The sequence below is a fragment of the Scytonema hankhaensis NUACC26 genome, from assembly GCF_045865695.1.
Classification (GTDB): domain Bacteria; phylum Cyanobacteriota; class Cyanobacteriia; order Cyanobacteriales; family Nostocaceae; genus Scytonema.
The window spans coordinates 1-57,671 of the sequence record NZ_BAACAP010000193.1; the positions used below are offsets into that span (position 1 = coordinate 1).

Consider the following 57,671-nt stretch of genomic DNA (forward strand, 5'->3'; position numbering starts at 1 on the left):
AGTCCCCCTTTTTAAGGGGGATTTAGGGGGATCTTGAATCTGTTGCTACTAATGAAAAGACTTTTCAAACATCCTCTTAAGACACAACAAAAGATATCAAATGAGTTCTATCGTGCAGGAGGTCTAATATTCGCTCCAGGTAAACTAGCACCAGTCGTAGCAAGCAGAGCAAACATTGCAACGATCTTAGCTTTGATTGCAGTGATGTTAACTTTCATAGATGACTCTCATGACTTGACTCAGTAATGTTCAGATCCATTTACCTGACTTATTAGAAACACCATTATTGATTTATGCAGATGGTAAAAATAAAGGAGCAGCAGAAATTTACGTATTACTTGCTGGCAGGAATTTCCAAGCATTTTTACAGAATTAAATTTTCCAATCCTCTCGAAGGGAGTGCATATTCTGATTTTACTTATCCCAATAAATGATATGGAAAGCAAACAATAAATACTAGCCAGCTAAAATTTATTAAGGAGAGAGGAAAAAATGTTGAGTTTATCAGATTTTGTAAATATTGACACTGAGCATATTTGGTAATATATGCAGGACTTACACATAGCCCCCCAATTTATCGGGGGCTAGAGCGCCGAGCCAGTAGAAGATATTGACAAATCAGGCAAAGTGTGTGTGACACGAGCGGTAACTCAGGTACAGCAAAGGTATTAGTTTGATAGCATTGAGAGCCAAGTATTTCCAGTGCTTGTTTATTGCAATCAAGACGGGTAAACTTGTATCTTGCACTCTTTGGGTCAAACTTAGACAAAGCAAAAATATCAGCGATTACCTTCGGTAGAGCTTCGCTTAACGCATTACCTTCTTACGCACGGTTTTTATCGCGCTCAAGAAGGGATTGAACTTGATACTAAGTCATAAAATCACATCAATTTTTCTGGTGGCATAGTGGCGAGTATACATATCTAGATTGACATGAAAGTGACCAACCATGATAAATAACAAACGCTTACCCTGCCAGACAAAGCCAAAAAAATACAGAAATACGATAAAAAGAAAATAGACTCTTCAGAGAGCAGATGATGAAAGTAGCGCTGGTGTTAAATGGTAGGTTTTGTGAATGACTGGTTATGCAATGATGCTGTGGAATATTGCAGTTGACAAAAAGTCCATGTTTTAGCGATCTGAAAGATAAGGATAATTAAATAGGATTTGAACTCTAGAAAATCCCAATCAATGTATTAGTTTGATACGGATTTTTTGCCAATAATTAGGAAAACATTACTTTCTGAATTTTTGTATAAGTCTAACGAAGAACTAGTTTTTTAACAAAAGCATTTATTCTTTTATTGCTCGCCGCCCGGAGTGTCGTTGCGGCTCTAATAACATGGCTTGCACTTTTCTATTTTGTTTTCATCGCTTGATATATTGATTTTTTTGTTGGGATTGAAGTTTCAAGATTTGTAATGATAATGGTTGGGCAATTTTAGAGAATCTGGATATGTCTACTAGCCATAATGCCGCCAGAAAATTGATGTCATTTCATAACCTAGTATCAAGTTCAATCCCTTAATTAACGCGATAAAAACCGTGCGTAAGAAGGTAATGCGTTAAGCGAAGCTCTACCGAAGGTAATCGCTGATATTTTTGCTTTGTCTGAGTTTGACTCAAAGAGTGCAAGATACAAGTTTACCCGTCTTGATTGCAATAAACAAGCACTGGAAATGCTTGACTCTCAATGCTATCAAATCAATACCTTTGCTGTACCTGAGTTGCCGCTCGTGTCATACACACTTTGCCTGATTTGTCCATATCTTCTACTGGACCGGCGCTCTAGGGCTGTCACTTGTCATTTGTTGTTCTTTATTGGTAAGAGTTTCAGAGAATATTGAGAAAGTCTACCGTTGTATCAAGAGCGTCCACAGTCATCGACAACCCAAAAACGACGGATGATGTTAGATCTGGTTGCATACCCATGCGTCCTAAGCTAGCAACCAGTAAAAGCTGAAAAACCCACTTTCTTTTCACAGTTGTGTTTTCACGTGAACTTTTTTTAAATAACAGGATTTAGTACGTCCGGAATTCACAGTAGAAAGATTGTTGATAACATTATCACATACACAAGGAGGACAAACGATGACTGTATTTGTAGCCGTCAAAGTTACTTTGGCTTTTTCACAATATTCGACACAAGACACAGAGATTATCGTTCAGTCCTCCATCTTCTAGGAATGAACCAGGCAATTCCTCTGTGAACCTTGTGCCAAAAAAATTGCACGCACCGAGGAAATACAAATGAATTTGAATTGTTTGGGCTGGAGCGATTTTTTTGCTTCTAGCTTTGAACCATTACGCCAACCAGGATTTACGGTTGGGAGAGTTGCTATCGAACATAAAAATACCTATGTCCTTTATAGCGATCGCGGAGAACTTTCAGCAGAAGTTACAGGTAAACTAAGATATCAAGCCAATGACTCTACAGACTTTCCAGCTGTCGGGGATTGGGTTGTTATTCACGTCAGGGATTCTGAAAGACGCGCAACGATCCAAGCAATTTTACCTAGAAAAAGCAAATTTTCCCGCAAGACTGTAGGTGGTAAAACGGAAGAACAAATTGTTGCGACTAACGTTGACACAGTGTTTTTAGTCTCAGGATTGGATGGAGACTTTAACCCCAGAAGAATAGAACGTTACCTGATTACAGCTTGGGATAGCGGAGCAAATCCCGTTGTCATTCTTAATAAAGCAGACTTGTGCGATCGTGTGGAACAGTGTGTTGCTGAAGTGGAAGCGGTTGCACTTGGTGTTCCCATTATAGTTTTAAGTGCTAGTACCTCTCAAGGATTGGATGGCTTAAAGCCTTACCTCCAAACCGGACAAACAGTGGCTCTACTGGGATCGTCTGGTGTTGGTAAATCCACGATTGTCAATCAACTCATAGGAACAGCAGTTCAAACCGTGCAAGCGGTAAGAAAAGGAGACGATCGAGGGAAGCACACAACCACCCATCGAGAGTTAATTTTACTGCCATCAGGTGGTTTAATTGTGGATACGCCCGGTATGCGAGAACTCCAAGTTTGGTCGGGAGACGAGGGCTTGCAAGAAACATTTGCAGATATTGAAATGTTGGCACAGCAGTGTCGTTTCCGAAATTGCCAACACGAGCGCGAACCAGGTTGTGCAGTGCAACAAGCATTAGATGAAGGAACGCTGGACTATCAAAGGTTTCTGAACTATCAAAAGTTGCAAAAAGAACTGAATTATCTTGCTCGCAAGCAAGACCAAAGGTTGAATTTATTGGAGAAAGAACGATGGAAGAAAATTCATAAAGAAATCCGAAATTACAAAAAGCGTTGATTGAGGAGAGGGCTAGGGTGTGTTTTTAAAAGTCTCATTTAGCTGCCTAATTTACCCCCCTTAGTCCCCCCGATGGATTGGGGGGAAATCGGATTTCTAGCTTTCTGGGAAAGGGGGGAAATCATATTTCTAGCTCCCTCCCCTTTCTAACGGCTGCTACATTTTTCTCCAACAATATTTCCATAGCTTGGGGAAATCGGATTTCTAGTTCCCTCCCCAATCCATCGGGGATGGTTAGGGTGGGGTAAATTTAACTTTCTAGTTCTCTTCCCAATCCATCGGGGATGGTTAGGGTGGGGTAAATTCAACTCAGGCATACACCTTAGCTTAAAAAGGAGGAACTTCAAATATATGATGGTTATATAAACATACCCTCATAAAAGTCAGAAACCCAGATACACGATTTTTGAAAGTACGGTAATCTGTAATATAAAACCTGTCAGTTGCCATTTAAAATTAGAGCTATAGAGAGAACCAAGGAGCTTCTAGGATGCAAGTTACATACGATTCTGATAAGCGAAAATTGCTATCGGCTCTAAGTCATGGTGCGATTTTCTTCAGCACAGCATTGTTTTCGATTGGAATTCCAATTATCATCAACTTAATTTCGGATGACCCGGTTGTTAAAAGTAACGCGAAAGAATCCATTAATTTTCACTTTAATGTTTGGTTCTGGGCAACTGTCATAGGAGTACCCATAGGAATTTTAGCTTGGATCACCTTTGGGCTTGGTGGAATTTTGTTCTTCCCAGTTGTTGCGTTTGGTTTTTTACTACACTGGGGACTAACAATTTGGGCATTATTACATTGTTTTAGCAAGCCTGATGAACCTTTCCGTTATCCGTTCATTTTTCGATTGTTTTAATTCCAATAAAAGGCTAAGTGCAGAAGGAATTCAAAATGAAAACTATGAGTTTCTTCTGCTTCAAATCCTAGATTTTTTTGTTAGATAAACAAGTTATATTCCAAGTGTTATAGTTTTTGGTTACTAAATACCATTTCATAATGTTCTACGGTGGGAAATGGCTCGTAAAAATGATGGAGCAGTTGACGCCACTGTTCATATTCTGGCGATTGACGAAAGCAGACAGTATGGTCTTCTAGGTTTTGCCAACGCACGAGTAGAATGTACTGATTTTCTACTTCCAAACACCTTTGTAACTCGTGATTAATATAGCCGTGCATTGAGGAAATAATTGACGAGGCTAGCTTAAAAGCTGTCTCAACTTCCTGAGTTTTTCCTGGTTTTATCTGGAGAATTGCAACTTCTAAAATCATATATCAATTCTATAGCAATCCTATCTGATTTGTGAAAAAATATTAGTACTGTAGGGTGGGCATTGCCCACCATATGATACTACTGGTGGGCAATGCCCACCCTACTAATACGTGTATTTTATAACTTATTGAGGATTCCTCTAGATAGAAAATACTATCAACAAAAAGATACATAATAGTAGATACAGACTATATAAGAGAAATTTTATGATTTCCAGGAATAGTGCATTCCAAAAACTCTTTATAACTGGCGTAGCAGTATTAGGCTCTTTAACACCTCAACTAGTGTGGGCGCAAAGCGATCTTGATTCCTATGGAGCGCAAGGTACGGGCAACTACCTAAAGTATCCTTCTGGAACTCGCATTGCTCCGAATAACGGCAGAATTACTACACCAACTAATGATACACTGTATCCTACCAACACAATCGACAACGGTAATGGTACAAAAACTTTCTATTACCGTAATGGAACACGTGTCATCATTAAGAATGAGAAGAAAAACTCAGGCGGCATATATCTCAATCCCAACAGTACCAATGGAGGATTGCGAACAAATCCCAATCAAATACTTCCCCCAAGAGGACTGAGATACCAGTGAATAATTGAATCGGTTATTCAAGAGTCAGCGCAAATACAGATTGAGTTGCAAGCATTTTCTCAACCACTTCTGCATCAACGCCTAAAATTTCTAAGGAGCTTAACTCGTTTATTACATTCAGCATACTGTACTCCACTACGCCAAAGCCTTGCTCGTTAGCAAATTGTCTCGCTTGGTTGGGAGTTACAAAATTATTATCGACTATAGATCTGCCTGTAAAGTTGGTTCCTGTTTGTATGAGCTTCTGTAAATCAGGGTCGTTTTGTAGCGATCGCGAAAAGCTAGCTGTATCAATAAAATCAGGAGTAATCCAGACTCCACCGTAAGTGCGAAGGATTTCTCGGACGTTAGCGCACACTTGTTGTTTTTCTGAAAGTGTCAGGTGCGTCAGAAGCCCTTCGCACAAAAGCATGACGGGTTGTCCTGCTTGAAAATGCACGGTACTTTTAAAAAAACGGTTGGGACTGTCAGTAGCATCAAGTTCTATAAAGTGCAGGTTGGGACGTTCTCCAATAAGTTGCTCAACAAGTTGCTGTTTACAGCGAATCATTGCAGGCAGATCGGTTTCTATAAAAGTGATGTTAGAGTCATAAGATAAGGTCATACCACGCGGTAGCAACCCAGATGCAAGTTCTAGAACTTGCGTTATTTCTTCATATTGAGCCATCACTTGGTTAATAGCTTTGTAGCGAGCTTCCACACGAGCAGTTAGCAAAACGCTCTTATCTTGATTTTGCGGCAAAGATTGCTCTACAAATCTTTGCGCTTCTACCAATTGCGCCAACTCCTGAGCATAGGGAATGTCCGTGAACTGTCGGGCTAAGCTCACCATAAAAGCAGTGAGGCTAATTTTGTCGAAGTCATTGGCTTGCTGTGCGTTCATCAGTTCTTCTTAGTTAAGCTTTTCTGTTTGGTTTTGCTCTAGTCAGGTATGACTTCAACAGTAGCAGCGCACATCTTCTCCACATTCATCAGCTAGGTAGCAAAGGGCGCGAAACCGCAGGCTGGAAACTTGCTCGTAAAAGGGATTGAGTTTACAAAGAGGCGGAATATGGGCTACTTTTTGACCAAAAAGATAGATGTCTCGCTCAAAAGGACACTGTACTGGAATCAGTTTGCAAAGAAAATGAGCAATTTTGGGGCTGGTTATTTCGATGCGATCGAACCAGCCACGAATCGGTTGAAGTAAATCGTTGCTGTTAAATTGGAAGCCGATACAGTCGTTCTGATAAGGATTGTTTCTAATGAAGTTAAGCATTGTTGTGTGTCTGTAAACTACTATTAAGCAGTTTAAAGATAAATTTGAAAAATAGCACTATCTGTAAAATATAAGTTTATTTTATAAATGATAACTTCAACTTAACTATAGTAATCCTATCTAATTTGCAAAATACAAGTAGGGTGGGTAATGCCCACCAAAAGACTTAATGGTGGGCATTGGCATTGCCCACCATTAAGTACATACAATTGTTTGTAAATGATTTAGGATTGCTATATGCGAGATATTGCAATCTTAAATGAGTTGTCAGAAAATTCACCCCCCTGCTAACGCCGTCCCCCCTTACCAAGGGGGGACTACAGGGGGGTCACAATAATTTCAAATTCTCACAAATAATTTAGGAGCTTAATAGAGTTGCGAACAGTTACCAATTATGAGTGATAACTGTCCGCCTACTATTAAGACCTCGCTTCTTCATCCTTTGCACCGTTTTTCTCCCGTTTCAGGCTTTCTTCTAAGGCTTGAATTTGCTCTCTACGGGCTTCCAACTCTAAAGAACGACGGGCTAGATCTTGATTTTGTAATGTTAAGTTTTGTCGCCACTGTTCTGCTCGCTCAGTTTCCTGTTGCAAGAATTCTGGCGTAATACCATTGGCGAGGTAGGTCTGCACCAAATTTAGCAACCAATCGGTGGCTTCTTCCAAACTCTGGATATCACCTGTGGGGGAAAGTTCTACTAGAACAAGTAGCTTTTCTGCTAAAACTTTTCCTTTTCCCAAAAGAATAAAAGCTTCTTCTGGTATCGTAACCCACATATGTTCAGCTTCCTGACGTGCCAACAACCGCAACTGAAGCTGGTCTAGAAAGTCATTTTTATGCACCTGAGCTAGATATAGCATAACGGTTGTCTGGGTTCTTAATTTTAGCAAACTCAATCGCTATACTAACCCACGAAGCCGATCGCGTAAAATTTCTGCTTGTTTTTCCGCTTCTGCCAAAGCATCTCTTGCTCCTTGTACTACATCTTGAGGTGCTTTATCCACAAATTTGGAATTGCTGAGTCTTCCACGCAGAGATTGAGCTTCGCTTTCTGCTTTGCTAAGGCTTCTTTCTAGCTTAGCTCGCAACGTGTCAACATCAACAACGCCTTTAAGGGGAATGACTACCTGCACAGTACCCACAACACCTGCAATTGCTTGTTCTGGTTCTTGAGTTTCGATTTGCGGTGGATTTTCTTCAACCGTTGGTGGGAACCACTGCTCCCAGAATTTTTTTCTTCTCTCAGCTAACAAGATATTCTGGACAACAAACCACGCCGAATAACCAAAACCAACAAGTTCAAAGAAAGTGCCAAAGTAGGGGATGTCGTCTACTGCATCAGCGACAGCAAGCCCAATTCTAAACACAAAAATAGCTCCGACAATTGCTGCTATTTTTCCCAAATTTATTGACAAGTTTTTGCCAGAAACTGTTGCTTTCTTTTGCTCGTCAGAAATAGTTAAATTCTCCACCTTAGCCAAATCTTTAATATAAGGCTGTCCTGCATGAAGAATTTGCTGTTCCTTTGTGCTTTCACTTTGTAAATTGACTGTTATCTTCACCCCAGGCTTAATATCTGCCTCAGCTCGCAAGTTACGAATTGTACGAATCGTACCAAACAACAATTCAAACTGTTCTTCTAAAGCAGAGTCAATTAAGTTTGCATCTGGTTCTGGATAACGTTGCAAGGATAAACTTTGCTTAGAATCGGTAGGTTGTTGGGTAAGAGTATGCCAAATCTCCTCAGTAATATGAGGCATAAAGGGATGGAGTAACTTAAGTATGCCTTCTAATACATAAGTAAGAGTTTGTTGTGCAACACGGCGGGAGTCTGGCTCGGCATCTTTTTGCAAGCGAGATTTTACGAGTTCGATATACCAGTCACAGAAGTCGCCCCAGATAAATTCATAAAGCCCTTTTGCTGCTTCTCCCAATCCATACTGAGCGAACAAGTCGTTTGTTTGTTTGACAACTTGATTGTAGCGGGAAAGAATCCAGCGATCGCTCAATTCCAGGGATTGGGGATTAGGGATTGGGGAGCCAGCCGCGTGCGGGGGTTCCCCCCGTTGAGCGGACTGGCGTGATTGGGAAGAATCTAGCCCAGTCCCCAGTCCCCAGTCCCTAGTCTCCAAATTCATCATCACAAAACGGGCAGCATTCCACAACTTGTTAGCAAAGTTACGGGCTGCTTCTACTGATGGGGATTCATCTGTTTTCCGATTGTAATCCAAGCGAATATCTTGACCCGCACCTGCAACTTCTTTAATAAGGGTATAACGCAAAGCATCAGTACCGTACTTATTAATGAGGAGCAACGGATCGATACCATTGCCAGCAGATTTGGACATTTTTTTGCCATTTTCATCCAACACCAAGCCGTGGATGTAAACTGATTTAAACGGCATTTGCCCGGTAAAATGCCCACCCATCATAGTCATTCTGGCAACCCAGAAAAAGATGATGTCAAAACCCGTGACTAAGGTACTGGTAGGATAATAAGTCGCTAAGTCTGGAGTTTGTTCTGGCCAACCTAAAGTCGAGAAAGGCCATAAACCGGAGGAAAACCAAGTATCAAGCACATCTGGGTCTTGCTCTATCTTGACATTTTCTCCAAATTGTGCAATCAATTTCTCCCTTGCTTCTGCTTCTGATTTGGCAACTACAAAAGGTGTATTGTCTGAGATTTCTCCCCCCGTTTCGCTGACAGCATACCAAGCAGGGATTTGGTGTCCCCACCACAGTTGACGAGAAATACACCAATCTTTCAGTTTCACTAACCAGTCACGATAAACCTTTGTCCAACGTTGGGGAACAAACTCCGGACAATTTTTCTGGTCAAGAAATTCTAGCGCCCTATCTGCCATGGAGCGAATTTTCACAAACCACTGGGTTGAAAGGAGCGGTTCAACGGGGACTTTACCGCGTTCGCTATAAGGCACAGAATGTTTGTAATCCTCTATTCTTACCAGAAACCCATCGGTTTCTAAACGAGAAACTACATTTTTTCTGGCAACAAAGCGGTCTTGTCCTTGGAAGGAACCAGCATTCTCATTGAGAGTGCCGTCCTTATTCATAATATTAATGAACGGGAGGTTGTGACGCTGACCCATTTCAAAGTCATTAAGGTCGTGGGCGGGAGTGACTTTAACGCAACCCGTTCCAAAAGTCGGATCGACTAACTCATCACCAATAATGGGAATTTCCCGATTCATAATGGGCAGAGTGAGGGTTTTCCCAATCAAATGCTTATAGCGATCGTCACTTGGATTTACAGCCACAGCCGTATCGCCCAACATTGTCTCCGGACGAGTTGTGGCAACTTCTACATAGCCAGAACCATCACTGAGGGGATAGCGGAAGTGCCAGAGGTGACCATCAACCTCTTTTAAGTCCACTTCTAAATCGGAGACGGCTGATTGTGACTCCGGACACCAGTTGACCAAATATTTACCGCGATAAATTAGCCCTTCTTCATAAAGACTGTTAAAAGCATGAGCTACAGCTTTAGATAAACCTTCATCTAAGGTAAACCGTTCCCGCGTCCAATCGACCGAGACACCAAAGCGCCGCAATTGATTGACAATTGTTCCCTCAGATTCTGCTTTCCACTGCCAAGCACGTTCTAGAAATTTGTCGCGTCCCAACTCATAGCGAGTTTTGCCTTCTGCTTTGAGTTGCCTTTCTAGAATTGTTTGCACGGCGATACTGGCGTGGTCAGTTCCAGGAAGATAAAGGGTGTTGAGTCCTTTCATCCGGTGATAGCGCACGAGGGTATCAATGAGTGAGTTGTCGAAAGCGTGACCCATGTGCAGACTACCCGTAACATTGGGGGGCGGAATAACTATGCAATAAGATTCGCTACCTTGGTTCGGGTCGGCTTTGTAAGTTTGGTTTTCTTCCCAGAATTTTTGCCACTTGGCTTCTGTGGAGAAGGGTTCGTAAAGACTAGGGAGGTTTGTGTTGGTTGTTGCGCTCATGCTGGGAACTATCAGTGAAAGGACTTTTATAAATTTTGCCACAGGCTTCGCAAAGCGAAAATCACAAGTCACAAGTCAAAAGTCAAAAAGCGCAAAATTAAGAGATGATTTATAAAGTAAACGTTAAGACATCGTAGGTTGGGTTGAGGAACGAAACCCAACAATTCAATTCAACGTTGGGTTTCGTTCCTCAACCCAACCTACATAAGCAATGTTTGATAAATAACATTGTTTTCGGACACAACAAGCTGTAAATTTAGAAATAAGTTCTCAAAATATGGTAAACACCCCTCCCTCATTATTTTCCGAAGAGCAGTACAAAGTAGAGGATGCTAGTGCCGAAGTCGCTGCCATTGTTGAAACAACACCATCAGAAACAGAAATTGACCTAGAGTTTCTTTTTACTAGAGATATTGAATTTCGTCAGGAAACTCTCTACTTTATTGTGGTCGATCGCTTTCACGATGGTGATTTAGAGAATAGCACAGGTGCTAACGCAGAACTTTACGATCCAACCAAACAGGATTGGGGGAAATACTGGGGCGGTGACTTACAGGGTATTATCGACAAATTAGATTATTTGAAAAACCTGGGAGTCACTGCAATCTGGTTGACTCCTTTATTTGAGCAAATAGAAGATTTATTTGTAGGCAATGCAGCCATGCATGGTTACTGGACTAGGGATTTTAAACGGATGAATCCTCGTTTCATTGCCACAGGAGAAGAACCTTCTTTAAACAAAACGCAAGAAACAAGAGATACAACATTTGACAAGTTGATTGACGAACTGCACAAGCGTAAAATGAAGCTAGTGCTAGATATTGTTTGCAACCACAGCAGCCCAGATATTAGCGGTCGCAAAGGTGAATTATACGACGATGGAGTCAAAATTGCTGACTTTAATGATGATGAAGCTCACTGGTATCACCACTACGGTGAAGTTCAAGATTGGGAAAATGAATGGCAAGTGCAAAACTGCGAACTTGCGGGTCTTGCAACTTTTAATGAAAACAATATCGAGTATCGTACATACATTAAAGCAGCAATTAAACAATGGTTGGATCGGGGTGTTGATGCACTAAGAGTAGATACTGTCAAGCATATGCCCATCTGGTTTTGGCAGGAATTTACTGGTGATATGTACAATCACAAACCAGATGTATTTATCTTTGGTGAATGGATTTACAGTCATCCTCTAGACGATCGCTCTGTAGAGTTTGCCAACAACTCTGGCATGACAATTTTAGATTTTGCACTGTGTGTAGCTATTAGGCAAGCTTTAGGTGAAAGCGCTGAAGCTGGATTTTATTTGATTAAAGACATTTTTGATTTGGATTATCGATATAGCGGGGCGACAGAACTCATTACCTTCATTGACAATCACGATATGTCCCGCTTCCAATCTTTGAATCCCGATCCGGCGAGGTTAATGTTAGCAACTGTCCTCGTTATGACCTCTCGCGGTATTCCTTGTATCTATTACGGTACGGAACAATATCTCCACGATGATACCAACGGTGGTAACGATCCTTACAACCGCCCAATGATGGACAAGTGGGATACGGATACGGAAATATATCGTTATATCAGGTTACTATCTGGTTTGCGACGACTCAATCCTGCTATATCAATGGGTGGTCAATGGGAAAGATATATTACACCTGATATCTACTGTTATGTACGCCGCTATCGTGACTCAGTGTGCTTTGTTGCACTCAATAGAGGTGGTTCTGCTACTATACCAGAAGTCCTTACAGATTTACCGGATGGAGAACATACCTGTGTGATGACTCGCAACAAGTATGAAGTCAAAGATGGTAAGATTTATGACTTGCAACTGGAAGAACACGGTATTATTGTATTAAGCCGTGTTGGAGAGCGAGTCAAAGCGCAAACTATTGTACGCGCTCAACTTAACGGCGTGCGTACTCTACCTGGCGAACGAATCGTACTCATTGGTGACTGTCCGGAATTGGGTAATTGGGATATCGCCAAAGCATATCCTCTTGAGTACATCAACCAAAACACTTGGTTTGCCGAAATTCCCTTTAATGAAAGCGCGGGTAAGCTTATCAGCTATAAATACGCTCTGTTGAGAGAAGGAACTTCCCCCCTTCGAGAAAATATTATGACTCGCCGTTGGGTCATTGCTAAAGAAGGTACTGTTAAGTGGCGCGATACTTGGGCTTCAGGACGAGAATCTTAAGAGTTTTGTTTTTCCAAGCGAATGGAATTCGCAGCTATACAAGCAAAACCCACCTACGTGGGTTTTAAACAAGTTCGCGATAGTGGAATAAGTATTGCTCCTCACGAACAAAAACGGATTTTTAACCGATTTTATAGAATGAAGCTCCTCCCGAATGAGGCTCGCTCTCGTAGTACAGGCGGTTCTGGATTGGGGTTAGCGATCGCCTATGCGATCGCTCAAGCACATAAAGGTAGCTTGAACGTGCAAAGTGAGTTGGGTAAAGGTAGCACTTTTACAATACTATTACCTTTAATTTAATTCCCACTAGAGTTATTGCGGCAATATGCTAATTTAGAGAGACTTTAGAGGGATTGATTTAAAATTCTTTAAAGTACGAAGTCGCAAATCAAATACAGTAAGATTTGTTTTGCAAGCATTGCTGTACACAACTTAACGCAAGAATATGACGCAGATTCAGATTGCTTTACCAGACGATGTGGCTCATTCCTTAGAAAGCAGATGGGGCAACTTAGAACGAAAGTTGTTAGAAATGCTTGTGATAGAAGCTTATATAGATGGTTCTATTAGTGTGGGGAAAGTCCGAGAGTTACTCGGAATGTCTACACGCCTAGAAGTTGATGCATTTCTTAAAGCAAAAGGTATTAATTTACAGTATGACGAAATTGATTACGAGCACGATCGCCAAACTCACGAACAACTACGACAAGAAGGAAAGTTGAACTATTAATGATAGTAGTGTCAGATACATCACCTATTTGTTATCTTTTATTGATAGGTAAAATAGATGTACTTCACCAATTATACGGTCAGGTTCTGATTCCTGAAATTGTTCGTCAAGAACTCACAGATCCTCGTTCCCCAACTATTGTACAAGTATGGATTGAGACACCACCTACCTGGTTGATTGTTCAGCCTGTAAATACTTTATCTGATGAAAATTTAAAGACTTTAGATCCTGGCGAACGAGACGCGATTGTTCTAGCAGAACAGCAAAAAGCTAATTTACTCATCATTGACGATCTGTTAGGACGACAGATTGCTCAATTCCGTGGTTTAAGAGTAACTGGTTTACTAGGGGTGTTAGACGAAGCTGCTCGGAAAAATCTGCTAGATTTTCCCGAATCGATTAACTGCTTACAGCAAACTACCTTTCGAGTTTCACCTAAGCTAATTCAGGTGCTGTTACAAAAGTACCAAAAGGCTTTAAGCGATTAAATTGAAGTTAAGTTTAGGATAACTTAGCTAAAAATTATGACATTTACATAACTGAATTAAATTAAGTTTTTGTGGGATGGGCATCTGTGTCCGTCCCTACTAGTACAGTTGTTAGGAGGGAAAATGGCAGAAACAAAAAAACTACAACGTTTTGGCAACCATCTGATTGTTGGTATTTCTGGAACTACACTGAATGATGATGATAAGCGTATATTGAATGAGTTAAAACCGATTGGGGTTATTTTCTTTCAAAAAAACTTTCGTTACGATGCTCCCTATGAAGTTTGGTTACAAAGTTTTAGTGAGTTGATAGACCAAATAAAACAGTACAGCGATCGCGATTCGATGTTCTTCACTCTAGATCATGAAGGTGGTCGAGTCCATCGCACCCCACCACCTCTAACCCGATTTCCTCATGCATTACTTTACAAATCTAAATCTCGTGAAATTGCAGCAGCTACAGGAGTAGAATTAAAGTCTTTAGGCATTAATGTTTCTTGGTCTCCTGTTGCTGATATTTTCTCCAATCCCAACAACCCAGTTATTGGACCTCGTGCTTTTGGGGAAACTCCGCAAATTGCTGTTCGAGGTATTCTTGACTATTACCTCGGTCTAAAAGATTCAGGAATTATTGGATGTGCTAAACATTTTCCAGGTCATGGAGACACTAGCACTGATTCTCACTTAGAGTTACCCACCCTCAGTTTATCTGTAGAGGAACTACGAAATCGCGAACTTATTACCTTCAAAGCACTCATTGAAAAGCAAGTTCCCATTATAATGACTGCTCATATCTTGTTTTCCAAAATAGATCCAAATCTCCCTGCTACGCTATCACAACCTATCTTACAAGGCATTCTTAGAGAGGAACTTGGATTTGAGGGGGTAATTGTGTCTGACGATCTGGATATGAAAGCTATCTCAGATATGTATACCCAAAGCGGAACAGTAGCACAGACTTTTCATGCTAGCTGCGATTTATTTCTCGTATCTCGCAACCTTCCTTGCTCATCATCAGAACGAACCCACAAGATTGCTCGGGATTTTTCAGATTCTCTTGAGAGTGGTAGGCTTTCTGAATCGGTTGTTGAAGCATCTCGCATGAGAATCGAGAAACTACTAGCCACAACTCCACAATACAAACCTCATTGTCTCGATCGCAATACACTTTTACAACACGCCGAGCTTGCGATCGTCAGTTCCTTCCAATCTAACTGAGATCGAGAAACACATAGTTCGAGAAATTAAATGATTTGAACTATGAGTTGTGTTAGCTTATGCAACAAGTAGTGCAGTTATTTTTTCACTACTATGTTTGTTGTTCATGGTTCGGCTTGTAATTTTCTAATCTAGAGGTATGACTGTGCTTTTGACAAGGGAATATACTTCTAGATGTTCTACTGGGTATGCAGTTTTGTAAGTCAGTCGTCAAAAAGGGGATTAACGAGACAGGAGTTGCAGGGACAATATGATATGAAACGATGAGGTGTTCGCGGAATAGCGATCGCGTCTCAAGTAAGATATGCTGGCTTAACGATTATTGGTGCATTATTTATTTCTTAAGTAGTTCGCTAATTTTTGGCTATATCTTATCTCTATGCTATTATCGAACCTGTACTGGCAATTACCTGTCCAATTTCTTGAGGAGTTGCACCTGTAGCCAATATTGCTCGTATTAGTAATTCAATAGAAACTGAAACATCACCATTTTCAGCCTTGGCAATACGTGGTTGACTGGAGTGAATTTTGTCTGCTAGTTCAGCCTGCGTCATCAGCCTTTGTCGTCGCTCATTTAGTGTGCGACTTAGAGCTAATCTAATCTCAACTAAAGCCGTCTCTTCTGGTGTTAGCTCTAAGAATTCTGAAACAGTTCCAACTTTCCAACCTTTTGCTTCCAAACGTTCTTTTTTATCTCGATCCATAACACTATCCCTGTTTGTCCAAGTCATACTTGCTTAGTCGCTTTTTACAATTCTCAATTATATTGTCTGGTATTGGCAGCACAATTAAAGTTAACTAGTGTAATATAACCTGTAACTGCAATGCCTTCAAAACATTGCTGCATAAATTAAATTTCTAGGGAATTGTTATACTTGGATTTCAATCAACTCTTTAATTAAGAACGATCGACTCATGCCTTATAGTAAATTTACTCTGAGCAAAGCTGTAGAGGATTTTCAACTAACAATTGTTGAAGGCGAGCGCTTTCTACCAGAAATTCCCCCTGTTACTCCAACTCCTTTACTTCAAGATATTCTTAAAGAAACACTCCCTTGGGCGATTGCAGTCAGTAGTGAGAAAGCTCGTTCTGAAGGCATTATCAATCCCGTCTTGCTAGAAGTCAAACGTCAACTTCAAGGACAAATTAGCGTTTTTTCTGGTGAAGAATTCAATGTAGAACCAGAAGCTGAACTGACGGGCTTTGTTGATTTTCTCATGAGTCGTTCCTCAGAACAACTATATATTAAAGCTCCTGTCGTTGTGCTTGTAGAAGCCAAGAAGGAAGATTTAAAACCAGCCCTAGGACAATGCCTTGCAGAAATGGTTGCGGCTCAACGTTTTAATCAAAAAAAACAACAACCAATATTAACGATTTACGGAACGGTAACTAGTGGTACAGTATGGCGGTTTTTGAAGTTAGAAGGGCAATGCGTGTCAATTGACTTGACAGATTACCCCCTCCCGCCTATCGAGCAAATTTTGGGCTTTCTTGTTTGGATGATGAATGCAGGATGATATTGTTACATACAGTGCGATAGCGTAAGCGCTAACGGAAGACAGCCGTATCGCTTCGGCGCAAGCTGAAAGAGCGCTTATCGCCCTTGGCGCAAGCCGAAAGAGCGCTTATCGCTTCAACTAGCTTTTAGAGTTTGAATAGCATTATCTCTTTGGGCAAATTCTTGGTTTCCTTCTTGTTTAAACAATGCTTGGTTGAAAGCGATCGCTAAACTCAGTTTTCTAGCATAGGCTACAAATCAATATTCAAAAAGCGAGTATTGTGTTTTTACACAAAAAGTGTTTTTCTTGTGTACAAATGTTTGTAAATTTTACCGTTGTATCAAGATTTCTCCTAAGTTTCTTTAAAATTGAATTTACCTCCCTTAATCCCCCCTTGGAAATCTACGGTGTACACATAAGTCTCCTAAAGTGCCTTCTTGCATTTTCGCTCCCCCCTAGCCCCCCTTAAAAAGGGGGGGGAAATCCTTAAAGTCCCCCTTTTTAAGGGGGATTTAGGGGGATCTTGAAAGATCTGTGTACACCGTAGTTTACAAGGGGAGGGTTAGGGTGGGGTAACACCAAGGCTAAAATCTAAGTCTATTAACTATTTCAAACTTAGTATATACAGAAGTTTGTTTTCTACAAGTATTTTTCAAAGGGAAGCTATGGTGCAAAATTCTAAATTAAAATCTAAATTATCCCCAAAATCCGCCCTGAATTTATTTGTTGTTATCAGTATAGTTACATTTTTATTGACTAGTGGAATCAGTATTTATATAGTAAAACGCCTGCAAAATTCTACAAAGCAAGAGCCACAAACACCAACAACACAATTACCTCAGCTAACAACAGTCACAGCCCTAGGATGGATTGAACCAAAAGGAAAAGTCATCAAACTTTCTGCGACTACATCTACTGAAGGAAATCGAGTAGAGCAGTTATTAATACAGGAGGGGGATACAGTCAAAGCAGGACAGGTTATTGCAATTTTAGATAGTCGCGATCGCTTGGCAATCATCATGTCAAGTATTTCAGGTGCGAGCGCAACTCGCAAGCTCCGCTCTACCGATCCGGCGGATATGTTTTAGAATGTGGGAAATGCAGCAATTATGAACGTTTCCAGGGATTTACCAAGTGTAAGGCGACCGCTTTTTGATAGTTCGCTGGCTAACAATAATAATTGGTCAGGCAAACCAGCACTTATAGCATTAAGTCAAGATTCCTTTTCATCACATTGCTCTGCACTCAATCATAGTAATACATTAGTCACATCTCAAGAATTGGCGACAGGGCTTATATGCAGATCCCCCCATCAGCCCCCAACCCCAGAGGGGACCCCTAGCCCCCTAACCCCAGAGAGAACCCCTAAGCCCTCTTTACAAAGGGGAGCTATAGGTAAGTCCTATGCGAGTGAAGATATTGCTTTTCAGCAAAGTCAAACTCAAAGAGCATTACCTGGTGAAATAGTAGGAGATATTGCTAATTGGGGATTAAGAGAAGATGGCAAGGAAGCTAAACCAAGATACTATAAAGATGGAGTTCATCTTTACCGTTTTGATGCTAATGGGCGAACCTACCAAGGCATTGAATATGCAAAAGAGACAATTCTAGTGATTCATGGTTGGAAAAACTCATCTGATGATGAAATTTTTAGTAATTTACAGCGAGAATTAGCTAAACAGAACCCTTCTAAACAAGTCCTAGCTCTAGATTGGCGAGATCCAGCAAATCACGATGAAGACAAAGGATTGCAGCCTAATTATACATCAGGCTCTGTTGCTCCTGTTGCTCAATGGGCTGCTAGAACGCTCTCTAGCCTAGAAATCACAGGTCAACAATTGAGCCTTGTAGGCTTTAGTCTCGGAGCATATGTTGCGGCTGAAATTGGCTTTCTTTTAGGCAAAGTCGCTCATCTCACAGCGTTAGATCCTGCCTATGAAGCTAGTAAGTATGATATTGATGGCAATAATTTTGGTAACCAAAGACCTAAGCCTTTTGGAGACATTGCTTATGAATCTCTGGCAATGGTTGTGTCAGATGAAGGCGGAGGTTTTGCTGGTGACAACAACCATGCTGCGACTGCCAATAATTCTTTTCTATTACGTTTTCGTGGGGATAATTGGAATGAATACGAGCGGAATGTAAGATACCATAGTGCCGTAGTAGAAGTTTATACAGATTTCATTTCCCGACAGCGTAGCCTATCAGCTTTTGAATCCAATCGCTTTGATAACAATGGAGGTGGCGGCTCAATTCATGAAGGTTGTTTTAACATCAGCCGCCGTGATGAACGTTGGTTTGAAGATGGGTTCGACTATTTTTCAGGTTCAACTCAATTGAGACGTTGGGTTTGACAGTGACCAGTGAGCAGTGACCAGTGACCAGTGACCAGTGACCAGTGACAGTGGTTGCCATTCTTATTCGACTATATCTGGTAGTATAATAACCTCGGTCATGTTACTTATTTTTTATCTATTTTTTTGTATGACCGTGGAGTGATGTAGAGAGCCTTTGAATTAGGTTTCCTGGTAAACATGAGTGGCTGGCACAAATATCAGATTTTGGGGAAGCCTGAATTTGTGCCAATCCAAACGTTCATTGAGGAATGAATCATGTTTTATCATACCAAGAAACTACAGTATTTCAAACCACCGGAACAACCCGACGCTCTTTACGCAAAGAAAATTCAGGAACTTATTGGCGGTACTTTTGGTGAAATGACTGTGATGATGCAGTACCTGTTCCAAGGTTGGAACTGTCGCGGACCTGCTAAATACCGCGATATGCTTTTGGATATAGGTACTGAAGAAATCGGTCACGTTGAGATGCTGGCTACGATGATTGCTCACTTACTGGACAAAGCACCTATCAAACTACAAGAAGAGGGAGCACAAGATCCGGTTGTGGGCGCGGTTATGGGCGGCTCTAAAGCGCATGATACTATTACAGATATCATAGGGGCAGCAATGAATCCCCAACACGCTATTGTATCGGGTTTGGGCGCAATGCCAGCTGATAGTGTTGGTTTCCCATGGAATGGTCGCTTTATTGTTGCTAGCGGTAACTTGTTAGCAGACTTTCGTTCCAATCTTCATGCTGAATCTCAGGGACGTTTGCAAGCAGTGCGAATGTACGAGATGAGTAACGACCCTGGTGTTAAAGATACTTTGAGCTTCATGATTGCTCGCGACACCATGCATCAGAACCAATGGATAGCAGCTCTCAAGGATTTGGAAGAGTCTGGATTGGAAACAACTCCCGTTCCTAGTTCCTTCCCATTGGATCTGGAGAAGCGCGAGTTTGCATATCAGTTCTGGAACCACTCTGAAGGTACTGAAAGTTCTCAAGGTCAGTGGGCAAAGGGTCCTTCTCCAGATGGCAAAGGCGAATTCCAGTATATTGAAAATCCACAACCACTGGGACCAGAACCCAATCCACCTCAATCCGATCCAAGGCTTCATGGCACTCCACTTTCACCTACAGCTGGAACGGGACAAGTTCAAGGCGGTGAAGGTTCTCCTTTGATTAATCGCACCACAATCGGTAATTAGTGACTTGACTCTCTCGAACTTCTAGTTTTAGCGAGCGCTCCAAACTAAACTCAATTTAATTCACTGGCATATGCTATTCGGTATATGTCAGTTTTTTAATTTACAGCGGTTAGCATTATCTGCGTGCATCTGCAGTTCCATAACTTTTTTATATTGTTTACGAAGTTCTACCGGGAATGGTTGCGGGTATGCTTGTTTATTTAATTGCTCGCATTTTTACGCAACAAGGCAGATGGCAGAAGAAGGCGGAAGATAGCTAAAAGATCGGAAATGACATAATGACAAAGGACAAATGACTATTGACTAATGACCTTTATTCTTACAAATGACGACGGGATCGATGCCCCTGGCATTCGCGCACTTCTCAAAGCTGTTAACGATCGCGAAGTTATTATTGCCGCCCCAAGAGACCACCTCTCTGGTTGCGGTCACCAAGTTACTACCACTCAAGCAATTCAAGTGAACCGACGCTTGGATAATGAGTATGCGATCGCTGGTACTCCTGCAGATTGTGTCAGAATTGCGGTATCACATATTTGCCCAAATATCAAATGGGTACTATCAGGCATCAATGCAGGAGGAAACCTCGGAGTTGATGCCTACATTTCCGGTACTGTTGCTGCCGTGCGAGAAGCTGCAATGAACGGTATTCCCGGAATTGCGGTTTCTCACTATCGCAAAAGAAACGTCATCGTAGATTGGGATGTTCTGGCAAGATGGACATCTAATGTTTTAACCGATTTACTTAACCGTCCTTTGGAACCAAAAAGCTTTTGGAACGTCAATCTGCCCCATCTTATGCCAGGAGAACCCGACCCAGAAGTTGTGTTTTGTCAACCCTGTACAAAACCGTTACCTATCAATTATCGTGTTGAAGGCGATAATTTTTACTATTATGGGGAGTACGCTAAACGCGATCGCACTCCAGGAAGCGACGTAGATATATGTTTTTCTGGTAAAATTGCTGTTACTCAATTAAAGGTTTAACCAATAAAGTTAAAGAATGAAGGATAAACGATCGACTCCTTCATTCTTTACTCTGATGGCGCTTCAATCAAAGTCATAAGACGATCTAAAGTTCGCGTAAGTTGTGTGAGTTTTTGCAACGAGTCATCTTGAGTGTCCGCAAGAGTTTGTACGGCATCACACAGGGCAAAAATTTGGTATCCTTGCTGCTGTAGTTGTCTTCCTTGTGCTTCAACTTGAACGCTAAGAGTATCCACTCTTTCCGCGAGACGTTCTATTGTCTCTGTGGTGGAAAGTACAGCTTCTCCAATTTGTTCCACAATGGACTCTAATCTGCCTACTTTGATTTGAGACCCTGCTAGTACCATGTCTTTTGCACCTTCAGTTTGTGAGTTTTCAGTAATTTCTCGTAAAAAATTTGAAATAAATATATAGTTAGCCATGCAAAATAAACATTGCTGATTGAATGGTATTCTGCAAATGTTCCTAACACACTGGGGTAAACCCTTAATTTAGAGCGTTTTCAAAATTGGCGATTGAAAGTATTTTCTCGGAGATGCAGAAAACAAAGTGAAACTCCTAAGTTACCAATCGCTAATGGTTAGTCCCGAACCGCCATTCGATTACCATTCTTCGTAGGGTGGGCACTGCCCACCAATAGGCATTGCCCACCCTACAAAAATTGGTAATTTTAGAACGGAAAGAAAGTAGTCACTACTTACTAGTCACTAATTACTGATGTTAAGAGCAAATTCTAACACACAGTACAGTCAAAATCCATATTTCTCTTTACAATTCATCTTACAAAAGCTAGATTTTCTTTCCTTTATATAAAATTTATAAAAACTTGCGATCCCATAGAGATGGATGAAGATTCAGTGAAAGTACTGTTGAACGAGATTTACTTTTGTGAAGCTGAGTTTATAGTCAAAGTAATATGCGTGTTTCTACGTTTTTCGCTCAACTGGCTTGACAATGTACCAGATATCTTACACAACTGTTATTGAAGGTGCAGCTGCTAATACTTGGGATTTGCAACTAAAACCTCATGCTTCTGTCAACTCTAAATTTAAACGTTTCTTAGACATCTTAGGGAGTTTAGTTGGACTACTGATTCTTGCCATTGTGTTTATACCTGTGGCAGTAGCAATTAAAATAAATAGCCCCGGTCCGATTTTCTTCTCACAGGAACGTTATGGGCTTCACGGACGCTCCTTCCGCTTGTGGAAATTCCGTTCTATGGTTTCAAATGCCGAACAATTGAAATCAATGGTAAAAAATGAAGCTAGTGGGATCATTTTTAAGAATAAAAATGATTTTAGAGTGACAAGAGTAGGACGGTTTTTAAGAAGTACAAGTTTAGATGAATTACCACAATTTTGGAACATTCTAGTAGGCGAGATGAGTTTGGTAGGTACTCGTCCCCCTACAGCAGATGAGGTAATTCAATACGATCGCCGCCATTGGCAACGTTTAAATGTTAAACCTGGGTTAACTGGTGAATGGCAAGTCAACGGGCGATCGCACATAAAAGATTTTGAGCAAATTGTGGATCTAGACTTGCAATATCAAAAGAAATGGCATCCATTGTACGATTTACTCTTAATTACCCGAACATTTATCATCCTTCTGGGTCGAGTTGGAGCTTTCTAGAAAAGACTAGCTACAAGTTATTAGTCATAAGATTTGTAGCTAATATTGACTTAACTTAGAAAGTTGGTAGAATACGCGGTACTGAATATTACGTAAATTTAAGTCAGTGATGTGGTAAAACTAGTGGTAAAACTATAAGGGGGTATGATTTAAAACTTAGAAAGCACCCTCTTGTTTTTGTCATCAGTTATTAGTCGTGTGTAAATCAGGTAGAACAATATTTTTCGGATAATAATTTATTTCCATTCTAGAATTTCAGCAACTCGCTCTGCAAATTTTAATATTTCAAAAGGTTTGGCAATTATTCCCACAATATTTAATTGAATCAGTTGATTTAAATGTATTTTTTGCACTTTATCAATCAGTAAAATAATGGGAATTTTTTGAAAAGATAAATCATTTTGTAGCTCTTTAAAAAGGATAAACTTATCAGAATCGGGTATTATTATGTCTACAATTAGCGCATTTGGAATATAATTTTTAATCAATAGCAATCCGTTATATACAGATTCAGTTGTGATAACTTTCAAGCTTGGATTACTTTCTAAAGACGCTTTAATAAAATGACTTTGGCTGGCTTCAAAATTAATAGCTAAAATGTATTTTTTGAGTTTCATAAATAGTGGTAAATATCTTAGAAAATGCTGTATAATTATCTAATTCTTAAGAAGAATTTACAAGTAAAAATAGAAAACTTAAGTCTCTGTAAGTAAGATTTTAGGGAGTAAAGATAAAAAACTTAAGATAAAAGTTAAGCTTTTTGTTGTAAGTAACACAATGTTGCAGATAGAGAAGTGTTCCTACAACGGCAAATTTATTTAGATATCTGGTTGAGCTAACTTTGTTAAATTTGGGAGCATCCCAATGAGCACGCATTGCCCTCAGAATAGAATTCTGGGGCTATACAAACAAAGTCCACATAGGTGGACTTTGTTTGTATAGACGCGATTTTAATCGCCCAATATTTTTTCCAAATTAGGATGCTCCCGTTAAATTTAAGCTTCTTATTACCCCTCAGCAGCCTTCTTTTCTAAGGGTGAGAGTAATAGACATTAGCACGAGCTAACTTTAGGTGAGCGAAGGTGGATGTCACAGAGAACAAGATACTTAACTTTTTTCTTAAGTTTCTTATCTTAAGTTGCTTAAGTTTTGTAGACCTACTAGACTTTGTTGCTAACGAGCGTCTGCTTATTGACTAAAAATTGATTGGAATTTGTCAGATGACTAATCAGCAGTGCGATGTACTAGCTAAAACTCAAAAGTTTTTAGATAGGGCAATAGTGTTAGCTTGGAGAGATGTAAAGTCGAGTCGCAGACCACCTGCTCTAACTCCTGTACGTTGGGTCTGGCGGCTTGCAGGTTCCTACCACTCTAGTCGCCATACAACGCGACTCATGGAGGAAGCTCGCGATCGCTTTGCTGCATCTGGTCGCATGAATTTAGCACAGTGGGCTGCACAGAAAGCCAGAGAAGAAGCAGGTCATGACCGACTTGCTCTGCTTGATATTCAGTCGATGGGATACAACGCAAAAGCTGTGGTGCAAGCGCTTGTACCATCTCCTATACAAGCTTTAGTTGATTACTTTTTTCAAACCGTGCAGACGACCGATCCAATTGGTTGTATTGGTTTTTTCTATACAGCCGAACGTTTGGGAACATTCATAGGGGAGGAATACATCCAAAATGTTGAGGCTTTGCTACCAATAGGTACTAATGCTACACGTTGGCTGCGGATACACAGTGGTATTGGTGCTGAAGTCAACCATGTAGAGGAAACAGTCAGGACTGTTGCACAGCTTACTCCTCAAGAGCGTAACTGCGTAGCGAGAGCTTGTTATGAAACCGCATTGTTACGCTTTAATCCTCCTAAGGAGGATTACATATCAGACGAAGAACTTCAGAATATATTGCAACCAATGGAGTTAAACACTTGCCTCCAAGTGTGAACTAATTTTTAGAAGCTAAATAAATGACCAAGTAAGCAAGAGTGCTTTTCTCAGATACTCTTAACTGTACTGTTCAAACATAGGGGAGAAGAAAGATGCGATTTCGGATTTTCGATTTTGGATTTTCGATTTTAGTATGGCTAGGTTTAAGTGCTACCTATGAAGCTGTTGTTTCAAAGATTTTTCCAAATGCAATGAAGACTACAACTATTGAACAGCAGTCTTCAAGCCATGATTTCGCCAGTAAACTCTTTGAGAACAGTTCCAATGTGTTGGATAACATCGAACTTGATGATTTGGGAAGTATCATAAATGAGTTCGCGCAAGGATTACCAAGCGACACTGAATTTAGTGTAATGTAAGTTATCTAGTCTATTTGTTCATCTAGTGGGTTAGATATTGCAACAGTCAATAGCCCTGATTGTCTAGTTTCTTAGCTAGGATCGTACAGCAACTTCAAGGCGTGTTGGCTCTAGCTTCCTTGACAGTTAGACAGTTAGGGCTTGATGCTGGTTGATTGGGCAAAAACCATTTTCTATTCATCATGCCGATATTTTAGGCAGGGTTTGTATTAGGTTGAGCTTTCTCAGTGGTGAAATGTTCACTCGTTTCATATGGCTGTCTGTAGAGGTGTTTTTCAGTTGCTGCTCCCAAGACTTTTAGCGTAGCAATCGTTGCTGTCGTTATACCTGTAATACCCATAATGTTCATTCGCTCATAAGGTTTCTCAATTTTTAGAACTTTTAAGCACTCGCCTGTTATGGAATCCCACAATCTAATTGTCTCATCTTCACCACCGCTAGCCAAAGTTTGATTATCCGGACAAAAAGCGACTGACCTAACCCAACCTCCTGTGTGTCCTTGTAAGGTTTTGAGACATTCACCAGTGCTGACATCCCATAGCTTGACTGTGTGGTCTTGGCAGCTGCTCGCTAATATTCGGCTGTCAGGGCTAAAGGCAACTGAGAGTAACCAACCTGTATCTACGTGCAAAAGTTTAAGGCATTCATTAGTGTTGACACTCCATAACCTTAATGTTTGATCTGTACTGGTAGTCGCCAACAGCTTACCATCCGGACTAAAAACAACTGACCAAACCCAACTTGTATGTCCCTCTAGCGTCTTGAGGCACTCACCAGTACTAATGTCCCAAAGATTAAGTGTCTGCTCCAACGCGCCGCTGGCAAGCATCATTCCTTGAGGACTAAAGGCGACTGACCACACCTGATTTGTATGTCCCTGGCAAATTCTTAAAGCTTGACCCGTGTTGACATCCCATAGCCTAACTGTTTGGTCTTCACTACCACTCGCCAGTGTTTGACCGTCAGGACTAAAGGCAACTGACCGAATCGCAGCACGATGTCCTTGAAAAATCTGCAGGACTTGACCTGTGTTGACATCCAACAGCTTTATTGTTCGATCTTCACTACCACTTGCTATGCACTGTCCATCAGGACTAAAGGCAACTGACTGAATCGCACCACAATGTTCCAAGAACGTTTTGAGGCATTCACCAGTACTAACACTCCACAAATTTACTGAAGAATCGTGACTGCCGCTTGCTAGCGTCTGTCCATCCGGACTAAAAGCAACTGAAAGTACTTGATGAGTATATCCCTGGAAGATTTTAAGGCATTCACCAGTACTAACACTCCACATCCGTACTGTCTGATCGTAACTTCCACTAGCCACAAGATCGCCTTGTGGACTAAAGGCAACCGAATATATCCAACTGGAATGTCCTTGGAAGGTTTTGAGGCACTCACCAGTGCGAACGCTCCATAGCTTCACTGTTTGGTCAAAACTACCACTTGCTAGAATATCACCTTGTAATCTGAAAGTGACGGAATATACTTCATTGAAATGTCCCTGGAAAGTTTTGAGGCATTGACCAGAGTTGATATCCCATAACTTTACCGTTCGATCTTCACTACCACTCGCCAAAATCTGACCATTAGGACTAACAGTAATAACCCGTATTCCATCACTGTGTCCTTGGTAAATTCTAAGGCAGTTACCTGTGTTAATGTCCCATAACCGAATTGTGTGGTCATCACTACCACTAAAAAGCGTTTGCCCATCTTTACTGAAAACAACAGAGCACACCCAACTTGTGTGTCCTTGGAAAGTTCTAAGGCATTCACCAGTTTGAACACTCCATAACTTCATCGTCTGGTCATCACTACCACTTACTAATATGTCACCATTCGGACTAAAGACAACTGACCAAACCTCATAGATATGTCCACGCAAAGTCTGAAGGCATTCACCAGTACTGATATCCCACAACTTTACAGAAAAGTCAGTACTACCGCTAGCAAGAGTACTACCATCAGGACTGAAGGCAAGGGATACAACCCAGTTAGAATGACCTTTACAGGTTAGAAGTTGTTTCCAATCCGAAACTTGGTACAAGCGAATTTCACCATTAGTATCACCCAAGGCTAAAAGTTTGCCATCGGGGCTGAAGGCTACCGACAAAACACCACCAAAGCTTTCTGCAAAAACAGACTTAGCTAGATTGGCGTTTTGGAAATTTACATCGTGCAATTTCACATTTCGCAAGTCAGCCTGCCAAACAGTCATATAAGAAAAATCATAGCCACTTAGGTCAGTTTTTAAATGACAAAGCAGATTAAGAATGTTTCCAGCCATATAACTTTGTTCTAGCGGCGCTGTCTTTCGTAGCCTCGATAGAATTTGAGTTAACTGATTTTCAATACTTCTTTTGCTTCTAAAGACAACAAACAGCCTATCAATAACTGGTTTAAGGATGAGACGAATTTGAGTTTCTCTAACATATTCTTTTGCTGTTGCCTTTAGCAAAGCATGACACTTGAATAAATCAAGATTCTGAGTCTCAATTTCTCCACAAACTTGCTCTACCAATCGATTAGTCATATACTCCATAACTACAGGTTGTAGCATGAAGAGTGCTGCGCTTTTCTCAACGAGCGTAGGCGTAGCCTTCTCGATTAGAGATCGCCTTACCAAGGACTCGATCGCCTCCAATAATTTTTGTGGTGGTACTGGTGATACAATATCTTCTCGTAACTCAGATAGTGAAACTGGATCGCGATTAATTGCCAGCCAGTATATTATTTCCTTTTCTAAATATGATAAGCGTGCAAATTGCTGCTCTAACAGTTCGCAAATGTCGCCAAAAACAACCGTGTCTTGTTTTAGAAATTCAGAAAGATTACCATCAAAGACATCTTGGATTGTCGTCGCTACTATTTTTAAAGCTAAGGCGTTACCAGCATAGCGCTCGACGACTGTTCTCAATTCTAACTCTGAGCCAGAGAATCCCTTGACTTCAAATATCTTTTGCCCATCTACCGCCTCCAAACCACTTAGCCGTAATGAACGAACGGGCAACGTTTCTCCTTCCAGTGATGCCACATCTTTGAGTTTTTCCCGAGAAGTCAGCAATAAGCAGCTCCTATGGAAAACTTCTCCTACCCGTCTTATCAGTTGACTATAATCCTTACAGCCTTCTCGATAAGTTCCCGCAATAACACCACTTTGCAAAATTGTTTCAGCATTGTCTAGTATAATAAGACAGCGTTGTTTTTGCAAATAATCAATTAGTCGCAAAATCCTTTCATCTACGCTGGTTGGTAACTCAGCTTCTAAAGCCTGCGAGTTGTCGAAAAATTGAATCAAGTTACCGAGTAGCTCGAAAAGTGGTGGCGCATTGTAGAGCGATCGCCAGATAACATACTCAAACTGGTGCTCAATTTGATGTACCAACTTAGCCGCCAGAGAGGTTTTACCGATACCGCCCATTCCCAACAATGCTACCACCCGGCAGTGTTCCATCAGCCATTGTTCTAACAAAGCCAATTCTACTGTGCGTCCATAGAAAACAGAGACATCAACTGCTTCTCTCAAATCAACACCTTTGGGGCGCTTTAAGCTTTCCTGCTTTTCTAAAGCCGACTCTGGCTTTGTATAATCGCTTTGACCCAATTCTAAATTAAACGTCATAAACAAACGAACAAGCGTTTGCCTGTCAACTCCTGTTTCACGAGTCAGTACTTTCCTAAAGGTAACGGGAGTTATTCCAACCCGTTCGCTTAATTCTTCAAGCGTCCACCTAGAGCCAAAATTTTCTTGAAATTCCCACTCAACTTTAGCATTTTGAAGTCTTTGCCAGCCTTCACGAGTAAGTATAACACCGCGATTTCGTTTTAACTGCCGATTCATATACTCTGTCAATTTTTGCTTCTAGTAAAAATTACTGAAAGCAAGTTGCCTTTGTTAGTTTACACTAGACTCCGGCTTGAAAATCTATAGTAAAAACACGTATTTTCATATCAGATTCAAATACAATCTTTAGAGATGAATTTCTATATAATAATGTTCTCTATACGTAATAATACAGAGAGAATATTTTTAAGCAAATACTTAAAAAAATAATTTTCACCCCGCAATAGTAGCAGCACTTGCCAACTTACCATCTTCCATATGGACAATGCGATCGGCTATATCTAAAATACGGTTATCGTGAGTCACCAAAAGGATAGTGCAACCCTGCTCTTTTGCTAGTTGCTGCATCAAATCAACAACATCTCGACCTGATTTACTATCAAGAGCAGCTGTCGGTTCATCTGCTAGAACGATTTTCGGACGACTTACAAGAGCGCGTGCGATCGCAACCCGTTGTTTTTGTCCTCCTGACAAGTCATCCGGGTAGTAATTGAGACGATTTCCCAATCCTACTAACTCCAGCATATCAGCTGAACGTTTCAACATCTCCTTTGGAGAAAGACTTTTATGCAGTTCCAAACCCATCCTGACATTTTGGATTGCTGTTAAGCTATTGTGTAAGTTATGAGCCTGAAAAATATAACCATTATTCCGTCTTGCTAGTGTGAGTTGTTCTGCACTAGCACCACACAATTCTCTTCCTAAAACCATCAAACTGCCCTGTTGTGCCGAGCGCAATCCACCAACTAAGGTCAAAAGAGTAGTTTTTCCCGAACCAGAGGGACCTGTCATGATGATAATTTCGCCAGCATATATTTCTAAGTTAATGTCAAATAGGACTTGTTTGCGGAGTTGACCTTTCCCAAAGAAGTGGTCTAAATTTTGAACGATGATAACAGGTTCCATAACCAATTCCTAAAACATATCTGCTGGGTCGGCTGATTGGACTTTGCGGGTGGCAACTGCACCAGAAATCATACACATAATAATAGTTAAAATTTGTACCTGTAGTGCGCGTGCCAAAGTCATATATAATGGCAAGTTAGTAGCATTTCTTGTCATGGCATAGAGACCAAAAGATACTGCTATACCGGGTAAAAACCCTAGCACTGCCATAATAATAGCTTCTTCAAACACCACCCCTAATAGGTAAGCATTGCGATATCCCATGGCTTTGAAAGTGGCATATTCTTTCATGTGGGCATTCACATCAGTGGAAAGAACTTGATAGACAATAATCACTCCCACAATAAAACCCATTGTCACACCCAAACTGAAGATAAAACCAATCGGTGTACTTTCTTGCCAGTGCTTCTTTTCAAATGCAACAAATTCTTCTTTTGTAAAAACTCGAACATCGCGACTGTCTTGAAGATGAACTTTCAATGCATTTGCAACTTGCTGAACTTTTTCTGGTTCCTTATACTCTGGTTGTAGCTGAATAAGACCTAAATTCACACTTCCTGCATCTTGTTTAGTAAAAATACGTAAAAAGTTTTGATCGCTAGTTATTAAACTACCATCTGCAATAAAGGAAGCTCCTACTTTAAATAAACCACGAATCGTAATTGTCCGCCGTTCTATTTCAGTAGTAGCAGGTTTACCTTGGCTAACTTGGGCATAAACTTTTTCATACTCTCCTCTAGAACCACTGTCAAAGAGGACAGTATCTGGAAGTTTGACAGCGTTTAACTGACTGTTCACTTCCGGTAAATCAAAGGCTGGTCGATCCGGATTGAACCCTATAATCAAGACGCCAGTTTCCTTGTGCGTTTGGGGATTTTTCCAGTCAATAAAACCAAGATACATTCCATCAGATGACTTTACCCCTGGTATATCTCTTGCTTGCAACAATCGTCGTCGAGGGAATGTAGACAAATATGCTAAGTTACGTCCTTGAGGGCTAACTAAAAAAATGTCAGCATTCATGCTGCGATGCAATCGAGTATTGCTATCAAATAATGCAGTCTGAAAACCTAACTGCATAAACATAAGAACATCGGCAAAGGCTATCCCTGAAAGTGCTACCAAAAAACGACCTTTTTGGTGAGTTAGTTGTAGCCATCCCAAAGGCGTTCTTCGCCCTAGTTCCTGAAAAATGAAGCCAATCATAACACCCTTGCCCACCTACTAACTACTAACCAGTGACCAGTGACCAGTGACCAGTGACCAATTACAAATCAATCGTTGCGGTAACTTGCATATTAGAGAATTTGGCTGCTTTTCGGCTAGATGTTTCGTCAAGCCGAACGTGGACTTCCACAACTCTTGCATCTATATTGGTTGTAGGATCGCTATTAACCACGTTTTGTCGTAGTACTTGCGAGCCAACTCGCTCGATAATTCCTTGCAATTCACCGGGCATAGATTCGCTTGTCAAGCGTACCTTTTGTCCCGTTCGCACTTTATTAATATCGCTCTGGTAAACTTCTGCTACTGCGTACATCTGGCTAGTTTGACCCATTTCGGCGATGCCTTCATCAGATATGACTTCTCCAGGGCGGGTGTAAATCTTTAATACTTGCCCTGCTTCAGGCGAACGCACGAATGCTTGTCGAAGATTTGCTTCGGCTTTTTTGACAGCTGCTATGGCTCGATTGACTTCTGCTTGAGCTGAAGCCACATCTACAGGTCTGACTTCAGAGATTCTATCCAAAGTTGCACTGCTTTCCTTAATTTGTTGGTCTCGCGATGTTTCTATTCGCTTGAGGTTGGCTCCGGCTTCCGCAAGTTGTTGTTTTCCAGTAGCGTCTACACGTTTGAGGTTAGCTTTTGCTTCTACAAGTTGTTCGTTTCGCGACTCTTCTATACGTTTGAGGTTAGCTTGTGCTTGTGCAAGTTGTTGTTGTGCCGTTGCTAGAGTTAAGCGCTTGTTATCTAATAAAGATATAGCGATCGCTCCTTGCTGATACAGTTTTTGATAGCGTTGGTATTCGGCTTGAGCATTTTCCACTTGTGCTTGGAACTGACCAATAGTGGCTTTTTGCGCTTCTGTTTCTGTTTCTTTTTCTGCTTTTAGGCGGGCAATAGTGGCTTTTTGGGCCTCAACTGACGTATCTTTCTCTGCCTGTATGCGAGCAACAGTGGCTTTTTGTGCCTCTAGTTCTGTCTCTCTTTCAACTTGTATGCGAGCAACAGTGGCTTTTTGTGCTTCTATTTCGCCCTGTTTAGCTCCTGCTTTCACTTGGGCAAGATTTGCTTGTGCAACTCGCACTTGCTCTTGTGCTTCTGATAGTGCTGCAGCAAGGCGATCGCGATTATCTAGGATAGCAATTAACTGTCCCTGTTGAACCATAGTTCCTTCTCGAACCAGGATTTGTTCTACCCGACTTCCTTCAGTTGATGTCGGTGCAGACAGTTTTACCACCTCTCCTTTAGGCTCCAAACGTCCCAATGCTGTTACCGTTTTAACTTCTGGAACAATTGTCGGTTGCTGTTTGCTCGCCGCAGCATTGCTCTGAAATTTCTGTACTGTATAAAGACTCAAGCCTCCTGCTGTAAAAGCTGCTAAAAGCACAAAAAGAGCAGGCGGACGTAAAAAAGGTTTTAAAGGAGATGAACCCTCAAACTTAGACGAGTGTTCCAGCATAATTATGTTTCCATCGGTTAAAAAACTAAACCGTTTAGTCTTATAATATATCTTAACTAAACCAATAAATTTAGTTTTGCTTCTACTAGTTTTTATTTACACTCATTAGAGTACAATTTCCTATACTGCCTATGCTGTTTTCTACCACTAGTCAACAGATCCAGCTTTTGCTGAATACAGTATAGAAAAAGCGTATCCAAGAGTAGGTGCAGAAACTATATATCTTAAGAAGCATTTTCATGTTTTGTAGTGGTAACAAATAACACTTTGAATGACTAGTAGTGCATATTACTATTTTGAAATTGTTAGCCTAAGATATATTGCAAAAAAGTAAACATAATGCTGTTAGTTGAATTTACCCCCTCAATCCCCCCTTGCCAAAGCAGGAGATCGGATTTCTAGTTCCCTCCCCAATGGATTGGGGAGGGTTATGGTGGGATAAAAACAACACGAAAACCTCGATTTATAAGCTATTTCAGACTTGTGCATACATTGTATAACTCCCCAATCAGGACTATAAAAATATGGTAAAAGCAAGAATAACTGAAGTCGAACGAGATAGTTCAGCAGATAAGGTCGAACAAATTTTACAAGGTGCAATGCAAGAGTTTTTAACTCGTGGCTATGCTGGGACTAGTATGGATAGGGTTGCATCGAGTGCTGGTGTTTCCAAGGCAACCGTTTACAGTCATTTTCAAGATAAAGAGGGATTATTTAAAGCGCTGATAGAAAAATTAGCTCGAGAACGATTTCACTCAGTGTTTGGAACAGTCTCTCTAAAAGGAAATCCTAAAGTCGTCTTGCGTCGATTGGCATTAAAAGCATTGAAAGAGATGCTTGATGATGAAGAGTATCGTGCTTTTCATCGAGTTTTGATTGGAGAGTCCGGGCGTTTCCCCGAACTCGCTCAGTTTTGTGTTGGAAGTCTCATAAAGCCTGCGATCGACATTGTAAGTCAATACCTAGCGACTTATCCAGAACTGAAGATAGCTGATACGGAAGCAACAGCGATGCTTCTTGTTGGTTCGTTGACCCAATTTGTCATGATTCAGGAGACAATGCACGGTAAGAATATTCTTCCTATAGAGAGCGAACGATTTATTGATGCGTTAATAGATTTGATTTTGAAACCAGTGCAGTGTGGATTATAACTAGATTTAGATAAATATATTTAAAAATTTTTGAATTTATGAGTCAAGCACAAACGAACAACAACCCGGAAGTTTCTGCAAGCACTAGTATGTTGGAGATGATTTCCAGCTTTTGGGTGTCACAGACAATTTACGCTGCTGTAAAACTGGGTATTGCTGATTACTTGCAAGAACAACCCAGAACAGCAGGAGAATTAGCTGAAATGACCAATACCCATGCACCATCTTTATATCGATTACTACGCGCTCTTACAAGTGTGGGGATTTTTACTGAAGATGAAAATCATCGGTTTGGTTTAACGCGCTTAGGTGAAACCTTATGTACCGATTGTCCTGGTTCTTTACGTTTTTTTGCCATGATTCAACTGGGACAAGAGCATTATCGAGCGTGGGGGAATTTGCTACATAGTATCAAAACTGGTGAGGTTGCTTTCGACAATCTGGTTGGGATGAATGTTTGGGATTATTACGTCAAGAATCCTGAAAATGGTAAGGTTTTTGAACAAGCAATGACCAATATGACAGGATCTCAAATAGAGGCTATTATGGCAAGTTATGACTTTTCAGAGTTGAGCTTAGTGGTGGACGTTGGTGGTGGTCAGGGCAGTCTATTAACAACTATTCTGAAAGCGTATCCAGAACTTAAGGGAATTCTTTTTGATACACCAACAACCATCGAAAACGTCAAACCTCGTTTGCAAGCGAATAGCGATGTTGGCAACCGTTGTACAGCTGTGTCAGGTAACTTCTTTGAGTCAGTTCCGAGTGGTGGCGATGCTTATTTGATGAAGTTTATCATTCACGACTGGGATGATGAAAAAGCGATCGCAATTCTTAAAAATTGTTATCGAGTAATGCCGGAAAACAGTAAGCTTTTATTATTTGAGACAATCATTCCTCTTGGAAATGAACCATTTTTTGGGAAGTTACTTGACATAAATATGTTAGTGATGACGGGCGGACGCGAACGAACAGAATCAGAATATCAAGTATTGCTGCAAGCTGCTGGGTTCCAACTGAACAAAATTATTTCCACTCCTTCACCTTTAAGCATAATAGAAGCTGTGAAATGTTCTGGATAATATATAGCGGTTTGCCATTATCACAAAGTACACCAGGTGTAGGGACGCAAAGCCTTGCGCCCCTACAGGCGTTGGAACCACACAAACAAAGCCTGCGGAAGGCTGGCTATAATGAGTCCGCACAAAAAGGACTTCGTTTGTATAGCTGCGAATTTTATTCGCCAAGTATTTTGACTACCTTTGCGTAAGTCCTGTATTTATCTGTTGTATTTCCTGCAAAATATTAGAACGAGCAGATAATTCAAAAGCTTGAAACATTGGTTCTGTATAGTAAATGCGATCGCGTTGCAACAATCTCTGCAAAACCCGCTTTCTTCCTACAAAATACTCGGCTTCTGATAACCAAGCATACTCTTGATGAATCGCCATAGCATAATTACCGTATTCAACAGGGGAACTGCCTAAGATTGCCAGATCTGCATCTAGAAGAACCTGACAATCACAATTATCTGGTGTAGTTTGATGAGATTTAGTACTCAAAATAAAATGGCTTACGGTAGCAATAATTCTTGAGGAAAACTCTAAAGATGTAAGCAGAACGCTTGCATATTCAGAACTTTTTTCTTCATTATCATTTCTTTGAGGATCGTACACAAAGTCATGAAACCAAGCAGCAAGTTGAACAGCCTCCAAATCCTGAATTTTATCTTGTAAACTTTCTATTATATTGAGAACATATTCTATGTGTTCTAGCGTATGATAATAGCGGTTGGGACTAGAGTAAGCCGTGACTATTTGAGTAAATGTCACATGAGTAAGCTCGGGCTTAACTTCAAAAGATACAAGTAAATGCTGCCATTGATGAAATAGTTTGTTGATAGGGTCATTAAAATTCATACTTAGTTATATCAGAATCATATTTGATTTTTGAAATATACGTAGTAGGGTGGGCAATGCCCACCACTAAAACTTTTGGTGGGCATTGCCCACCCTACAGTATTTAAAAATTTTCACAAGTCATTTATGATTTCTATAGTCTTTTCTGTTGAAGAAAGGGTACTTAAAAAGGACTCTAAATTTTCAATAGATATTAATTCATCAAACATTCCCGGTACTGTATTGCGGATTCTCAGATGGATTGCCCTACCCGATTTGTCTTCTTGAAAATCGTAGATGAGATTCTTTTTAACCGCTTGAGTTAGGAGAATATGGTGTGGTGGGAATGCAAGTAGCGCTTTGGTGCGTTGTTCTTTTGATAGGGCAAACCACACCTTACCTTTGCGATCGGGTTCTATTTTGGCGTTCGCGAAGCGCAAGCTGTACCCAGCTTATCGCATCTTGAATTTGGTTCCAATCAGCTTGACCGATGGCTGCTTCTAGTAGCACTTCAACTGCTTTAAGTTCTATTGAAGAGAGCTCGCTAAGAGGAGTTCTGAGGGGAGATTGTTCCATAGAGAGATAAGCTTGGTACTGAGTGATGTTCTGTAGAGTTCTTTGACGTTCGAGACTTTCAAGAGAAGCTATTGACGGTTGAATAGAGATGGGGATGGGTTGATTAATTTCTAGAACGCATTTTTTTGTTGCATCTAATAATATAAACTCCCGTCCCTGAAAATTGATTTTGGGGAGCGTCGAGTCTAGGGTGATACTAAGAGATGAATCATCTTCCTCTACAACAGAAGCCTGGAGAGCAATGTCAGTCATAGAAGCCTGTGTTTCCAAAACTCGAACAACTTCTTGCCGCAGTTCTATAGATTGGGCTGTAATGGTTTGGGGTGTTTTACCTTCACTTGCTACCATTCGCTCCAAGGCAACACCAGCTTCAGGATGGTCGTAGATATCTCCCGTATTGAAGAATATGCCACCTTCACCCCAGATATTGTCCTTGAGTTGCTTGGGTTTCCTTTGTTTCTTGCCAAGAGTTTTGGTCAAGTCGTCTACTTGACTTGGGGTAACCTCTGGAAGAGATTCAAGAGCCTCCCTAACAGGAGTATTGGAGGGGTAGGCTAGTTTTCTAAGGGAGAGGATACCCAGTGCTGAGATTTCTTCTAGGTCGCACTCAGAGTATTTTTGTACCAGATCTAAATATTCTTTGATATCTTTGGGGTTTTGCTGGTATTGTTTGAGTTCTCGCGTAAATTCTATCTTGCCAATGCTCTTTTGGATGAGAGACAGTTCTGACGCGGCTTCCAAGAGCGCCAATGTTGCTTCTTGGATTTGGGACAGGCAAGAGGAAATATTTTTTTGTAGGGGGAGCTGGCAAAATTCGACTGATGTTGCTACCATAGAACTCAGTAAAAGAATTATATAATTACTTTTCCCCCGAGGAGTCGTTAGCTCTTTGGGGGAATTTCTATAATTATACATCAACACCGGATCTTTTTGTTACGCATTAAAAAAATTAACTTTTAAGATTTATTTGTGGTAACTACTCCTTACCCGCTCTAAAATTTGACTCCGGCATATAGAGTGGGTAATGCCAACCATTCGCTCTTGGTGGGCTGTCTTCCCTATCTACTTGTTAGAGTTTTTCAACAACTCGTTCGAGTTCTTCTATCATCCAGTTAGAACCTGTTTCTTTATACACCTGTACTAAGGATTGGTAGAACCACAAAGTTTTTTCTTTACCGCCATTGAATTCAGACCAGATTGCATCTCCAAATTTTTGCCAATCAGCCAGCAAGGATCTAGCATTGTGTAGTTTGTCAGCTATGGAGACGAGTCGGACAGAGGGAGAAGCATAGCGGAGTTTTTCTAAATACCGATTTTTTCTCTCTTGCCATGGGGGTTTGGGTGGTGTATCCCACTCCGTACAGCCATCAATAATTTCTACAACTGTTGCGCCAAAACTCTGGAGGATGTGTTCGCGGATTGCTTTTCCTCCCTGGTCTTCTATACTATCGTGCAACAAAGCTGCGATCGCTTCGTCTTCACTTCCTCCTGCTTCTAGTACCAATGCCGTTACACTGAGTAAGTGAGCGATATAAGGAGTTCCGCCCACTTTACGAGTTTGATTGGCGTGAAGGCGAGTGGCGTAGATTAATGCTGATTCAAATCGTTGTGTTAATTTCATGGTTTTATTTATTGTGGTAAAGGTTAAATTCTGTAGCAACATCATCTGCTATATTTTTTCGTAATTCCCAAGGCATAATAACTTCAGCTTTTGGTCGCCATGCTCGTATACGCATACTGACGTTATTATCGCCATGTCGGTAATAGAGGCGATAGTAAGCATCTTTGTCAGAACGATTTTCTAAAATTTTGAGTAATGTCTGTTGTTCTGGTGATTTTGTATTTTGCTGTATCAGATTCTTTGCTTGCTTATAGCTAATTGCCTCAAAAGTTTCGTGTCGGAAGGTATTTTGAATATAGCGATCGTGAAAATTTCGGTCAAATCGTAACAGCATCAGTTGGGAGGGCAAATAGAAATCAAAACCCCACGCTTTGGACATTTCTATAGCAATGTCATCTGGGTGGGGTAAAGATGCTTGTCGATCGCACTTTTGTAAATTTGAGGGAAGAGCTGATGACCATTCTAAGGCAGTCATCTTGTAAATGCGATCGAGGCGAAAATTGTACCAGTCCGTTTTTCGTTCTGGACTTTGACCGTAAGCACACAGATAAACTGCTCTTTGGACGTAGTAAATGCAGACTGGGTAAACGATGCAATCCACAGTGTTTCCCAATCTAGCACTCTTGTAACCGAGTTTAACGGGTGGTACGGGAGTTTTTGCCCAAAGTTGTTTTAACTTGTGCTGCCAATCCTCTACTACATCAATGGTGCTACGGGGAATGACATAATCGAGTTGTAGAAAAAAACGTTGCACGCCATTGATTTTTTGGGCATGAGTTTCTGCGATCGCCTTTGGCGCAAGCCGTACCCGGCTTATCGCAACCAAGTCTTCCTGTAGAAAGTTTAATTCATAAGCACTGAGTTGGGTAGGTGTGGTTTCATCTTGAGAACTTAAGGGACGTGGTGGAAATTCCCGCACGCGATGATATTTTTGGGCTTTGTATTGCAGCCAGCCAAGGTCGGCAAGAGTTTGCAAATCGCCTTGGAGAGAACGACGAGTGACACCGAACAAGCGCTGTTGTAGCTGTTGTTCCAGGTGAGATAAATCCATACCAGTGTGAGCAAGCATCAATCCCTTCCACTCGCGAGCAGTCATGCTAGTTTTTTCGCTAAATAACCACTCTTCTGTCGTTTTGGAACACGGACAAAGAGAGTCATGCAGTTTGGGGATAACATCTCCTTTGGGGTGCGTGCGAGTGAAGAATGCATCCCGCCATTGTGCATAGGTGAAAGAGCCATTTAAAACCAAACGCTTTTGAGTGTTTCCGTATAGCGATCGCAACCACACCCACAAACGTATCGCACGCAACAGGTTTTGTTTGAGCGAACCTCGTGCCAACCACTGTAATAGTTCTACAGAAGGGAGATCTTGAAAAACTTGTTCGGACACTAGTCAAATTCCTGTGGATCTAACTTTCTCTAGGATAAAGCTAGTTGGAAGCAGAGTTTTCCAGGGAAGGCACGAATTTAGTATCAAAGTCTATACCAAAAGTATCTACAATGTATATACTAGACTAGAGTTACTTCTTTTCCGCTCTGAAATTACCGATCTTTGTAGGGTGGGCATTGCCTACCATTCGCGCTTTGGTAGATCCACCCTACGTGTTTAAGTAATTTTCTAGCAGGAAGGGAGTAATTACATAAATCTATTTATTTGATGTATTTAGATTTGTAATTTTCTAAGGAAAACAATTTTAAGGTATTGTATGAGCACAGTTATATCTAGATGGGGAAATAGCTTAGCCATTCGCATTCCTAAAGCAGTAGCCGATCGAATACAAGTTGAGGAAGGTACTCATGTGAGTATCAGTATTTCAGGTGATAGCATTGTGATTACGCCTCAAAAGAGAAAAAAATATACACTTGACCAACTTCTAGAAGGCATGACACCAGATAACTTTCATCCTGAAATTGATACTGGAAGCGCTGTGGGGAATGAGATTTGGTGAGCAGTTCGTATATTCCAGATCGAGGTGATATCGTTAAATTAGAATTTGGATTAGTCGAAATTACGGCGGATTTAATCAAACGGGCATTTACCTTGAAAAATGCTGGTATGTCTTTTGAAGAAATTGCCAAGACACTGAATTCTGAATTAGAACGTCAAGGGCGCGAGCAGCAAGGCTATCGCCCTGTTTTAGTTTTGTCTCCCTTTAAATACAACAAAATGTCTTCTATGGTTTTGGTTTGTCCCATCACTTCTCAAAAGAAAGGGCTGAGTTTTGAGGTGGGACTGATGGATGGTATGAAAACTAAAGGAGTCATTTTAACCGACCAAGTAAAATCTTTAGATTGGAAAGCCAGAAAAGTCTTGTTTGTAGAAAAAGTGGAACGGGATTTAATCGAAGAAGTACAAGCAAGGATAGAAACTTTAATTCTGTGAGAGATATATGAATTGATTACTCCCTGGGCGTGCTCTTACTCCCTTCGGTGCCAGAAGACTACCATTACAGGTAGGGTGGGCACTGCCCACCATTCGCCGTTGGTGGGCAGTGCCCACCCTACAAAGTGAGTGGAATTTTAGAGCCTAAAGGGAGTAAGATCCTCGATTTCTTTGGAGAAGTCAGGAATTTTGCAACCCCTAAGTATCAAGTGTAAGTTGTCTCTTTTCTGGAAGGAGCCTTTTCCAGTAGGGAGTATGATAGACCCATGAGTTCAGAGGTTAATGAAATGACAACTTACAAGATGGAACTGAAAGACGAGATTTTGCGAATCAATTTTGGAGAAGCCGCCCAGAATGACCGGATTGTGCAAGATACTACCGCCCGTCTCGAAGAAATGATTGACTCAGGCGAACTTACAGGAGGTTCTTTACTTAAGGTTAATGGACCTGCTTCTATACCAGTAGCATTTGCGATCGCACATAAAGTCGCTCACCTTTACGGGGCTGTTGGTTGCTTTGACCCCAAATTAGGGAAATATGTGATTTGTATCACACACAATCCAGCGTATAAGTTAGGAGACTTGATTGATTAATTTAAATTTAGGGTCTGGGTGTTGATGTTTCTACCACTGCTGAATCAATGAGTACTTACCATATCAAGTTAGAGGGTGATGTTTTAAGAGTCAAATTTGGTACACCAGCTAATGGCGACCAAATTGTCCGAGATGCAGCAGCACGTTTGGATGAAATGATTGCTGCTGAGGAATTCAAGGGAGGACGGTTGCTGAAAGTAGATGGTTCAGCATCGTTAGCTGTGGGTTATTTGATAGCTCATAAAATATCTCATCTGTATAGTGCGATCGCTATTTTCGATCCCAAGATTGGCAGAAAAGGTTACAAGACGTTTATCGTAGCTATTTCCCATACTCCGGCGTATAAGGTTGGTGAATTAATTGAAACTGATGAAACTCAAAAAGAGAAGCCGATTGTTAAAGTTGTGCTTTGCGGTCCTCCACAATCGGGAAAATCCTGTTTGCGGGAAGGGTTGAAGCAGGCGATTTGTAGTATTGCAAGCGCACCCTATCCTTATGTAATTACAGCCTGTCCCGATGGAGAAGGCGCTTGGTTTTCACCAAGCAGCAAGAAGAGATCCAGAATTAGCAAGACGACTTAAGGAAGAGTACAAAGCTAAGTTCACCTTAGAGTTTGCTCAGAAAGCGGCTGGTTGGGTAAGAAGTGCATACCTATCAACGTCATTGATGTGGGTGGCAAAATGACTGACGAGAACCGATTGATTATGAGGGAAGCAACTCACGCCGTTATTTTAGCGGGAGATAAAGGTAAAGACGAGGTTCCGAAATGGGAAGAATTTTGTCGAAATTTAAATTTGTGTATAATTGCTAACCTTTATAGCGACTACGAAGGCAGCGAGGATAAGATTGGGAACGAATCTCCAATCCTAACGGGTAGCATTCATCAACTCAGACGGGGAGAGGATCTTTCTAGTCGTCCAATGGTGCAAGCCTTGGCGCAGTTGTTAGTGAGATTGAGTAAGGGATAAGTTAAAGAAACTAAGTTATGAATGCACCTGTCTTAGATAAATATAAAGTCGATCATCTGTTTTTACTTGTAGGTGAAAATCCGCTACCTAACTATGTGGCAGCTAGAACGTTACTCAAAGATAGTGGAACAGTTTATTTAGTATTCACCAACCAAACCAAAAGCCAGAAAAGCTGTTTATTAGGTGTAGATGGATTACGCCGCTATGGTATCAAAATTAAAGAAATTGACTTAGCCAACTACGAATCAAATGCTTATCATATCCGTGACAGAATTCGGACACAAATTAAATCTTTATCCAGCGGCAATACTGGCTTGAACTATACAGGTGGAACAAAAGCAATGGCAGTTCATGCTTATAAGGCTATTCAGGAACTAAAACCAGATGCAGTCTTTAGCTATCTTGACTCACGACACCTAAAAATGTTTATTGACAGAGAAGGAAATCAACCAATTCAATGTGATGTACCACTTGAGCTAGAGCTAAAAGAACTTTTTAAACTACATAACAATAATTACTGGTTGGAAAGAAAACCACCTCGACTTCAACCATGCCTGCCAAATGTAGCAGCAAAGTTTGCTAGCTTGTATCAAGATGAAGATTTGTCAAAAGAATGGAGAAGTTGGTGTGAAAAAAAACTCTATCCTTTGACTAAAAATAGAGAATTTTGGAAAAATGAGGAAGAACTGAAACAGGTCAAAGGTATCAGTACAGATAGTTTATCTCCTAATCTCAAAAGTATCCTGCGTTCTGAGTTAGATGCATCTGCTAACGAAATTCGTCTTGAGATTACCCAGAAAAAAGGATTTGATAGCTTAACTCAAGTTTGTGAATGGTTAGATGGCACTTGGTTGGAAAGTCATGTTTTGCAGCAGGTGAAAGAAATTGAACATGAATTTAGCATTAAAGAAAGTATGATGTCATTTCATATTCAAGATGCTCAAGCTAGTTGGCGAGAAAGATTTGAATTTGATGTTGCTTTTATCAAAAATTATCAGCTATTTGCTATTTCTTGCACAACGAGTAGTAGTAAGAAACTATGTAAACAAAAGCTATTTGAAGCGCACTTACGTGCTAGACAATTAGGAGGAGACGAAGCACGAGTTGCTTTAGTATGCTATTTTGATAGACCGGAATGGATAAAGGATGACATGAGGTTTGCCATAGATGACCGTAAAATAGAAGTTTTTGGTCTAAATGATATAAATAATCTGGCTGATAACATCGCCGACTGGATTGACAGGAATAATCAAGAGGCTAAAGCATGAATAAGTATGTGGTAACTGTACTTGATACAACAGGAATTCAACCATATATTTTCAATAGTAATCGTCTACAAGAAAATATTGGTGCTTCCTATTTAGTAGCCCAAGCAACTGGTGATTGGGTTCAGAATATATTAGAGGAAGAATTAGGAATACCTAAACAGAAACAATATGAACCAATAATTAGTAGTGGTTTAAATGCTGAAATAATCTATATAGGCGGTGGAAATGCACTAGTCCTATTTAGTTCGATGGAAATAGCCAAGCTATGTACCAAAAAGCTGAGTTGGCATATATTAACACACGCCCCAGGAATTAATCTGGTTGCTGCTCATAAAGAATTTACCTGGGATGAATGTTTATTTTCTATTGTTCAAAAGTTAATTGATAACGAATTAGAACAGCTAAAAAGAGCAAAAGTATCCTCAGTACCTTTACTTGGTGTAAGCGTAACAGCAAGCTGTAACTCCACTCAACTAGCAGCAGTGGGACTAAGTGATAAATATATTGGTGCTGATGAACAAGATATATATTTGATATCTAGAGAAACTGAAGCAAAGCTGATAGCAGCAAAATTAGCTATTAAGAGACTGAGGGAAAAGTTTCAAGATTGTTTTAATGGCAAAGTATATGACTTTGCTTATCGGATGGATCATCTAGGTCGTTCCATAAACGATACAAGTTTTTATGCAGTAGTTCATGCTGATGGTAACAGTATGGGTAAACGCTTTAAAGAATTTGGCATCAAGGGTATGGCTCAAAATTCTAATGACCCGAATCGAGGTTACATAACGGCAATGCGAAGCCTTTCGATCTCTGTAAATAATGCTGGAGAGAAAGCCATAGAAGCAGTGATTAAATCTATCATTGCTTCGATTGATAATGAACATAAGGTAATGAGTAAATTTCTCATCTTTAGTGATAAAGATGGTAAAAAATATTTACCATTTCGTCCATTGATTTATGGTGGAGATGATGTGACTTTTGTCTGCGATGGTAGGCTGGGACTAGAATTAGCACAAATATATTTAAAAGAACTAGAAAAACAGCACGTGGCTGATGGCAAAACTTTGTATAGTTGTGCAGGAGTATGTATTGTCAAATCTCATTATCCCTTTGCCAGAGCTTATGCTTTGAGTGAAGCTTTATGTGGCACTGCTAAGAAATTTGTTAAAGAACAAAATAAGCAATGGAGTCAGGAATTTTCTGCAATAGATTGGCATATTGCTGCTAGTGGTTTGTTTGGTTCAATAGGTGATATTCGTCAGAGGGAGTATAAAGTTAATGAAGGAGATTTAATAATTCGTCCTATACTTATTCAAGAGGAGGAAAATCAATGGCGAACTTGGTCAAATTTTACTAGTATTATGCAAGCATTTAATCAAGATAAAGAATGGAAAGGTCGTCGTAACAAGGTAATTGCTCTCCGCGAAAAATTACGCGAAGGACAAGATGCAACAAAACAGTTTTTGACAGCTTGTTGCGAACATAAGCTACCTGCAATAAGAGAAGCATCTGATACTGTGCAAACAACAGGTTGGGTAGAACAGCGTTGTGGTTATTTTGATGCAATTGAAGCAATGGAATTTTATTTTCCTTTGAACAAGGGAGAATCAAGTGATTGTTTACAAACTGAAAATTAAACTATTAAGCGATACTACCTTTGGACGTGGGGATGGGGTAGCAGGTTTAGTTGACCAAGAAGTCGAACACGATAACTATGGGTTTCCCTATTTGCGAGGACGGACTTTAAAAGGTTTGCTGAGTGAGGAATGCGATAATTTGATAGCAGTATTATTACCTGATGACATTCGCCAGCATTGGGAACTGGTTGCATCCCGTTTATTTGGTAATCCAGGAAGTACTCTCAATACAATTGCTCAAATGCACGTTGGGGATGCTTGCTTACCAGAAGATTTACGTCAAGTAGTAGCGCATCAAATGAAGCGAAGGGACAATAACTTAAACAGAGTTGATATTCTTGAATCTCTAACAACTATGCGCCGTCAAACAGCTATCGACCCTAAAACAGGAACACCAGATAAGAAAAGTTTGCGGTCTTCTCGCGTAATTCTGCGCGAACTGGAATTTACTGCACATTTAAGTTTTGAGGTACAACCTGATGATGATGCTTTGACACTATTATCTGTTGGTGGTTTAGCTTTACGACGAGTGGGAAGTGGTAGAAACCGAGGACGAGGTTATGTACAATGTCGCTTATTTGATACAACAGACACAGAAATTACAGGTAATTTTTTACATCGTTTTGGCAAAAAATGAAAGCAATCACTTTTATATTCAAAACTAAACAACCTATCTTAGCAACTTCATTTCAAGGAGATCCAAACAGCGATGTCTCATATTCTTACATACCAGGGAGTATGATTCGGGGTGTTTTGATAGGTCGTTATCTTGACCGTAATGGACTACATAATACTGATATTGTTACCCATCAAACCATCAGACGTTTATTTTTTGATGGTACAACCCGTTACTTGAATGCTTACTTATGTAGTCAACAAGGAAAACGAACGTTTCCCATATCACTTTCTTGGAGAAAAGACAAAGGTGCAGAACTGAGTGAAAGTGAAGGGATAAAAATTTACGATTTTAGCGTGGCTAAACCAAGTGATGATGAACTGGAGTCACCAAAAGCAGTAGGAGAATATTTTTGGGTTGAAGAAGGCGGATATCTTCGACTATACAGTGTTGAGCGTAGAATTAACATTCATAATTTACGCGATCGCCGCAAAGGACGTTCCGCAGAATCAGAAGGTGAAATCTTTCGTTACGATGCGATAGATACAGGACAGACTTTTCAAGGGGTCATCCTGTGCGAGCCATCAGACGAACAGCTTATCAAAGAATTACTCACTCCTTCAGATATTTGGTTAGGTGGTTCTAGAAGTGCGGGTTACGGTCACGTTCAGATTATTAAAGTAGATTCTCCTGTATCTTGGATAGAAGTTGAGGAATTACCTGAAAATAGAGTCAATAATAACATCCTCAAAATTACCCTTCTCAGTGACTTAATTTTGCGTGATGAGTGCGGACAATATGTAGCAATCCCACCAACTCAGTTACTGTTTGAAGCGCTGGGAGTGTCGCTAAGTAAACCAAGAATTGCTTACATGGATAGCACTTTTATCGGTGGCTTTAACCGCAAGTGGGGTTTACCTCTACCACAAGTTCCAGCAGTTAAAGCTGGTAGTGTATTTATTTTTGAAAATGTCCAAGTGAGTGCAGAGCAAATTCATCAACTAGAAACAGAAGGGATTGGAGAAAGAAGAGTAGAAGGTTTTGGACGGATAGCAGTTAACTGGCGTATTGACAAACCTGACTTTATAGCAAAAAAACCAGAACCTAAGTTACCTAGTAGACGAGAAAGACCTCAACTGCAAACTCAAGAGTCTCGCAACTTAGCACGCCAAATGGGAGAAAGAATACTAAGACAAAAATTAGAGCAATTACTTCTAGCACAAATTGAACCTCAGAAGTTAGCGCCAAATGAAATGACTAACAGCCAACTTTCTCGACTCATGATTGTAGCACGACAAGCGTTAGATGTGTGCAGCCATCAACCACTAAATGACCTCTTGAATCAGCTTCCATCCAATGCTAGAAGTCAGTATGAGCGTACAAAAATTGGCGGTAAACCGTTAAAGGAAAAAATTCAGGGATGGTTGGAGCAACCAACAGAATGGATCGAAAACAGTAATTTACAAACAGTGGCGATCGCAGATGAAGCAGCTAGCCTTACTAATGAACTAGCACTGGAATACACCTTACGTCTCATCATGGCTATTGCCAAAAACGCAATTAAGGAGAAATCTGATGAGTCATGAGCGTTTAAACCGCCAACAACGTCATATTACTGAGCGTATTATTATCAAGGGTACTTTAGTCATGGATACACCCACTTGCTTGGGAAATGGTGATGCAGACGGGCCAACAGATTTGATGTTACTACGCGATAGTATAAGTTCTAAGGCTTTGCTAACTGGTGCATCCATTGCAGGTGCATTGCGAAACTATGTTCATGAGTACGAACATGGCTACGGTCAGGATGAAGGTGTTAATAGCCTTGCCACTGGGCTATTTGGAGGAAGGCGCAAAGATGAAGATGGTGCTCAAAGTCCTTTGATTATTCATGATGCTATCAGTAGTGAAGTCCCGAAGGTAGAACTAAGAGATGGTGTCAGAATTGATATTACAACAGGGACAGCAGCAGATAAAGCTAAATACGATTTGGAGCTACTTGCAGCAGGAACAGAATTTCCTTTGTGTTTTGAACTGTTGATTGAGAAAGAACAAGACAAAAATCGACTCTTAGAAGCTTTAACCATTGCTCTACAAGGTTTAGAAAACTATGAAATTGGCATTGGAATGAAAAAACGACGCGGTTTTGGGTGTTGTCATGTCAAAAAATGGCAAATCTGGCATTTTCACTTGAAGAATGCTAAAGAGAGATTAGCTTGGCTGACATTAGATCGCGAGTGGAGCCAACATATTCAACCTCCAGCAGCAGGTAAAATTACAGAAATTTTTAACATAACACTACGTTCAGATCGCCGTTGTCGCTTTTGGATAGAGGCAACTTTTAAATTACTTGGCTCTTTACTCATTCGCTCCGGTCAAGCTTCTACCAAGCCTGTACCTGATGTTGTACATTTAAAATCCCTCCGTGAGGATAAGGAAGAACCAATTTTATCTGCAACAAGTTTAACAGGTGTTTTACGACATAGAGCAGAAAAAATTGTCTATACTTTTGGTAATTATAAAAAAATCATTAATGACATTTTTGGTATGGTCGATGAAGAAAGTAAAGAAGCTTTATCAAGTAGATTAATTGTTCATGAATCCATAATTAAAAGTACAACTGAATTGGTACAAAATAGGATTGCTATTGACCGCTTCACTGGTGGTGCGTATCATGGTGCATTATTTGATGAACAACCTATTTTTGGTAATGAAGATACACAAATCACTATATATTTAGAATTACATCAACCAAGTGATTCAGAAATTGGTTTACTATTGCTACTACTTAAAGATTTATGGACAAGTGATTTATCTGTAGGTGGTGAAAGCAGTATTGGAAGGGGAAGATTGCAAGGAATCAAAGCAGAAATGAGACGATACACACCAGACATAGGCAAAGAAACTTGGGAAATTTCTCAAGATGGCAACAATCTGAAAATAAGTAAGGCTCAAATGTTGGAATCATTTGTCAATAATTTTATTAAGGAAATAAAATTATGATTCAAGGATTATGTCAAGATATCTCTACTGAGAATATTTTTCATAAAAATGATAATACTCTTATTGATTGGTTAGAGAAAAGCGCTGAGGAATATAAACTTAACTATCTCTTAGCTCATGCTGAAGATGGAGTCATCTGGGGACGCTTTGATAGGAATAAGTTAACAACTGCTGAACAAGTATTTTATCAACCTAATTTTGATGTTAATTTTCCTAAACTCCGATTACAAACATTACAACAGTGTCGGATATTTGGAGAGCAGGGAGAAATTTTACTGTGGCGTACAGATAGAGGATGGAAATCTCGCCTTGTTCAAAATAACTCTAATGTAGAACACATTAAAGAAGTACAAATTCTATGGGGTACACAAAAAGAGAAAGGGAAAAATGGACAAGATGGTGAGAAAGATGGATTTACTTTGCTTTCTGATGGTTCACAAGGACTAAAACACGCGGTTCCTCTAACTGTTATTAGTAGTTATTTTAATCAGGAAAAGAAAAAGCTCTATCGCCCAGTTCACCTCGTTATTAATCACTACATTAATTATGATGAATATACAGGTATAGGTCAAATTTTTCTTAGTCGTCTTGTGTCGCTTGAACTAAAGAAGGTAAACGATGAAAAAGCATATTCGTAAAGTTACAGAAAATCGGAAAGCAATTGCGCCTTATAACTTTGTAGAACTTCCCGATTTAGTAGTGATGGCAGAGGAGGATAATGGTAAACTGCTTAGCAATGACCGCTACTCTTTAAAGAGACATACTGGCAAAATAGAATGTCTTTTAACAACTTCTTCACCTGTATATATTCGCTGTGGACTGACACAAGAACAGTTTGATTTCGTTCAACAACAACTACGAGAAGGAAAGAAAGTTGATTATCCAGAATTTTTTTATGTCAATCCGAAAACTAAAAAGCCTCTAATTCCTGGTAGTAGTTTGCGAGGAATGCTACGAAACTTAGTAGAAATTATCAGCTTTAGTAAGATAGAAAAAGTATCAGACTATCAACGATTTTTCTTTCGTGCTGTTGCAGCAGATAAAGACGATCCTTTAAAAAAAGTATATGATAACAATCTGGATAAGGATAAAGTTCAAGCTGGGTATTTAGTAAAACAAGAAGATGGTTGGTATGTTCGTCCAGCATTACCTATTGAAAAGAAAACATTTGTGTGGATAACAGAAAAAGATGTTTGCAGTGAAATTACTGGCTTCATACCTATGAAGTCGTCTGAATATAGGCCTCAATACAGACAAAATATTAGCTTTGGCAATTTATACTATACTAAAAATGGTCGCAAATGTGCAAAAAATATCAGCAATGACTGTACAAAATACGAGTACATAGGAGTATTAGTCAGTAGCGGCAATATGCTTGAGTCTAGCAATAATCCTGATAAGTTACAACGTAAATATCACTGTTTAATTAGAGAACCTGATGCTCAAGCCCAATTGTTAAAGATTAGTAACGATACTGTCGAGGATTACTGTAGTGCTTTAACTAATTTTCAGAAAGCTAAATCACCTTATCAGAATAATCCATTTGATGAAAATTTAGGCGTTCTCAAACATGGTCGTGTTATCTTCTATTGTCAGCCGCCAGGAAATAAAGAAATTACTCTCTTTGGTCAAAGTCCTTATTTTCGTATTCCATATATTTTAGAGGAAAAATCAAAAGCCGCTACTGCTAATGATTTTATCCCATCTAATTTACAAAATACTTCATTCATTGATATAGCTGATGCAATTTTTGGATTTGTAAGAGGTAAAAAACAATCTGCAACAACAGAAACTAGTCGAGCGGGTCGTATTTTTATCAGTGATGCTGAATGTAAAAATGATACTAACGATTTGTGGTGGAAGAGGAATTCAAATAATATAATTATCCCTCAAATTCTTGCTAGTCCTAAACCAACAACATTTCAACACTACTTAGTGCAACCAGAAGAAATAAATGCTGACAAGAAACAGCTAAAACATTATGCTAGTAAACCCAGTGAACAAACTGTTATTAGAGGATATAAGCTTTACTGGCATAAAGGATGTGAACCTGAAATTGAACATCCTAATCCTGATGAAGCTTCAGAAACTCAAATGACTCATATTAAGCCAATCAGAGCAGGTGTTAAGTTTCAATTCACTGTTAATTTTGAAAATCTCACAAGCGTAGAACTAGGTTCTCTGATGTGGATACTTGATATTGCTCAAAATACTAATTATCGCCTCTCTTTAGGTATGGGTAAATCTTTAGGTATGGGAGCAGTACAAATTAAACATCGACTCTACTTAAGTAACCGTATAAATCGTTATGAAAAACTGTTTGAAGGTAATAGCTGGGCAATAAGTGAAACACTTTTACAATCTTCAGAGCACAAAGAGAAATTTGAAGAATATATGCTTATCCAACTTCAGAAAGCAGGATTTTACCAAACTCTTAAAGATTTTACTAAAATTCCTAGAATTAAAATGCTTTTAGCAATGCTGAGTTGGGAGGAGATCCCTTCTCCACAATATCTTGAGGAAACACGATATATGAAGATTGAGCGTAAACAACAACCTCGTCTTAGTGATAATGAAAATGAATATAAAGAAAGGCGGGTTTTACCAAGTCCTTTACAAGTTATAGAAGATATAAAGCCATCTATAAAATTTATAGAAGGTCAGATAGTAGAAGCAAAAGTTATCGAGTTAGAAAAACAATATGTCCAAGGCAAAAAAAACAAATTAAGAACTATTGTTACTTATGAAATACAAGGTTCAGAATCTCCCTCAAAAGAGGAAGTGAATAAGCAAGAAGTGTCTCTGTCAGTCGGAGATATCGTAAAAGTTAAAATTGAAAGAGTTCAAGGCGCAAATATCAGGAAAGTCAAGAGATCTGAATAACATTTACCAAAACTCCTAAGCTGTTTTACAATTAGCAATCTAACCTGATGTAGCGAAACCAGTTATCCAAGAAAATGAAATGCTAATTTTTAGTAAACGCGATCGCGAAGTTTTTGTCTAATTGCTAAGATGTTTAATTTCAAAAAGGAGTGCATCCTGATCACCAAAAAATCTCGATATCATATGGTTCCACAAACTCCAGTTTCATTGATACGGAAAGCATAGTGTATCTTGCTAGGATGTTTTTCGCGACACTGTAATGACACTACTTCCAAATCTTTATCGATGAAATATTCGCCACTATCCGGTTCAACTGCTATATACCAGTTATAGTGAGTCTCAATCAATTCTGATTTGACTTTATCAAATATCGGTTTGCAGCGTTGGTAAAATTTCTCACGTCTAGCCTCGCGTTGCGCTTTTTGTTCTTCAGTCCACTGAATTTCAGGAAATATTCGTCCTCGACGTGCAGTACGAGTTGGTTTAACTTCAGCCATGGTTAGCTATACCCTTATTACAGTACTTATGTTTTCCTCTTTCACTTTACCAAATATTAATTGATAGCATTGGTAAAGGCTTATTTTTGGCAATTCATAACGATCGCAAACCCTATTTCTCTTTAGCAAAGCACATTCTCATGTCGCAAACACTACACTAACACTTAAAACAAAATTAAATTACTAGTTCATTATTACTACTCCATGACACAATGCCAGTAGAAACCGAAGTTAGCAGATAAAATTTGTGACTGAACAGCAAGCAAACTATGATTCGCCTTGGAAAGAGGCACTCGATCTCTACTTTGAAGCATGTATTGCCTTCTTCTTCCCACAAGTACACGCAGAAATCGATTGGCAGCGAGGTTATGAGTTCCTTGACAAGGAATTGCAGCAGGTAGTGAGAGAAGCTGAAACAGGTCGGCTTTTCGTAGACAAGCTGGTAAAGGTGTGGAGACGTGAAGGGACAGAAGCTTGGGTACTCTTGCACTTAGAAATTCAAAGTCAGGTAGACTCCAATTTTCCTAAGCGAATGTACAAGTATAACTATCGCTTATTCGATCGCTACGACCAAACAATAGTTAGTTTAGCTATCTTGGGAGACACGGATATGTCCTGGCGACCTCAAGACTACAGTTACGAGTTGTGGGGATGCCGTATTAGTCTTCAGTTCCCGATTATTAAGTTGTTAGACTACGAAACACGTTGGACGGAGCTCGAAGAAAGTCGCAACCCATTTGCTGTCCTAGTGATGGCACACTTGCGAACCCAAGCAACGACAAAAGACCCGCAAGGACGATTACAGTGGAAACTGAGTTTGGTCAAGCGATTGTATGAGTTGGGATACACTAAAGACAACATTCTTCAGTTATTCCGACTTATAGATTGGATGATGGGTTTACCCAAGAATTTAGAACAAGTGTTTGATAATGAAATTATGAGTTACGAAGGAGCAGAAACAATGCCATACATCACAAGTGTAGAACGGGTAGGAATGCTGAAAGCACAGCGAGCGGATCTCATTGAAGTGTTGGAAACCAGGTTTAAGGAAGTACCACCAGAGTTCGTTGACATGATAAATGGTTTGTATGATAATCCTGCACTCAAGCAACTTCATAAGCAGTCAATTACCATTAATTCCTTAGAGGAGTTTCGGCAGTTGTTAGTTCAAGCACTAGCAGAACAAACTCTAGAGAATTGATGTAAGTGTCAGGTGCGATCGCAACTCTCTCGAAACCCAAAGCGATCGCACAGCCATTATATCTCAGTTTTTACAGAACTAGACTAACGAGCATAAATCTTATTTGTTTAAGAGGTCAACATGGCTTTCAGTAATTACAAAACGGTAGGAGAAGTTTTGCAACAATTTCAAATTAAGTACGCAGAAGCAAATTTTATTATTCAAACAGATTTTATTGTCTCTGACTACTTCCGAGAAGATTTAGAAACTACCATGAGAGATGGTGTAGTTGATAACTCAGAATTTGCGATTTGTGAAAATCTCGTTTTTCCAGTTCTTAAGGAAGTGTGGAAATCTTATCGTAGCCAGTTTATTTTATGGAGCCACCAGTCATTGAAATACGATGAAAAATTAACAGGCTTTCCCGAATATATCTTAGCTAGAAAATCTCCTTTAGGAAAAGTTGTATTCGACAAGCCATATTTCATTTTAGTGGAAGCTAAACAGGATAACTTTGAAGAAGGCTGGGCGCAATGTCTAGCAGAAATGATTGCTGCTCAAAAACTGAATAATGAATTACAAATAACTGTTTTTGGTATTGTTTCTAATGGGAGCTTGTGGCAATTTGGTAACTTAGAAGCCAATTTGTTTACTAAAAATATTGTTCCTTACACTATTTACGAGCTAGATAAATTATTTGGCGCTGTTAATTATATTTTTAAACAATGTGAATTGCAGCTAAGTAATGTGAGCTATGTTAGTTAAAATTAGTAATAAGCATCGCTATAATGACAACCGAAACGAATTTCTCCACAATTGACCAATACTTCCAAACCCTAACTACCTTCCCCCCACGAGACTTCCAACGAAAAACCATCGCCAAACTCTTGCAACGCCAAAACATCCTTCTCCGCGCACCCACAGGATCGGGTAAAACTGAAACCGCGATCGCACCCTTTCTCTTTGCCAAAGCGCTCAACTACGACTTCCCCAACAAACTTATTTACGTTGTCCCTCTCAGAACTCTAGCAAACAGCCTCCGCGAAAGGACACAAGATTTAGTCAAGCAATGGACTCAAGCCCATCCCCTACCCCGTTCCCCAGTTGTTACCTTGCAAACAGGAGAAAACCCAGAAGACCCCCGCTTTGAAGGCGATATCATTTTCTGCACTATAGACCAGATGTTGAGCAGCTTCTTAAATATCCCGTACTCTGTCGGTCGTGGTTCTGCTAACGTCAATGCAGGAGCTATTTTCGCTTCCTACCTTGTATTTGATGAACTGCATTTACTCGATCCGGATCGCTCTTTTACCACTGTCCTGAAAGTGTTGCAGCAAGTCAAAGGCATTTCACCATTTTTACTCATGACTGCCACATTAACAGACGAACTAGCAACCCAGATCGAAGAACTGATTGACAATGGAAATCATCCAAGTTGAAGATACAGATTTACAAGCAATAGAAGGCGATCGCTGTCGGACTTTTTGCGCTATTCCCCAACCTCTGACTGCTCAAATTATCCTCAACGACATCCAAATCCACTACCGCAAACGAGTTATTATCATTTGCAACACAGTTTCTCAAGCGCAAGGGCTTTTTCAAGACTTACAAGAACTCATTCTTGATGAGGAATTGAACATCACGCTGTTACACTCACGATTCTTACCCCTACATCGCGCTCAAAAAGAAGCCTTTTTAAAAGAGAAATTTGCTCGGAACTGGCAAAAACAAAGCGCTCGCACTTGCCAAGTTCTAATTTCCACTCAAGTCATTGAAGCAGGTATTAATATTACCTGCCAAGTCATGCACGTACAACTTTGTCCCATGAACTCCCTGCTACAACGGGCTGGACGCTGTGCAAGATTTTGGGGTGAAACAGGCGAAGTTTTTGTATACCCCACAGTAAAAATTAACCCATCTCATCTTGAAATTGCTGAACTCGATTTTGACCCCGAATCAGAAGAACCCGAAACAAAAAGTTTTCTCCCTTACCCAAAAGAAACGTGCGTACAGACATGGCAAGTTTTACAAGCCCACACTGTATCCAAACAAGCCAAGAGCAATGTAGGATTTCGTACTGAAGAACAGTGGATGAATCAAGTTCATTCAGCAGAAGATGTACTTCAACAAGAACGCCGAGTCAACAACCGGATGAACTTTGAGCAACGGTTTGAAGATGCTTTTTTCAGAGGAGATGAGTCTGCTGCAAGAGATTTGATTCGTTCAGTTGATAATCGTAGCGTGTTTATTTGGGAACAATTGGTTTTATTTGGTGATGAAGAACCAATCGATCCTCAAAAACTCGTAGCCTTTTCAGTTCCTATCTCTACACTTTGCAAAGTCTGGATGGAATTCAAAAATCAAGGATTTGGTGCAGACTGGATTTTTAAGCGCATTAAACCACCTGAAGACAAAGAAACTTACAGCCAACCTACTAGCACTGTCATTACTTCCCGTGGAGATCTGATTAGCAGTATCAGGATATTGGTCAATCCTCGTTATGTCTACTACAGTGAGGACATTGGATTGCTTATTGGTATTGATGTTTTTGGTAACGGCTTTGTGTCACCAGAAAAACCTCAAGCCAAAATAGTTAGTCAGTACCGCTATCACATGGATACTTATGTAGGACACCTAGTATTAATGTGGAAGTGTTGGCGAGAACCGTTTGCCACCATACTATTAAAAAATGGAGAGCCTGTTGAAACAACTTTTGTCAGCGTTCGCGATGAACTGTTAGCAGCAGGTGGACTGTTTATCAAAACTAAAATTTTTCCTCAAGCAACGCAATCTGAAGCAGAAGCGCTCTTCGAGTCCTTAGTCTTTTTTGCTATCTTCACCCACGATCTAGGCAAGCTGCAAGTAAAATGGCAACAAGTGATGCGGGGATGGCAAGCGATCGCTCACTCCTCTTTCCAAGGCAGAAATCCAGGAACACATCTATTAGCTCATACTGACTACAATCCAGAAGATAAACAACAATGGGATGCATTGAAAGCTTACGAGAAGAAACACAAGCGCCCCAATCACGCAATTGAAAGTGCTTATTTAACACAAGAAATCCTGAAAAAATCCTTATTTCCACTGCTACACAAATATTTCACAACCGATCGCGAACAAATGCAATGTATTGCCTATACAGTGATTATGGCAGCAGGTCGTCACCATTCCGCTTGGACTAGTGGATGGGATAGTGCAGATGTGTCGCAAGTTAAGAGTATCCAAGTACACTCAGAAGCAACACAAGCGATCGCTCATTGTTGGCGAAGTATGACACGATTTCTACCTCCCACACTACCTTTACCAGAAGCCAATCTAAGTCAGAATTTCTATAAGATACGAGAACTTGATTTCAACCAATTTGATAGCGATCGAATTGAATATTTACAACTTTATTTGTTGGTTGTCAGGGCTTTGCGATTGTGCGACCAGCGGTCGGTTCAACTCGAGCACTGATACGCCCGCCCTTTGATAACTAATGTACGGGCGGGGACGCCCGTACCACAAGAACAGCATATTTATCTGCGTGCATCTGCTACAGGGTGCGGTTCCTTAACACAGACAAAAAAAACCTCGGTGAAACCAACCGAGGGAATTAGGAGAAGTCGAATGACGATGAGTGCTGATACCGAAACTGAAAAACCTTAGCTAACGCCCAAGCCTCGTAAAACTACAGTGACTAGAGCAAATTAACTTATGTAACTAAACTTAACAAAAATGTTACAAAGTGTCAATAGGGCTTGACAAAAAAGATTAATAGCTCCCAATTCCCGCTTCTCAGTCTTTGGAATACCCCCCTTCCAATGGGGTATATGATTTATGTCAGTACAACTCTCATGGCTCAAATGCCAAATGATAGAGCGTTTATTTGTCAACAAAAAATTCGGTACTTACGCCGACGCCTTTTTGATGTTGGGGTTAACACAGCTTGTGGAATATGCCCTCAAAGAAACTAAGCAAAAAAGTGCAATCCAACTTCTCGATGAAGGAACGCGCTACTGCATCCAGTTTCAAAAGGCTGTGAATTTAGAACCTATAGCCAAATTGGTTTACTTTGACCCCTTTCCCATCGTCAAAGGTCAGAAAACCGATATCAAAAACATCCCAAAAGAAACTATTCTCTTTGACACGGTTGAGCAAAGTGAAGCCCGAAAAATTTACCGGGAGTATTTACTTCAACAACGAGGGAAACCTCAATGGACAGAAGATGCGCCTGCACCACCCGATCCTAGAACTCAAAATGGTGTGCTGTTAACTTCCATGCGTCACGATCGCAATCACAATGGCTTATGGCAAATAAGCTGGCAATTTAAAGATTCTTATGGTGCTTTAATTGCCTCGTTGTTTCAAGGATTTAGCCAGGAAAATACAGACACTATAAAAGTTTCAAGCTTGTTTGAGCAAGCAACAGGATGTAAATTACCAAAGACTGACAGTGCTGTTAAAGTTTACTTACCGACTGCCGTTCAAGGAGTCAACCGAGTTAAAGCAGATTGTAACAAAGTAGATTCCCAAACAGCAGATTGGCTAGATTTATGGCTGATTGCTACGGGTTTATTTCATTTTGCAGTTGCAGAACGAGTCAAGATTGCAGAAAACGTCTATGATTGGCGAGTTGTTGCTTTACAACCTAAAGACATTCAGTTTAGTAAATATCGGGAGGTGCTAAAAACACTACGGCAATACAACCCACCTGGTGGGGGAAATGGTATTGCAAGGTTTGATGCGGAGTTAATATTACGATTTTGTCAGGAATTGCTGAATCATCAACAAGTTACAGAAGAAACAGAACCTGATGATTTCAACTTTTGCCAACCAGTTAATCACTTTGTCAGTAACTTTGTTGGGACTCACTTTAGTTCCAAAGGTCAAGTTTATGGAGTGAAAGAAGTTTTTAATCTGGGACT

General features: G+C 40.2%; 53 protein-coding genes and 1 pseudogene (1 of these 54 running past the window's edge). 35 read left to right on the forward strand and 19 right to left on the reverse strand.

Annotation, left to right across the window (positions count from 1 at the left end; all coding sequences use genetic code 11):
* Positions 1 to 1,836 precede the first annotated feature (1,836 nt).
* Positions 1,837 to 1,986 (reverse strand): hypothetical protein, encoded by a 150-nt coding sequence (locus tag ACKTT2_RS20390; protein WP_407890243.1) that lies wholly within the window; start codon positions 1,984 to 1,986, stop codon positions 1,837 to 1,839.
* Between the two features lie 267 nt (positions 1,987 to 2,253).
* Here ACKTT2_RS20390 and rsgA point away from each other — a divergent pair, with 267 nt between their 5' ends.
* Together rsgA and ACKTT2_RS20400 are read left to right on the forward strand one after the other, a co-directional pair.
* Entirely contained in the window at positions 2,254 to 3,315 is a 1,062-nt protein-coding gene (gene rsgA / locus ACKTT2_RS20395) for a ribosome small subunit-dependent GTPase A (RefSeq protein WP_407890244.1), read from the forward strand.
* A gap of 490 nt (positions 3,316 to 3,805) precedes the next feature.
* Positions 3,806 to 4,180, forward strand: coding sequence for a DUF4870 domain-containing protein (locus ACKTT2_RS20400; RefSeq protein ID WP_407890246.1), 375 nt, complete (start codon positions 3,806 to 3,808; stop codon positions 4,178 to 4,180).
* Positions 4,181 to 4,287: 107 nt separating this feature from the next.
* Here ACKTT2_RS20400 and ACKTT2_RS20405 read toward each other — a convergent pair whose 3' ends face one another.
* The gene (locus ACKTT2_RS20405; protein ID WP_407890248.1) at positions 4,288 to 4,593 is read right to left on the reverse strand and encodes an antibiotic biosynthesis monooxygenase family protein; all 306 of its coding nucleotides are present in this window, start codon (positions 4,591 to 4,593) and stop codon (positions 4,288 to 4,290) included.
* A gap of 207 nt (positions 4,594 to 4,800) precedes the next feature.
* Between ACKTT2_RS20405 and ACKTT2_RS20410 the strand changes: the two genes are divergently transcribed.
* Entirely contained in the window at positions 4,801 to 5,193 is a 393-nt protein-coding gene (locus ACKTT2_RS20410) for a hypothetical protein (RefSeq protein WP_407890250.1), read from the forward strand.
* A 13-nt stretch (positions 5,194 to 5,206) separates the two neighbouring features.
* Here ACKTT2_RS20410 and ACKTT2_RS20415 read toward each other — a convergent pair whose 3' ends face one another.
* The 4 genes from ACKTT2_RS20415 to ACKTT2_RS20430 form a co-directional block, all read right to left on the reverse strand.
* Complete coding sequence (locus ACKTT2_RS20415) at positions 5,207 to 6,076, reverse strand: class I SAM-dependent methyltransferase (RefSeq protein WP_407890251.1); 870 nt, start codon at positions 6,074 to 6,076, stop codon at positions 5,207 to 5,209.
* Positions 6,077 to 6,130: 54 nt separating this feature from the next.
* Positions 6,131 to 6,451 carry a Mo-dependent nitrogenase C-terminal domain-containing protein gene (locus ACKTT2_RS20420; RefSeq protein ID WP_407890252.1) on the reverse strand — a complete coding sequence of 107 codons (321 nt, stop codon included), beginning with the start codon at positions 6,449 to 6,451 and terminating at the stop codon, positions 6,131 to 6,133.
* Positions 6,452 to 6,870: 419 nt separating this feature from the next.
* A complete protein-coding gene (locus ACKTT2_RS20425; protein ID WP_407890254.1) occupies positions 6,871 to 7,311 on the reverse strand; it encodes an HmpF-related protein in 441 nt (146 codons plus the stop codon).
* Positions 7,312 to 7,350: 39 nt separating this feature from the next.
* Complete coding sequence (locus ACKTT2_RS20430) at positions 7,351 to 10,428, reverse strand: valine--tRNA ligase (RefSeq protein ID WP_407890257.1); 3,078 nt, start codon at positions 10,426 to 10,428, stop codon at positions 7,351 to 7,353.
* A gap of 277 nt (positions 10,429 to 10,705) precedes the next feature.
* On the opposite strand from ACKTT2_RS20430, the gene ACKTT2_RS20435 reads away from it, so the two are divergent.
* The 5 genes and pseudogenes from ACKTT2_RS20435 to ACKTT2_RS20455 all read left to right on the forward strand — a co-directional run bounded on the left by ACKTT2_RS20435 (position 10,706) and on the right by ACKTT2_RS20455 (position 15,070).
* Complete coding sequence (locus ACKTT2_RS20435) at positions 10,706 to 12,634, forward strand: alpha-amylase family glycosyl hydrolase (protein ID WP_407890259.1); 1,929 nt, start codon at positions 10,706 to 10,708, stop codon at positions 12,632 to 12,634.
* A gap of 69 nt (positions 12,635 to 12,703) precedes the next feature.
* Positions 12,704 to 12,934, forward strand: a pseudogene (locus tag ACKTT2_RS20440) (ATP-binding protein); the annotation flags it as partial.
* A 145-nt stretch (positions 12,935 to 13,079) separates the two neighbouring features.
* Positions 13,080 to 13,364 (forward strand): UPF0175 family protein, encoded by a 285-nt coding sequence (locus tag ACKTT2_RS20445; protein ID WP_407890261.1) that lies wholly within the window; start codon positions 13,080 to 13,082, stop codon positions 13,362 to 13,364.
* Positions 13,364 to 13,852, forward strand: coding sequence for a PIN domain-containing protein (locus ACKTT2_RS20450; protein WP_407890263.1), 489 nt, complete (start codon positions 13,364 to 13,366; stop codon positions 13,850 to 13,852). Before ACKTT2_RS20445 ends, ACKTT2_RS20450 begins: the two co-directional genes overlap by 1 nt.
* 123 nt (positions 13,853 to 13,975) lie before the next feature.
* On the forward strand, positions 13,976 to 15,070 hold the full coding sequence (locus ACKTT2_RS20455; RefSeq protein ID WP_407890265.1) for a glycoside hydrolase family 3 N-terminal domain-containing protein: 1,095 nt from the start codon (positions 13,976 to 13,978) through the stop codon (positions 15,068 to 15,070).
* 377 nt (positions 15,071 to 15,447) lie between these two features.
* On the opposite strand, the gene ACKTT2_RS20460 is transcribed toward ACKTT2_RS20455, so the two are convergent.
* On the reverse strand, positions 15,448 to 15,774 hold the full coding sequence (locus ACKTT2_RS20460; RefSeq protein ID WP_407890267.1) for a helix-turn-helix domain-containing protein: 327 nt from the start codon (positions 15,772 to 15,774) through the stop codon (positions 15,448 to 15,450).
* A gap of 211 nt (positions 15,775 to 15,985) precedes the next feature.
* On the opposite strand from ACKTT2_RS20460, the gene ACKTT2_RS20465 reads away from it, so the two are divergent.
* The 5 genes from ACKTT2_RS20465 to surE all read left to right on the forward strand — a co-directional run bounded on the left by ACKTT2_RS20465 (position 15,986) and on the right by surE (position 21,108).
* Positions 15,986 to 16,588: a CBS domain-containing protein gene (locus tag ACKTT2_RS20465; protein ID WP_407890268.1), complete on the forward strand. Its 603-nt coding sequence runs from the start codon at positions 15,986 to 15,988 to the stop codon at positions 16,586 to 16,588.
* A 647-nt stretch (positions 16,589 to 17,235) separates the two neighbouring features.
* On the forward strand, positions 17,236 to 17,658 hold the full coding sequence (locus tag ACKTT2_RS20470) for a biotin/lipoyl-binding protein (RefSeq protein WP_407890270.1): 423 nt from the start codon (positions 17,236 to 17,238) through the stop codon (positions 17,656 to 17,658).
* Between the two features lie 21 nt (positions 17,659 to 17,679).
* Complete coding sequence (locus ACKTT2_RS20475; protein ID WP_407890271.1) at positions 17,680 to 18,924, forward strand: alpha/beta fold hydrolase; 1,245 nt, start codon at positions 17,680 to 17,682, stop codon at positions 18,922 to 18,924.
* Positions 18,925 to 19,182: 258 nt separating this feature from the next.
* The gene (locus ACKTT2_RS20480) at positions 19,183 to 20,121 is read left to right on the forward strand and encodes a manganese catalase (protein WP_407890273.1); all 939 of its coding nucleotides are present in this window, start codon (positions 19,183 to 19,185) and stop codon (positions 20,119 to 20,121) included.
* Positions 20,122 to 20,427: 306 nt separating this feature from the next.
* Entirely contained in the window at positions 20,428 to 21,108 is a 681-nt protein-coding gene (gene surE / locus ACKTT2_RS20485; RefSeq protein ID WP_407890275.1) for a 5'/3'-nucleotidase SurE, read from the forward strand.
* A gap of 47 nt (positions 21,109 to 21,155) precedes the next feature.
* On the opposite strand, the gene ACKTT2_RS20490 is transcribed toward surE, so the two are convergent.
* Positions 21,156 to 21,455: a hypothetical protein gene (locus ACKTT2_RS20490; protein ID WP_407890331.1), complete on the reverse strand. Its 300-nt coding sequence runs from the start codon at positions 21,453 to 21,455 to the stop codon at positions 21,156 to 21,158.
* 607 nt (positions 21,456 to 22,062) lie between these two features.
* On the opposite strand from ACKTT2_RS20490, the gene ACKTT2_RS20495 reads away from it, so the two are divergent.
* Complete coding sequence (locus tag ACKTT2_RS20495; protein ID WP_407890277.1) at positions 22,063 to 22,740, forward strand: sugar transferase; 678 nt, start codon at positions 22,063 to 22,065, stop codon at positions 22,738 to 22,740.
* Between the two features lie 236 nt (positions 22,741 to 22,976).
* On the opposite strand, the gene ACKTT2_RS20500 is transcribed toward ACKTT2_RS20495, so the two are convergent.
* Positions 22,977 to 23,357, reverse strand: coding sequence for a response regulator (locus ACKTT2_RS20500; RefSeq protein WP_407890279.1), 381 nt, complete (start codon positions 23,355 to 23,357; stop codon positions 22,977 to 22,979).
* Positions 23,358 to 23,960: 603 nt separating this feature from the next.
* On the opposite strand from ACKTT2_RS20500, the gene ACKTT2_RS20505 reads away from it, so the two are divergent.
* Together ACKTT2_RS20505 and ACKTT2_RS20510 are read left to right on the forward strand one after the other, a co-directional pair.
* On the forward strand, positions 23,961 to 24,686 hold the full coding sequence (locus ACKTT2_RS20505; RefSeq protein WP_407890280.1) for a hypothetical protein: 726 nt from the start codon (positions 23,961 to 23,963) through the stop codon (positions 24,684 to 24,686).
* 95 nt (positions 24,687 to 24,781) lie between these two features.
* Positions 24,782 to 25,048, forward strand: coding sequence for a hypothetical protein (locus tag ACKTT2_RS20510; RefSeq protein ID WP_407890282.1), 267 nt, complete (start codon positions 24,782 to 24,784; stop codon positions 25,046 to 25,048).
* A gap of 193 nt (positions 25,049 to 25,241) precedes the next feature.
* Here ACKTT2_RS20510 and ACKTT2_RS20515 read toward each other — a convergent pair whose 3' ends face one another.
* The 4 genes from ACKTT2_RS20515 to ACKTT2_RS20530 form a co-directional block, all read right to left on the reverse strand.
* The gene (locus ACKTT2_RS20515; protein ID WP_407890283.1) at positions 25,242 to 28,895 is read right to left on the reverse strand and encodes a WD40 domain-containing protein; all 3,654 of its coding nucleotides are present in this window, start codon (positions 28,893 to 28,895) and stop codon (positions 25,242 to 25,244) included.
* 216 nt (positions 28,896 to 29,111) lie between these two features.
* The gene (locus tag ACKTT2_RS20520) at positions 29,112 to 29,804 is read right to left on the reverse strand and encodes a DevA family ABC transporter ATP-binding protein (protein WP_407890284.1); all 693 of its coding nucleotides are present in this window, start codon (positions 29,802 to 29,804) and stop codon (positions 29,112 to 29,114) included.
* 9 nt (positions 29,805 to 29,813) lie between these two features.
* Entirely contained in the window at positions 29,814 to 31,010 is a 1,197-nt protein-coding gene (devC, locus tag ACKTT2_RS20525; RefSeq protein WP_407890286.1) for an ABC transporter permease DevC, read from the reverse strand.
* A gap of 61 nt (positions 31,011 to 31,071) precedes the next feature.
* Entirely contained in the window at positions 31,072 to 32,487 is a 1,416-nt protein-coding gene (locus tag ACKTT2_RS20530; protein WP_407890288.1) for an HlyD family efflux transporter periplasmic adaptor subunit, read from the reverse strand.
* 524 nt (positions 32,488 to 33,011) lie between these two features.
* Here ACKTT2_RS20530 and ACKTT2_RS20535 point away from each other — a divergent pair.
* Together ACKTT2_RS20535 and ACKTT2_RS20540 are read left to right on the forward strand one after the other, a co-directional pair.
* Complete coding sequence (locus ACKTT2_RS20535; RefSeq protein WP_407890290.1) at positions 33,012 to 33,638, forward strand: TetR/AcrR family transcriptional regulator; 627 nt, start codon at positions 33,012 to 33,014, stop codon at positions 33,636 to 33,638.
* Positions 33,639 to 33,676: 38 nt separating this feature from the next.
* Positions 33,677 to 34,720: a methyltransferase gene (locus ACKTT2_RS20540; protein ID WP_407890292.1), complete on the forward strand. Its 1,044-nt coding sequence runs from the start codon at positions 33,677 to 33,679 to the stop codon at positions 34,718 to 34,720.
* A gap of 174 nt (positions 34,721 to 34,894) precedes the next feature.
* On the opposite strand, the gene ACKTT2_RS20545 is transcribed toward ACKTT2_RS20540, so the two are convergent.
* From ACKTT2_RS20545 to ACKTT2_RS20565, 5 genes are all read right to left on the reverse strand, one after another.
* A complete protein-coding gene (locus tag ACKTT2_RS20545; RefSeq protein WP_407890294.1) occupies positions 34,895 to 35,557 on the reverse strand; it encodes an HD domain-containing protein in 663 nt (220 codons plus the stop codon).
* Between the two features lie 113 nt (positions 35,558 to 35,670).
* Positions 35,671 to 35,976, reverse strand: a complete 306-nt coding sequence (locus ACKTT2_RS20550; protein ID WP_407890296.1) for a hypothetical protein — start codon at positions 35,974 to 35,976, stop codon at positions 35,671 to 35,673.
* Complete coding sequence (locus tag ACKTT2_RS20555; protein WP_407890298.1) at positions 35,933 to 36,946, reverse strand: Alr2735 family protein; 1,014 nt, start codon at positions 36,944 to 36,946, stop codon at positions 35,933 to 35,935. Before ACKTT2_RS20555 ends, ACKTT2_RS20550 begins: the two co-directional genes overlap by 44 nt.
* 235 nt (positions 36,947 to 37,181) lie before the next feature.
* Positions 37,182 to 37,733, reverse strand: a complete 552-nt coding sequence (locus ACKTT2_RS20560; RefSeq protein ID WP_407890300.1) for an HD domain-containing protein — start codon at positions 37,731 to 37,733, stop codon at positions 37,182 to 37,184.
* A 4-nt stretch (positions 37,734 to 37,737) separates the two neighbouring features.
* On the reverse strand, positions 37,738 to 39,123 hold the full coding sequence (locus ACKTT2_RS20565) for a TIGR03985 family CRISPR-associated protein (protein WP_407890302.1): 1,386 nt from the start codon (positions 39,121 to 39,123) through the stop codon (positions 37,738 to 37,740).
* A 316-nt stretch (positions 39,124 to 39,439) separates the two neighbouring features.
* On the opposite strand from ACKTT2_RS20565, the gene ACKTT2_RS20570 reads away from it, so the two are divergent.
* The 12 genes from ACKTT2_RS20570 (at position 39,440) to ACKTT2_RS20625 (ending at position 51,087) form a co-directional block, all read left to right on the forward strand.
* Positions 39,440 to 39,682 (forward strand): AbrB/MazE/SpoVT family DNA-binding domain-containing protein, encoded by a 243-nt coding sequence (locus tag ACKTT2_RS20570; protein ID WP_407890304.1) that lies wholly within the window; start codon positions 39,440 to 39,442, stop codon positions 39,680 to 39,682.
* Positions 39,679 to 40,116: a type II toxin-antitoxin system PemK/MazF family toxin gene (locus ACKTT2_RS20575; protein ID WP_407890305.1), complete on the forward strand. Its 438-nt coding sequence runs from the start codon at positions 39,679 to 39,681 to the stop codon at positions 40,114 to 40,116. Before ACKTT2_RS20570 ends, ACKTT2_RS20575 begins: the two co-directional genes overlap by 4 nt.
* A 287-nt stretch (positions 40,117 to 40,403) precedes the next feature.
* Positions 40,404 to 40,709: a CRISPR-associated protein Csx3 gene (locus ACKTT2_RS20580; RefSeq protein ID WP_407890306.1), complete on the forward strand. Its 306-nt coding sequence runs from the start codon at positions 40,404 to 40,406 to the stop codon at positions 40,707 to 40,709.
* Between the two features lie 47 nt (positions 40,710 to 40,756).
* Complete coding sequence (locus tag ACKTT2_RS20585) at positions 40,757 to 41,290, forward strand: hypothetical protein (protein ID WP_407890307.1); 534 nt, start codon at positions 40,757 to 40,759, stop codon at positions 41,288 to 41,290.
* A 99-nt stretch (positions 41,291 to 41,389) separates the two neighbouring features.
* Positions 41,390 to 41,677, forward strand: a complete 288-nt coding sequence (locus ACKTT2_RS20590) for a hypothetical protein (RefSeq protein ID WP_407890308.1) — start codon at positions 41,390 to 41,392, stop codon at positions 41,675 to 41,677.
* A gap of 17 nt (positions 41,678 to 41,694) precedes the next feature.
* Positions 41,695 to 42,945, forward strand: coding sequence for a Card1-like endonuclease domain-containing protein (locus tag ACKTT2_RS20595; protein WP_407890309.1), 1,251 nt, complete (start codon positions 41,695 to 41,697; stop codon positions 42,943 to 42,945).
* Positions 42,942 to 44,585, forward strand: a complete 1,644-nt coding sequence (locus tag ACKTT2_RS20600) for a Cas10/Cmr2 second palm domain-containing protein (protein WP_407890310.1) — start codon at positions 42,942 to 42,944, stop codon at positions 44,583 to 44,585. Before ACKTT2_RS20595 ends, ACKTT2_RS20600 begins: the two co-directional genes overlap by 4 nt.
* The gene (locus ACKTT2_RS20605; RefSeq protein WP_407890311.1) at positions 44,560 to 45,222 is read left to right on the forward strand and encodes an RAMP superfamily CRISPR-associated protein; all 663 of its coding nucleotides are present in this window, start codon (positions 44,560 to 44,562) and stop codon (positions 45,220 to 45,222) included. Before ACKTT2_RS20600 ends, ACKTT2_RS20605 begins: the two co-directional genes overlap by 26 nt.
* On the forward strand, positions 45,219 to 46,787 hold the full coding sequence (locus ACKTT2_RS20610) for an RAMP superfamily CRISPR-associated protein (protein ID WP_407890312.1): 1,569 nt from the start codon (positions 45,219 to 45,221) through the stop codon (positions 46,785 to 46,787). The genes ACKTT2_RS20605 and ACKTT2_RS20610 overlap by 4 nt, the downstream gene beginning before the upstream one ends.
* Positions 46,777 to 48,204, forward strand: coding sequence for an RAMP superfamily CRISPR-associated protein (locus ACKTT2_RS20615; RefSeq protein WP_407890313.1), 1,428 nt, complete (start codon positions 46,777 to 46,779; stop codon positions 48,202 to 48,204). Before ACKTT2_RS20610 ends, ACKTT2_RS20615 begins: the two co-directional genes overlap by 11 nt.
* Positions 48,201 to 48,842 (forward strand): type III-D CRISPR-associated protein Csx19, encoded by a 642-nt coding sequence (csx19, locus tag ACKTT2_RS20620; protein ID WP_407890314.1) that lies wholly within the window; start codon positions 48,201 to 48,203, stop codon positions 48,840 to 48,842. Before ACKTT2_RS20615 ends, csx19 begins: the two co-directional genes overlap by 4 nt.
* Positions 48,823 to 51,087 carry a TIGR03986 family type III CRISPR-associated RAMP protein gene (locus ACKTT2_RS20625; RefSeq protein WP_407890315.1) on the forward strand — a complete coding sequence of 755 codons (2,265 nt, stop codon included), beginning with the start codon at positions 48,823 to 48,825 and terminating at the stop codon, positions 51,085 to 51,087. The genes csx19 and ACKTT2_RS20625 overlap by 20 nt, the downstream gene beginning before the upstream one ends.
* 179 nt (positions 51,088 to 51,266) lie before the next feature.
* Here ACKTT2_RS20625 and ACKTT2_RS20630 read toward each other — a convergent pair whose 3' ends face one another.
* Positions 51,267 to 51,584 carry a hypothetical protein gene (locus tag ACKTT2_RS20630; RefSeq protein ID WP_407890316.1) on the reverse strand — a complete coding sequence of 106 codons (318 nt, stop codon included), beginning with the start codon at positions 51,582 to 51,584 and terminating at the stop codon, positions 51,267 to 51,269.
* 247 nt (positions 51,585 to 51,831) lie between these two features.
* Here ACKTT2_RS20630 and ACKTT2_RS20635 point away from each other — a divergent pair, with 247 nt between their 5' ends.
* From ACKTT2_RS20635 to ACKTT2_RS20655, 5 genes are all read left to right on the forward strand, one after another.
* Positions 51,832 to 52,785: an RpnC/YadD family protein gene (locus ACKTT2_RS20635; protein WP_407890317.1), complete on the forward strand. Its 954-nt coding sequence runs from the start codon at positions 51,832 to 51,834 to the stop codon at positions 52,783 to 52,785.
* A 120-nt stretch (positions 52,786 to 52,905) separates the two neighbouring features.
* Positions 52,906 to 53,529: a hypothetical protein gene (locus ACKTT2_RS20640; RefSeq protein WP_407890318.1), complete on the forward strand. Its 624-nt coding sequence runs from the start codon at positions 52,906 to 52,908 to the stop codon at positions 53,527 to 53,529.
* A gap of 23 nt (positions 53,530 to 53,552) precedes the next feature.
* A complete protein-coding gene (locus ACKTT2_RS20645) occupies positions 53,553 to 54,203 on the forward strand; it encodes a DEAD/DEAH box helicase (RefSeq protein ID WP_407890319.1) in 651 nt (216 codons plus the stop codon).
* Positions 54,184 to 56,220, forward strand: a complete 2,037-nt coding sequence (gene cas3, locus ACKTT2_RS20650; protein WP_407890320.1) for a CRISPR-associated helicase Cas3' — start codon at positions 54,184 to 54,186, stop codon at positions 56,218 to 56,220. The genes ACKTT2_RS20645 and cas3 overlap by 20 nt, the downstream gene beginning before the upstream one ends.
* 363 nt (positions 56,221 to 56,583) lie before the next feature.
* On the forward strand, positions 56,584 to 57,671 hold the 5' portion of the coding sequence (locus ACKTT2_RS20655; protein ID WP_407890321.1) for a hypothetical protein. The gene runs 766 nt beyond the window's last position; the window shows 1,088 of its 1,854 coding nt (coding positions 1-1,088); it begins with the start codon at positions 56,584 to 56,586; its stop codon lies beyond the right edge, outside the window.

What these genes read in the sequence shown, in the direction of transcription:
- ACKTT2_RS20470 (WP_407890270.1), top strand. Translation starts at nt 17,236, where the DNA reads ATGGTGCAAAATTCTAAATTAAAATCTAAATTATCCCCAAAATCCGCC.
- ACKTT2_RS20625 (WP_407890315.1), top strand. Translation starts at nt 48,823, where the DNA reads ATGAAAAAGCATATTCGTAAAGTTACAGAAAATCGGAAAGCAATTGCG.
- ACKTT2_RS20615 (WP_407890313.1), top strand. Translation starts at nt 46,777, where the DNA reads ATGAGTCATGAGCGTTTAAACCGCCAACAACGTCATATTACTGAGCGT.
- ACKTT2_RS20465 (WP_407890268.1), top strand. Translation starts at nt 15,986, where the DNA reads ATGCCTTATAGTAAATTTACTCTGAGCAAAGCTGTAGAGGATTTTCAA.
- ACKTT2_RS20610 (WP_407890312.1), top strand. Translation starts at nt 45,219, where the DNA reads ATGAAAGCAATCACTTTTATATTCAAAACTAAACAACCTATCTTAGCA.
- ACKTT2_RS20595 (WP_407890309.1), top strand. Translation starts at nt 41,695, where the DNA reads ATGAATGCACCTGTCTTAGATAAATATAAAGTCGATCATCTGTTTTTA.
- ACKTT2_RS20495 (WP_407890277.1), top strand. Translation starts at nt 22,063, where the DNA reads ATGTACCAGATATCTTACACAACTGTTATTGAAGGTGCAGCTGCTAAT.
- ACKTT2_RS20645 (WP_407890319.1), top strand. Translation starts at nt 53,553, where the DNA reads ATGACAACCGAAACGAATTTCTCCACAATTGACCAATACTTCCAAACC.
- ACKTT2_RS20585 (WP_407890307.1), top strand. Translation starts at nt 40,757, where the DNA reads ATGAGTACTTACCATATCAAGTTAGAGGGTGATGTTTTAAGAGTCAAA.
- ACKTT2_RS20560 (WP_407890300.1), bottom strand. Translation starts at nt 37,733, where the DNA reads ATGAAATTAACACAACGATTTGAATCAGCATTAATCTACGCCACTCGC.
- ACKTT2_RS20460 (WP_407890267.1), bottom strand. Translation starts at nt 15,774, where the DNA reads ATGGATCGAGATAAAAAAGAACGTTTGGAAGCAAAAGGTTGGAAAGTT.
- ACKTT2_RS20520 (WP_407890284.1), bottom strand. Translation starts at nt 29,804, where the DNA reads ATGGAACCTGTTATCATCGTTCAAAATTTAGACCACTTCTTTGGGAAA.
- csx19 (WP_407890314.1), top strand. Translation starts at nt 48,201, where the DNA reads ATGATTCAAGGATTATGTCAAGATATCTCTACTGAGAATATTTTTCAT.
- ACKTT2_RS20590 (WP_407890308.1), top strand. Translation starts at nt 41,390, where the DNA reads ATGACTGACGAGAACCGATTGATTATGAGGGAAGCAACTCACGCCGTT.
- ACKTT2_RS20555 (WP_407890298.1), bottom strand. Translation starts at nt 36,946, where the DNA reads ATGGTAGCAACATCAGTCGAATTTTGCCAGCTCCCCCTACAAAAAAAT.
- ACKTT2_RS20445 (WP_407890261.1), top strand. Translation starts at nt 13,080, where the DNA reads ATGACGCAGATTCAGATTGCTTTACCAGACGATGTGGCTCATTCCTTA.
- ACKTT2_RS20570 (WP_407890304.1), top strand. Translation starts at nt 39,440, where the DNA reads ATGAGCACAGTTATATCTAGATGGGGAAATAGCTTAGCCATTCGCATT.
- ACKTT2_RS20475 (WP_407890271.1), top strand. Translation starts at nt 17,680, where the DNA reads ATGAACGTTTCCAGGGATTTACCAAGTGTAAGGCGACCGCTTTTTGAT.
- ACKTT2_RS20480 (WP_407890273.1), top strand. Translation starts at nt 19,183, where the DNA reads ATGTTTTATCATACCAAGAAACTACAGTATTTCAAACCACCGGAACAA.
- ACKTT2_RS20600 (WP_407890310.1), top strand. Translation starts at nt 42,942, where the DNA reads ATGAATAAGTATGTGGTAACTGTACTTGATACAACAGGAATTCAACCA.
- ACKTT2_RS20415 (WP_407890251.1), bottom strand. Translation starts at nt 6,076, where the DNA reads ATGAACGCACAGCAAGCCAATGACTTCGACAAAATTAGCCTCACTGCT.
- ACKTT2_RS20425 (WP_407890254.1), bottom strand. Translation starts at nt 7,311, where the DNA reads ATGCTATATCTAGCTCAGGTGCATAAAAATGACTTTCTAGACCAGCTT.
- ACKTT2_RS20400 (WP_407890246.1), top strand. Translation starts at nt 3,806, where the DNA reads ATGCAAGTTACATACGATTCTGATAAGCGAAAATTGCTATCGGCTCTA.
- ACKTT2_RS20405 (WP_407890248.1), bottom strand. Translation starts at nt 4,593, where the DNA reads ATGATTTTAGAAGTTGCAATTCTCCAGATAAAACCAGGAAAAACTCAG.
- ACKTT2_RS20420 (WP_407890252.1), bottom strand. Translation starts at nt 6,451, where the DNA reads ATGCTTAACTTCATTAGAAACAATCCTTATCAGAACGACTGTATCGGC.
- rsgA (WP_407890244.1), top strand. Translation starts at nt 2,254, where the DNA reads ATGAATTTGAATTGTTTGGGCTGGAGCGATTTTTTTGCTTCTAGCTTT.
- ACKTT2_RS20515 (WP_407890283.1), bottom strand. Translation starts at nt 28,895, where the DNA reads ATGAATCGGCAGTTAAAACGAAATCGCGGTGTTATACTTACTCGTGAA.
- ACKTT2_RS20430 (WP_407890257.1), bottom strand. Translation starts at nt 10,428, where the DNA reads ATGAGCGCAACAACCAACACAAACCTCCCTAGTCTTTACGAACCCTTC.
- ACKTT2_RS20510 (WP_407890282.1), top strand. Translation starts at nt 24,782, where the DNA reads ATGCGATTTCGGATTTTCGATTTTGGATTTTCGATTTTAGTATGGCTA.
- ACKTT2_RS20540 (WP_407890292.1), top strand. Translation starts at nt 33,677, where the DNA reads ATGAGTCAAGCACAAACGAACAACAACCCGGAAGTTTCTGCAAGCACT.
- ACKTT2_RS20535 (WP_407890290.1), top strand. Translation starts at nt 33,012, where the DNA reads ATGGTAAAAGCAAGAATAACTGAAGTCGAACGAGATAGTTCAGCAGAT.
- ACKTT2_RS20410 (WP_407890250.1), top strand. Translation starts at nt 4,801, where the DNA reads ATGATTTCCAGGAATAGTGCATTCCAAAAACTCTTTATAACTGGCGTA.
- ACKTT2_RS20505 (WP_407890280.1), top strand. Translation starts at nt 23,961, where the DNA reads ATGACTAATCAGCAGTGCGATGTACTAGCTAAAACTCAAAAGTTTTTA.
- ACKTT2_RS20530 (WP_407890288.1), bottom strand. Translation starts at nt 32,487, where the DNA reads ATGCTGGAACACTCGTCTAAGTTTGAGGGTTCATCTCCTTTAAAACCT.
- devC (WP_407890286.1), bottom strand. Translation starts at nt 31,010, where the DNA reads ATGATTGGCTTCATTTTTCAGGAACTAGGGCGAAGAACGCCTTTGGGA.
- ACKTT2_RS20490 (WP_407890331.1), bottom strand. Translation starts at nt 21,455, where the DNA reads ATGGTACTAGCAGGGTCTCAAATCAAAGTAGGCAGATTAGAGTCCATT.
- ACKTT2_RS20500 (WP_407890279.1), bottom strand. Translation starts at nt 23,357, where the DNA reads ATGAAACTCAAAAAATACATTTTAGCTATTAATTTTGAAGCCAGCCAA.
- ACKTT2_RS20450 (WP_407890263.1), top strand. Translation starts at nt 13,364, where the DNA reads ATGATAGTAGTGTCAGATACATCACCTATTTGTTATCTTTTATTGATA.
- surE (WP_407890275.1), top strand. Translation starts at nt 20,428, where the DNA reads ATGACCTTTATTCTTACAAATGACGACGGGATCGATGCCCCTGGCATT.
- ACKTT2_RS20630 (WP_407890316.1), bottom strand. Translation starts at nt 51,584, where the DNA reads ATGGCTGAAGTTAAACCAACTCGTACTGCACGTCGAGGACGAATATTT.
- ACKTT2_RS20435 (WP_407890259.1), top strand. Translation starts at nt 10,706, where the DNA reads ATGGTAAACACCCCTCCCTCATTATTTTCCGAAGAGCAGTACAAAGTA.
- ACKTT2_RS20455 (WP_407890265.1), top strand. Translation starts at nt 13,976, where the DNA reads ATGGCAGAAACAAAAAAACTACAACGTTTTGGCAACCATCTGATTGTT.
- ACKTT2_RS20545 (WP_407890294.1), bottom strand. Translation starts at nt 35,557, where the DNA reads ATGAATTTTAATGACCCTATCAACAAACTATTTCATCAATGGCAGCAT.
- ACKTT2_RS20640 (WP_407890318.1), top strand. Translation starts at nt 52,906, where the DNA reads ATGGCTTTCAGTAATTACAAAACGGTAGGAGAAGTTTTGCAACAATTT.
- ACKTT2_RS20580 (WP_407890306.1), top strand. Translation starts at nt 40,404, where the DNA reads ATGACAACTTACAAGATGGAACTGAAAGACGAGATTTTGCGAATCAAT.
- cas3 (WP_407890320.1), top strand. Translation starts at nt 54,184, where the DNA reads ATGGAAATCATCCAAGTTGAAGATACAGATTTACAAGCAATAGAAGGC.